This window comes from Nocardia sp. NPDC003482 (assembly GCF_053588115.1).
Genome location: NZ_JBSFPI010000020.1, coordinates 56,312 through 113,982, shown reverse-complemented (window position 1 = coordinate 113,982; position 57,671 = coordinate 56,312). Strand labels below are relative to the sequence as shown.

The window sequence follows — 57,671 nt, the reverse complement described above, 5'->3', positions numbered from 1 at the left end:
CCCTGTTCGGTGGCGGCACCCGAATCTGTATCGCATTCAACGTCGGCTACGTGGAGAGGCAAGCATCGTGACCGAGACCACGGCGACCTACCCGCGTCCCACCCACGTCGGGCACGTCCGACGGCTGTGGCCGACCAATGTCGCGCTGAGCCAGGTTCCCGACAGCGAACTGCCCGATGTACCCGCTGATCTCGAGAAGGGCGCCGCGGTCTCGCAGAGCCATCCGATCGAGACCATCCCTGATCACACCAGCGTGCAGCAGTTGTTCGTCCAGGGCATGCAGCGGCTGGCCGACGGCGATCGAAACCAGGGACTGCCCGTGGTCGACATCGACAGGGTGAACCTCGAATTGCAGGTGTGGCGACCCGGATTCGAGGCGCCGGTATGGGTCGAACCCGGCCCTTACCTCGGCTGGCTGTTCCTGTCGGCGACCCCGTCGCAGCATTCCGATTCGGGCAGTATCGCGGTCTTGGACCCGCGGGCCGGCAGCAGCATGTCCGCGGTGCCCGGGCTGCCCTGGGGCGCCTCTCTGGTCATCAAGCCGCAGCGCGGGAGCCTGGCGATCGTCCCAGGATGGCTCACCAGTTCGGTGGTCCCGCTCGAACAACACCAGACCTGCGTCGTAGTCGTGGCCACGGTGGGGCCCAACGACGCTGGATAGAAGGAGGAAATGCAATGAGTATCGCATTCGAGCCGTCGACCGGCGCGGTCTCCAAGACCCTCACCGGCGGCAACATCGCCTCGCACGTCGACCCGAGCGACGTGGACGCCTACATGGCGCTCGTCGAGGCCGGCATGATGCCGTCCCGGCCGTGCTCCGGTTTCGCGGTCCAGGACAACATCTCGCTGCGCCACGACACCAGGGCTCCCCTGGTGCGCAAGGCGGAGTGACACCGCAATTCACTAACTCGGCTGCCTGGCGCCGCGCAGTATCGGCGTCAGGCAGCCGACCTATACCCAGGGGCAAAGGCAGATGACCGAAGACGCTCCCGAACTGGAAGCGTGGCTCGATGTTGTCCGGGGGAGACTTCTCGACATCAACGACGCGGGAACGGTTCTGGCCTGGTGTGACCAGACCGGGTCAGCCCCGCTCTATCTCCTCGACACGCGCGGCACGGCCCCATCGACCGCTCTCCCCGACCCGTGCTTCGAGCGGTTCGCGGGATCTTCTGCGGTCTGGGTCCGATATGACCACAACGGAGACGCTCGGTTCCGGCTCGCGTTGCCGGCCCTCGCCCGCACGACGCCCGAACGGGCGGCCGACCCGATGCCGCGGATCGAACAGGTCCTCACCCGGCGCCGCACCCTCGCCGCGCTCGACGTTGTCGGGCCACGATGACGGTCACCAACACAACCGGCGATCGGCTGCCCCGCGACTTCCGGAGACTGTGGCGTAGTTCCACGGTCAGCCAGGTCGGCAGCGCAATAGGCGGCGGAGCCATCCCGTTACTCGCCATCCTGGTCCTCGACAGCTCCAACGTGCAGGTCTCGCTTCTGGCGTCCATCTCCGGAATCGCAAGCGCCGCAATTGCTTTGCCTATCGGACCGTTTGTTGAATTCCACCGCAAACTGCCGATCATGACAGCGGCCAACCTGCTGGCCTTCGCGAGTCTTTTCACGATTCCCGTGGCAGGTTGGCTCGGTGTCCTCAGCTTCGCCCAACTCTGCGCGGTGGTCACGGTGCAGACCGTGTGCGCGATCGCGATCAGCTCGGCGAGCCACGCCTACATCAAGGCGATTGTGCCGCGCGCACAGCGTGTGACCGCGATGGGGCGGCTCGAAACCATGTTCCAGCTCGTTGCCGTGGCGGGCGCCCCCGTGGGTGGCGCGATCATCACTGCGATCGGTCCGACGATCACCGTCCTCGTCGACGCCATCAGCTATCTTTTCGCCGCAGGAGTGCTCCGCGCCATCCCCACCGAGCGAACCCCACCGCCGCAACGCCCCCCAGATCATCACTGGGCGTTGGTGATCCGCTCCGGTTGGAGCTACATCGCACGCAGCCCGATGCTGCGGTTGTTGTTGGCGAATGCCGCCCTCTTCGGCGGCTCGATCATGATGTTCACACCGCTGTTGGCGATATTGATGTTGCGCGAACTTCATTTCACGCCTTGGCAGTACGGGTTGGCGCTCGGGCTTCCGGGAGCGGGCGGTGTCCTGGGGTCTGTGATTGCTGGCCGCGTGACCGCGGCATTCGGCGACCGGAAATCGTTGCTCGTCCTCGGCGGCCTGCGCGCGCTGTGGCTCGGGCCCGTCTTGTTCGCCGGCCCCGACGGACGTGGCCTGCTCCTGATCATCGGCTCGGTGACCGTGCTGATGTTCTTCGCCGGCGCCTTCAACCCGGTCTTCGTCACCGAGCGCATGAACTGCACCGCCGATGACTACATGGCCCGCGTCACCACGGCGTGGTCGATCACCTCCAAGTGGATACAGCCCCTGTTCGCCGCCGCGGGCGGAGTGATCGCCAGCGCAGCCGGTGTGCGCGTCGCGATCGGCTGCTCCGCCGTTCTCCTGATCCTCAGCGCGGCACTGCTGCCGTGGCGCGCAACCCATCGAAAGGACACCCTCGCATGACGGCGACCCACCCGCATCGAATCCGCACGACGACCGAACCGGACCTGCCTCACATTCGAGAACTCATGGACGTCACCTACGGCGGCCGCCATCCCGATAGCGTCTTCAACGCGCTGTGGGAGAACTTCGCCCTCGGCGAGTCGCTGGTCGCAGACTCCGACGGCACGGTCGATGGCAACGTGACGGTAGGACGATTCACCGTGACCGTCCCCGGCGGTCAGCAACTGCAGGCGGCCGGGCTCACCGCGGTCGCGGTCAATCCCCTGCACCAGCGCAAAGGCATCATGCGGGCACTGCTCGACGAAGTCGATCGGCGCAGCAGAACAGCGCGAGTGCCGCTGACGATCCTCATGTCCTCACAAGGCGGAATCTACGGCCGATTCGGCTATGGCCCATCCACGAGAAAGTTCGAGATCAGCATCGACCGGGCCACGGCACGGTGGCTGTCGACAACCCCGAACCCAGGCGGGGCACGATTCGTCACCATGGCGGAAGCAAGCAAACTCATCCCCGCGATTTACGACCGCTGGCGCCGACAGACCCCCGCCGCACAGGCACGACCGGAATCCGCATGGGGCGGCTTCTTCGACAACCCGACACACCCCTTACACGGCGGCTCGGGATCGTTCGCACTGGTCCATGACGACGGCTATGCGCTGTACAACTGCCACTGGGGAGAGCCGAACGCCCGTACCGGCGCCATCCGAGTCCAGGAGCTGCGCTACCTCACCGCCGACGCCCACGCTGCCCTGTGGCGTGCGCTGCTGGCCCTGGACGGCCTCTCCCGCGTCACTGCTTCCCTGCCCTTCGACGACCCCCTTCCCTACCTTCTCGTCGATCCCCGTCTCGTGCAGGTGGCCGCCACCCGAGACGCGCTCTGGACACGGATCACCGACATCCCGACCGCTCTCCGCGCCCGGGTTTACCGATGCGATCTCGACGTGGTCCTCCGTGTGCACGACCCCTTCCGAAACACCGACAGCTCGGTGCGGCTGGTGGCCGATCACGATGGCGCACAGTGTCATCCGACGACACGCGCCCCTGACGTAGACCTCGGCCTGGACGTGCTGGGCAGCCTGTACTTCGGGGCTCACCGCGCCAGGACGTTCGCCGCCGCCAACAGGCTGCGGGCTCGCACCGAAACGATATTGGACACCGTAGACCTCGCATTCAGCACCGTGACGGAGCCCGTACTCGGCTGGAACTTCTGACACAAACCACACCCGACACGGCCCTCTCCGACACGGCCCTCCACACCTGACAGTCAACCGAACCCGAACCACCGCTCGCAGTGAATACCGCTGCGCGACAAGCAGTTCGGGACGTGTCGACGACCTCACCGCGTGGCGTTGCCGAGAAGGGGCTCCGAGACGGTAGCCTCTTGTCTCGACCGCGAGGGAGTGTGAGCGCACCGTTGACCAGTTCGTCGTTCGTCCATCTTCATGTTCATACCGAGTACTCGATGCTCGACGGGGCCGCGAAGATCAAGAAACTCTTCGCCGAAGCCGAACGGTTGGGGATGCCGGCGGTTTCGATGACCGACCACGGCAACATGTTCGGGTCCGCGGAGTTCTTCCGGGTGTCCAAGGCGAGCGCGGTCAAACCCATCATCGGGATCGAGGCATACCTCGCCCCCACCACCCGGTTCCACAAGAAGCCGGTGTTCTGGGGCGACCGCAACCAGCGCGGTACCGACGAATACGGCGAGGGCGGCGACGTGTCGGGCGGCGGCGCCTACACCCACATGACCATGGTCGCCGCCAACGCCACCGGCCTGCGGAACCTGTTCAAGCTGTCGAGCCTGGCCTCGTTCGAGGGGTATTACCGTAAGCCACGCATGGACCGTGACCTGCTCGCGGAGTACTCCGAGGGCATCATCGCCACGACCGGGTGCCCCTCCGGCGAGGTCCAGACCCGGCTGCGTCTGGGACAGTTCGACCAAGCCCTGCAGGCGGCCGCCGACTACCGCGACATCTTCGGGGCCGAGAACTTCTACCTCGAACTCATGGACCACGGCCTGCGGATCGAGCGATCGGTCCGCGAGGGACTGCTCGAGGTCGGACGCAAACTCGGCCTCAAGCCGGTGGCGACCAACGACAGCCACTACGTCACCCAGGACCAGGCCGACACCCACGCCGCGCTGCTGTGCGTGCAGGCCGGCAAGACGCTCGACGATCCCACCCGATTCAAGTTCGACGGCGACGGCTACTACCTGAAGTCGGCCGAGGAGATGCGCGCCTACTGGGACACCGAGGTTCCCGGCGCGGCCGACGCCACCCTCGAGATCGCCGAACGGATCGAACCCTACGACGAGGTATACAACCACGTCGACCGGATGCCCCGGTTCCCGCTGAAGGAAGGCGAGACCGAAGACCTGCTGCTGCGCCGCGAGGTCGAGGAATTCACGCCCCTGCGGTTCCCCAACGGCATCACCCAGCAATACCGCGACCGTATCGAGTTCGAGCTCAGCACCATCTCCTCGATGGGGTTCCCCGCCTACTTCCTGGTCGTCGGCGACCTCGTCCGCTGGACCAAACGCCAGAAGATCGCGATCGGGCCCGGCCGAGGTTCGGCGACCGGATCGCTGGTGGCCTACATCCTGCAGATCACCGACCTCGACCCCATCGAGCACTCACTGCTGTTCGAGCGGTTCCTCAACCCCGAACGCGTGACCATGCCCGACATCGACCTCGACTTCGACGAACGTCGCCGCGGTGAGGTGCTCGAGTACACCATCAACAAATGGGGCGCCGAGAACGTCGCCCAGGTCATCACCTTCGGCACCATCAAAACCAAGGCCGCCATCAAGGACGCGGCGCGGGTCCTGTACGGGCAACCCGGCTTCTCCATCGCCGAGAAGGTCGTCAAACTGCTGCCGCCCCCGATCGCGGCGCAGGACATTCCACTGTCGGGGATCTTCGACCCCAACCACGAGCGCTACGCCGAAGCCGCCGAGGTCCGCGCCTACGCCGAGAGCGACCCCAACATCGGCAAACTGATGGACACCGCCCGTGGCCTCGAGGGACTGACCCGCAACGCCGGCGTGCACGCCTGCGCGGTCATCTTGTCCTCGCAGCCGCTGCTCGATGTCATCCCGCTGTGGCAGCGCGACGACGGCTCGATCATCACCGGCTGGGACTTCCCCTCCTGTGAGGACATCGGCCTGCTGAAGATGGACTTCCTGGGGCTGCGGACCCTGACCGTCATCGACGACGCGATCAAAGCCGTCCAGGAAAACCACGGCATCGAAATCGAAGCCGACTCCATCCCGCTCGACGACGAGAACACCTACCAGTTGCTCTCCCGCGGCGACACGCTCGGGGTGTTCCAGCTCGACGGCGGTGCGATGCGGGATCTGCTGCGCCGGATGCAGCCGAAAAAGTTCGGCGACATCGCCGCCGTGCTGGCGCTGTATCGCCCCGGCCCGATGGCCGCCAACGCCCACATCAACTACGCCGAACGCTCCAACGGCCGCCAACCGATCACCCCCATCCACCCCGAACTCGAAAAAGCGCTGGACCCGATCCTCGGCGAGACCTACCACCTGCTGGTCTACCAAGAGCAGGTCATGGCCATCGCGCAGCGGCTCGCCGGCTACAGCCTCGGCGGCGCCGACCTGCTGCGCCGCGCGATGGGCAAGAAGAAAAAAGAGATCATCGAAAAGGAGTTCGAGAACTTCCGCGCCGGCATGACGGCCAACGGCTTCTCCGCCGAGGCCATCCAGACGATCTGGGACGTCATGCTGCCCTTCGCGGGCTACGCGTTCAACAAATCCCACACCGCCGGATACGGCCTGGTGTCCTACTGGACCGCCTACCTCAAAGCGAACTACACCGCCGAGTTCATGGCCGCCCAGCTCACCTCCGTCGGCGACAACAAGGACAAAGCCGCGGTCTACCTCGCCGAATGCCGCCGCCTCGGCATCAAGGTGCTGCCGCCCGACGTCAACGACTCCGGTCACCGCTTCGCCGCGGTCGGCAGCGACATCCGGTTCGGGCTCGGAGCCGTGCGCAACGTGGGCGCCAACGTGGTCGACGCGATCATCGAAGCCCGCAAGACCAAGGGGAATTTCACCTCCTTCACCGACTTCCTCGAAAAAGTCGACATGGTCGCCTGCAACAAGCGCACCATCGAATCCCTGATCAAAGCCGGCGCCTTCGACGCGCTCGGCCACACCCGCCGCTCGATCGTCGAAGTGCACGAGAACGCGATCGACGCGATCATCAGCCTGAAGAAACAGCAGGCGATGGGCCAGTTCGACCTGTTCGGCGGCATCGACGACGGCATCGCGGACCCCAGCGCCTCACCGCTGGGGCACGTGCAGTTCAGCGCCGAGGAATGGCCCCGCCGCCAGCTGCTCATGTACGAGCGGGAGATGCTGGGCCTGTACGTGTCCGCGCATCCCCTCGACGGCACCGAACGCATCCTGCGCAAACACGCACCCAAACCGATCGCCGCGATCATCGACGAAGCCCCCCAGGGCGAGGTCGCCGTCTCGGGCATGATCGTGTCGGTCGACCGGCGAGTCAACAAGCAAGGAGCGCCCTGGGCCATCGTCACCCTCGAAGACATGGACGCCTCGATCGAGGTCCTGTTCTTCGCCCAGGCATACTCCCTGTTCGCCAACGACCTCATCCCCGACAGCGTCGTCGCCGTCCAAGGCAAGGTGAACATGCGCGAGGACCGCATGTCGATCTTCGGGGCCGGGGTCATCACCCTCGAAGTGGGAGACCTCGCCGTGGGACAGGAACCCCCGCTGGTTCTGCGAGTGGACTACCGGCGAGTCGACAAGGACATGGTCGTCGAACTCCGGCGCGCCCTGCAAGCCCATCCCGGCGAGGTCCCCGTCCACCTCATCGTGCACGGCCCACACCGCCCCGAGCGCAAACTCGCCCTCCCCGACTACCCCGTCGGACTCGGATCCGGCCTCGTCGGTGAACTCAAAGCCATGCCCGGCATCACCGTGCAAACGTGACCGACTACGAGGTCACCACCGGCGAGGTCCACTGTCACCGCTGCGGGCGCCCCGCGCTGCTCACGGCCCGTGTGCCGCATCGCTTCCAGCGTGACGACGGCACGGTCGTCGAAGGGGCGCGGACGGTCGTGCTGTGCAGCGTGTGCGACGGCGGCGATCCGGACGCGCAGGGCGTCCTAGCCTTCTTCGCTCTGCACGAAAGCGTCGACAGCGACAACGTGGAATCGGCTGGCTCGCTGATTGGCGAATGGATCGACGCGATGGCGGCCCGGCCCACACCGGACCTGACACACCTCGACCACACCCATCACCCCGAACCCGATGACAGCGGCCACCCCGACAGCGCATAAATCTGCCGGAGACCCAACGTACGTGGGCCGTCCCCGAACTCGGACCGGACGCCCGACCGCAGGCTGCGCGAGGCGGGAAAACTTGTGGACGGCCGGGCGGAAAATCGAAAGATGTTGCGTATCTACCTCGACCAGGCCAAGTGGATCGATCTGTCCAAGTGCCGGGCGGGTCGCGGTGACGGGAACCGGTTTCAGGACGTGTACGCCGTCGCCTCCGAAGCGGTGCGCGTCGGGAACGCCTCGTTCGTGCTGTCCTGCGCGCACTACTACGAGACCCACCACCGGAGCGGAGCGAGAAGCCGCGCCGAACTCGCCGACACAATGGCCGAGCTCTCGCGGTTCCATGCCCTCGCACCGCCGATGGTGGTGGTGCCCGCCGAGATCGAGGAGTTCCTGACCGGTCGTCCGGTCACCGAGCAAGTGGAGTTGTTCGGCGTGGGGGTCGAGCACGCCTTCGATGCCGACTTCGGTTTCAGCGCCGCCACCACGAGGTTCGATGTGCTGCCGGCCGGACTGCGAAGCACCGCCGCACAGCAGACGAGCATGCTGATCGAGCGAGCCATGCTCGCCGGGCAGTCGACGTGGGTGCCCGGTTTCGACCTGCGCGTGCTGGAGGTGGCCCGCACGATCAAGAACGCCTCGCAGAAGTTCGTCGACGCGCAGAACACGGTCGCCGCCTACATCGCGGCCACCAAGGTCCGCCACCCCGACCGGCTCGCTGATGTCGTGGCAGCCAGCGAGATCGCCGACTTCATCGATCCGCTCCTGGCCGGATGCCAGCGGCACGGCATCGACCCCGAGGCACTGTTCCGAGATAGGGAATCCTGCCAGAACCTGCTGCGGGGGCTGCCGAGCCGCTGGGTGACCAGCGAACTGCGGCGGGCACGTCTGCGTAATCCGCAGAAGAGGTGGGAGAAGAACGACCTGAACGATCTGCTGGCGTTGTCGACGGCCGTGCCCTACTGCGATGTGGTGGTGACCGAGAACGAGTGGGTCCACCACCTCACACACCTCGGTCTGGCGGACCGGTACGGCACCACCGTGCTCGCCGATCTGACCAAGCTCACCGACGTCCTCGTCGCTGCCTCGACGCAGGCATCGTGACCGGAGCATGGCCGCGAAGCTAACGAGCCCTGCCGGGGCAGGGAAGCGCGAACTTCGCTGCACGGCGGCTAAATTTGTGCAGCCACATCAGCTGTCGCAACGGCGTGCCGTTCTCGCTCTGTCCGAACGAGGGATCTCTGTTGCGCCGCAACCGCGTGTGGACCGAGACATCGCCGCGGTCTCCGTGTGTCCTCCGGAGAAGTACTGCCCACGCCGCTGACCTGGGTGAGTATCGAAGGGCGCAGGGGCGCAATACCTATTGGGACTATGCCGGTGGGAATGGCGGTATCCGTGTCGGCGGACGACGCTGTGATCGACATGGCCAGACCTTCGACAGGAACTGGACCACCGCGACCACCCGAGGCCATCCGTGCTGTTGCGTCCTGACCGCGCAGGGGTGGGTGGATGAGTCGATCAGACAACCATCGCTGCGGCTTGGAGACGGAAGGACTCATCGGGAATGCATGAGCGCGCTGCCCGCGAAAGTCCTTGTCACGGAACAGAAATCCGAGAGTGGCAGTCAGGAGTGTCGTGTGCGTCGTATGAACGGACGACTGTGGCACCGGCCGGTGGTCGGGTAAGTTCTCTGAATCGGCAGACAGTGATCGTGCGGTGAAATACGATGTGTCACAGTCGATTCCAGTGCCGCTGGGTTATCGGTCGGCAGGGACGCCGGTGCTCGTGAGTTCAGCGTCGTCAGGTTGCGGGGAGGGGTGAGCGCATGGCGTCCGGGATCGCTGGTGTGACCGGTCGATCGGTTCGGCGGATGCGGAATGGGGCGGGCCGCGGTACTGCGGTTCGGTGCTGGGCCGCCTCGTTGTCCTCGAGTGCCTGCCCGGGTGCGGCGGCGGACGGGGGTTCGCTGGTGCGGCACGCCCTCACGCGGAGGAAAGCTCTATGAAATCCCTGCTGCCCGAATGGGAGCGGCGGTGCACGCGGTTCCCGGACCTGCCGGTGGTGGTGGACAACGGCGAGGTGGTGACCGGGGCGGAGTTCCTCGCGCGCGCCCGCGCGCTCGCTGAGGAGTTGGCGGGCGCCGGTGTGCGGCAGGGGGATCGGGTGGCGGCGTCGTTCGAGCCGTCGGCGGATCTGCTGCTCGTCCTCGCCGCGATCTGGGCCGCCGGCGCCTCCTTCGTCCCTTTGTTCCCCGGGGATCGCAGTGCGCGCGCGACGGCGATTCTGGAGTCCGCCGCCCCGCGGCTGCTGTTGACCAGCTGTGACGCCATGTCCCCGGCGACGCGGGTGCCGGTCGCCGAGGTGGCTGCCGGCCGAGTCCGCTCGTTGCGGCCCGCCGCTGGCGATGTGGAGGCGGGAGCCGGGGCACCGGGCGAGGCGTATGTCATTTTCACCTCCGGTTCGACCGGGCGACCGAAAGGTGTGGTGGTCAGCCATGCCGCGTTGGCCACCTATATCGAGCAGGCCCGGGTCCTGTACGGGATCGACGAGGCGGCCCCGACGGTCCCGGTGCATCTGCCGGCAACCTTCGATGCGTCGCTGACGGCGATGGTGTCGCCGTTGGTGACCCGCGCCGTGGCGGTCGCGGTGACCGATCCCCTGTCGCGCACCCGTGGCTTGGCCGCTGTGCTGGACACCGCGACCGAACCGGTTCTGGTCAAGATCACCCCCGCCCAGGCGAGGCTGCTGGAACGGTTCGTCTCCCCGTCGACCGCGGCCCGGTTGCGGGGGCAGTTCGTGCTCGGCGGGGAGGCCCTGCGCTACGAGGACATCGACTGGCTCCGCGACCACGCGGTGGGGATCTTCAACGAGTACGGGCCGACCGAGGCCACCGTCGGCTGCGTCATCCACCGGATCGCCCGCGACGAACCCCGCCGCGGACCTGTCCCGATCGGGAAACCCCACCAGGGCGCCTCGGTCTCGGTCCTCCCCGACGATCCTGATGGTGACCACGGATCCACACGCGACGGCGGAGAACTCGTCGTGAGCGGCCCCTGCCTGGCCGAGGGCTATCTCGACGGCGATCCTGGCGGGTTCTGTCGTATCGAGGGACGCTGGTCCTATCGGACCGGGGACCGGGTGCGGGTGGACGACTCCGGAATCCTGCACTATCTCGGGCGAGTCGACGACCTGGTGAAAGTCAACGGATTCCGGGTCGCGTTGGCGGAGGTGGAGGCGGCGATGCTGGCCGCGTCCGGAGCGACCGCGGCTGCGGCTCTCGCGGTGAACGACACCCTGGTCGGGTTCATCGACGGCTCCGGACCGCACCGCCCCCTCGACGCCGTCCGCGCCGGGTTGCGTGAGCTGCTGCCCGGCTACATGCAGCCGACCGCGCTGCATGTGGTCCCCGAGATCGCGCTGACCGACCACGGGAAGATCGACCGCCACCGTCTGCGCCGATCACTCGACACCAAGACCGGACCGTCGCGGCGGGACGGCCCCGAGCGCCCCTGGCGCGATCTCGCCGCGCAGGCGTGGACCGAGGTCCTCGGCACCGCGCCAGCGACCGGCGGCGAGTCGTTTTTCACCCACGGTGATTCGATGGCCGCTCTGCGGTTCACCGGCCGAGTAAGCGCAGCGTCCGCCAGGGCGATCCCGGCTTCCCTGATCTTCGACCACCCGACCTTCGACGATTTCGTCACCGCACTCGAGCGCGGCAGTTCCGGCGACCGGCCTCCCGCCGCCCAACCCGGTGCGGGTCCTGTGCTCACCGTGTGGCAGGAGGCGATCCTGCGGGCGGAAAGCCTCGAGACCGAGCCCGGCAGTTACACCGTCGTCGACGCCGTCGCGGCCACCGGCATCGATGACTGGGCGGCCGTCCGCACCGCCGCGGCCGAGGTGATCGCCCGCCACCCCGTCTTCGCCCGCGCCCTGCGCCGCCGCGCCGATGGCCGTCTCGACATGATCGACGCGCCGCTGACGCCGCGACTGCTGGCCGATCACATCGATATCGCGGTCGACGACCCGGACCCGGCCGCGACGCTGCGCGCCGCGAAAACGACAACGCTCGATCTGACCCACCCCGGCGCGGCCGCGCCCCGTCTCCTCGTGCGACCCCAGCCCGATCCGGCCGCTGCCGGGCACTGGATCTGCGCGCTGATCGCCCACCACACCGTCGTCGACGAGCACTCCGCCCGGCTGCTGTGGAGCGAGATCTTCCGCCGCGCGCAAGGCGAGTCCCTCGGCGCAGCAGGCGAATTCGCCACCTGGGCACGGGAGGGCTACGGCCCCGACGGTGCCGTCGCGGCGCGGGACGCGGCCGCCGCGCTGACGCGGCATCTGCTCGACACGCCGATGCAGCACGCCGATCTCGGCGACAAACCCGGCCGCACGGCCACCACCCGCACCCATCCGATCACCGGCGAACCCGCTCTGGGCGACCTCGCCGCGGCGGCGGCGAGGTCGGGCTCCACGATCGCGGCCCTCTGCGGCGCCGCGGCGGTTCACGCGCTGGGCGCGCAGCTGGGGATGACCCGGTTTGCGGTGTTCATGCCGATGAGCCTGCGCCGCGCCGACACGGACTTCGCCACGGTGGGCTGCATGGTGGCCTCGGTGCCGGTTCTGGCAGAGCTTCCCGAAACCGGTTGCGGGCACGCTGATTTCGTTCGGCAATGGCGGCGTTCGATCGGGTACAGCGCTCGGCACGCGGGCGCGGACCCGGGCGTGCTGCACGAGGCGCTGCTGGCCGGGGATCCCGGCTGGGCGAGTTCGCCGCGGCTGGCGCTGGTCCTGGAAACACCCCACCACGGCTCGGCCGGACCGGTGCGCTGGGAGTCGATCCCCACCGCGGACATCGCGAAATTCGATCTCGCGATCAACCTGCGGGTCGACCGCGGCCCGCACACCGGCGAGGGCCGGATCATCTACCGCAGCGGCCCGGACACCGTGATCGCGGCGATCGCCGAGGCGGTGGCGCGACGCTACCTCGACACCGTCACCCGGATCTGCCACGGCCAGCCCCTGCCCCCGGTCGACCGACGCGCACCCGCCGCCTCGCCCGCCGCCGCGATCACCGAGTCCCCGGCCTCGACAGCGCAGAGCAGTGAGATCTCGGCGGTCGTGGCGCGGCTGGCCTCGGCCGCTCTCGGGCGCGCGATCCGCGCCGAGGACGACCTGCTCGACGCGGGGGCGCGCAGCCTGGAACTGCTCGTGCTGGCGAGTTCCCTCCAGACAGAGCTCGGGGTCCGGCTCAGCGCGGCCGACATCCTCGACCACCCCACCGTCGCCGAACTCACCACGCTGATAGCCGACGCGCGCACGGGTTCCCCGGTCTCGACGCAGGAAGGTATCCGATGACCACCCACACCCCAGCCACCCCTGCCCCCGCACGCGGTCACCTGCGTGAATTCCTGTCCGCCTATCGCGCCGATCCGCGTCACCGCGGCGCGCCGCCGCGCCCCGACCTCGCCGACGCCGCGGCAGCGATGACGGTGTTCACCGAGCCGTTCACCTACGGGGTCATCGACGACTTCCTCCCGCCGGCGTTGTTCGCCGCGGTGCTGGCGGCGTGGCCGCCGCCGCAGGAACTGGCCGCGGTCACGCTGCCGAGCACCGACCGCTACGTCGGATCCCGCCGAACACGGCTGCTGGAAGGGCTCACCGAACCCGACGACCGCGACCTGACCGGGCCGCCGTGGGACGAGGTGCGCGCCACCTTGCGCTCGCCGGATCTACTCGAGGCGCTGGCGTGGCGATTCCCCGAGGTCCTCGACGCCAATCTCGCCCACCAGCACACGCCCACACAGGGAGCGGGCTACAAAGTGTGGCTCAACCAGGACCACGGGGCCGGAGAGGCGCTCGGCGCCCACGTCGACGACCTGCGCAAGATCGTGACCATCGTGGTGTATCTGCAGTTGAGCGGGGACGTCGACGCCTCCAGCCCACGCCGGTGGGGCACCGCCCTCTACGACAACCGCGCCGCCGCGGTCACGCCGTTGGAGTTCTCCGCCAACGCCGACCACACACCGGCGGCGCTGGTGGAATTCGCGCCGAACCGGGCGTTCGTCATGCCCAACACCGCCACGGCCCTGCACGGCGTCGCGGGCGGCCAGGCCGCGGTCACCCGGACCACCCTCATGTGCGGCTACTGGAAGGTCTAGAGCAGTGACGACGACACGTCCCCGCGTCGGGCCGGGCGAATCCCCGGCACCGCGGAACAGAGGGGCCCGGCGATGACCCTTCGAGTGGTCGGTGTGAATCTGAGCCACGACAGCGCCGCGTGCCTGCTCGAGGACGGGCAGGTCGCGGCCGCGCTCGCGCTCGAGCGCATCACCGGCATCAAACGCGGGGTGGTGCCCGCCCATGAATACGCCGCCGCGATGGCCGCGCTGGTCGGCGACGTTCTCTCCGCCCGCGGGCTCACCGCCGGCGAGATCGATTACTGGATCGCGACCTCCACCGAATCCCGCGACGGCGACGACGAGGCCGCCTTGGCCGACGCTCTGGGACTGCTGGTTCCGGCCGACCGACGGCTCGTCCTGCCTCATCCCGGTCACCACCTCGCCCACGCCAGCGCGGCGTTCTACAGTTCCGGATTCGACGAGGCCGCGGCGTTGGTGATCGACGCGTACGGATCCCGCATCGCGGCGGGGCGCGAACGGGAATCGGCCTTCCACTTCGGCGCCGGTCGCCCGCCGACGGTGTTGTGGCGCACCGAGCGGGCCGCAACGCGGATCGCGGGACGCTGGCGCGATGGTGTCCTGTGGATTCCCGCCCAGCTCAGCGGGATCGGCGAAATCTACCGGGTGCTCACCCTCGCTCTGGGCTTCCACGAAACCGGCACCACCTACGACGACGCCGGGAAGACCATGGGCCTGGCCGCCTACGCGACACCCCTGTCGGCCGAGGACCTGTTCATCCGCATCGACCACGGTCAGCTGCGGTTCGACCACGCCGCCGACGCCCTGATCGACCTCGGGCTGGCGATCCGGCGCGAGGACGGGCTCGAGCTGAAGGCCCGCCGCCCCGACGAACCCATACAACCGTTCCACCAGCAGCTCGCCGCCCAAGTGCAGCGCGAATTCGAGCATGCCTGCCTGCACCTGGCCGACCAGGTCCTGCACGCCAGCCGCAGCCGCGCCCTGGTGCTGTCGGGCGGCTGTTTCCTCAACTCGGTGGTCAACACCCGCATCCGCCGCGAAACCGACTGCGAGCGCCTGTTCGTCTTCCCCGCGGCCACCGATGACGGCAACGCCGTCGGCGCCGCCCTGTACGCCCACCACGTCCTGCTCGCCACCACCCCCGCCCCCGCACCGCCCGCGATGCGTCACGCCTATCTCGGGCCGGTCCGCGACCTGCACGGCATCGACGCCACCGCCCAGCGGTGGGGTCTGCGCGCGCGGCCCGGCTCCCCCGCCCGCGCCGCGGCCGCGATCGCCCGCGGCGAGATCATCGCGCTGTTCGGGCCCCGCGGCGAGTTCGGGCCGCGCGCTCTGGGCGCCCGCTCGATCCTGTGCCATCCCGGGATCGCGGGCATGAAGGACCGGTTGAACGCCCGCGTGAAGTTCCGGGAAGCGTTCCGGCCCTTCGCCGCCGCGGTCCTGGCCGAACACGCCCGCGACTGGTTCGACCTCGACGACGAGGATCCGTTCATGCTCCGGGTCTGCCCGGTCCACCCCGACAAGCGCGCCGCGATCAGCGAGGTCGTCCACACCGACGGCACCTGCCGCATCCAGACCGTCGACCCGCACCTGCCCGGACCCCTGCGCGAGCTGCTCGAACAGGTCCATGCCCTCACCGGTGTGCCGGTGGTGCTCAACACCTCGTTCAACCTGCGGGGGCAACCGATCGTCGAGACCCCCGAACAGGCACTGGACTGCCTGTTCGGCTCCCGCATCGACCGCTTGTTCATCGGCGACTGGGAGATCGACGCCCCCGACCACACCAGCCTGAGACCTACCCCCTCACACCCCCTCCCCAGCTTCGCCGTCACCGACCACCTCGCCCGCGCGGTCCTCGACACCGCCGACGGGCACCGCACCGTCGCCGCGCTCGCCGATATGCTCGCCGCCGATCTCGACGCGACCCTCGACACCGCGCTCGCGCTGCGCGCACGAGGGCTGCTGCGCTGGGACAACGTGCCTCGCCCCCACGCGCTGCGCCTGCCGCTGCGCCAATACGAACCCGCCACGGACCCGCAATGATGACGTCCCCCTCCGCCCCGGCTCCGCCATTGCTGCGGCTGTGGAACGACGCAGCCACCCGCTTCGGCGAGAACCGGCCCGTGATCACGCTCGACGACAACAGCACCGCTACCGCCACCGACATCGATACCGTCGCCGAGTGCCTCGCCGACCACCTGCGCGGGCTGGGTGTGCGCCCCGGCGACACGGTCGTCCTCGCGGCCACGCGCCGCCCGATCTGGCTCCCGGCGTTGCTCGCGGTCTGGGCGTGTGGCGCGGTCGCCGTCCCGCACGCCCCGGGCGACCCCGCCGCGGTGATCAGCGCGGCCGCCCGCGCCGGCGCGACCGTGCTGATCACCGACGACGACTCGCCCCGCGGCCCGTTCGGTTACCGCCTGCGCCGCCGACCCGGAGCGGGGTCCCCCGACCCGGCGCTGGGTCCCGACCACGCCTACGTCATGAGCACCTCCGGATCCACCGGCACCCCCAAACACGTGGTCGTCACCCACCACACCGCCGCCGCGGTACTGACCGGGTTGGCCTCGATCGTGCAGATGCGGTCCGGCGAACACGCCCTGCACACGGCGGCGTTCTCGTTCTCCTCGAGCATCCGCCAACTCCTGCTGCCCGTGCTCTCGGGCGCCCAGCTCACCCTCCTCGATCAGCCCCGCTTCGACCCCCGCCAAGCGCTGCAGGTGTGCGCACACCGCGCGGTCACCTCCCTGGATCTGACACCGAGCCACCTCGCGGCGATGACCACGCACCTCGACACCGATCCCGACTGCCCGCTCCCCCGGTCCCTGCGCCGACTACTCGTCGCCAGCGAAGTACTGCCCCGCGCGCTGCTCACCCGCTGGCGCGCGCACTGCGACCACCCTCACACCCTGGTGCACCTCTACGGCCAAACCGAGACCGGCGGCGCGTTCAGCGCGCTCCCCGACGCCGACCACGACACCGACGAACACGGCCCGCTGCCCCTCGCCGCGCCCTTCCCGCCGTTCCACGCCCACTTCGACGACGGACCGGCACCCGGGATCGGCGAAATGATCCTGCACGGCGTCGACGCCCGCGACGGGCTCCTCGCCGACTGTCGGCTACGTCCCCACCCCGGCCTCGACAACCGTTGCGGTACACCAGGATTGCGCACCGGTGATCTGTTCCGCGTCCGGCCCGACGGCCGACTGTCGTATCAGAGCCGCGTCGACCAACAGATCAAGATCCGCGGAATCCGTGTCGACCTCGCCGCGGTCGAGAACCGACTCACCGCCCTCACAGGAATCCGCCAGGCCGCCGTCACGACCATCCCCCGATCCCGCGCCGACGACACGCTGATCGGCATCGCATATGTCACCTCCCCACCCGGCACGGACACCGAAACCGTTGTCGGCGCGGCTGTTTCGACCCTACCTCCCGGCGCGCCCGCGCCGGTGGCCGCCGAACTCCCGGCCCTGCCGCTCACGCGCACCGGCAAGATCGACCGGCCCCAGGTGGCCGAACTGCTCGCTGACCGCCACCGCGCCGACACCGCGTCCGCCAATCTCGATGTGCTGGAACGGATCTGGGTCGAGCACACCACCGGTGGCGCCGGTTCCGCGGCCCGGGATTTCTTCGCCGCCGGCGGCGACAGCGTGTCGCTGATCGGGCTGCTCGCCGCCGTGTCCCGAGAACTGGGGATCCGGGTGCTGCCCGAACAGTTCTACCGCGCACCGACTCTCGCCGCGCTGCGCGACCTGACCAGCGGCGACGCCACGTCCCCCGCGCCGGTGCCCGCCGATCTCCCGCAGGCGCCACGCCCGAGAGCGGTCGGACCGGAGCAGGCGGTCCCCGCCACCGAGGCGCAGCAGGGAATGTGGGTCGCCGAACAACTCGCCGATCCCACACAACCGTCACCGTATTGGCTGCCGATCGACCTACAGCTGGACGCGGCGGTCGACCGCGACAGACTCACCGCGGCATGGCGCAAGGTCTTACGCCGCTTCGACGCGCTCACGCTGCGCTTCGAGCAGGCCGCGTCGTTGACCGCGGCGTCAGGGCCTCCGGCGGACACCGAGATCTTCGCCCCGGTCCCCGCCGACTTGGGAACACTGACCGACAATCAGGGGCTGGCCAGGCTGTTCGCCTCGACCGACGGCGAGACCAGCACGCTGTCGCTGCGGATCCATCACGCCGTGGCCGACCGCCCCAGCCTCGCACTCGTCGTCGCCGCGCTTGCCGCCGCCTACAACCAGCCGACCGCCGCACCGGCAGCGGACCGGTCGTTTCTGGCGTGGATGGCCGACACCCGGGCCCGCGGCACCCACCCCGAGGCGGTGGCCGCGGCCGCGGACTACTGGCACTCGGTGCTCCCCGAACCCGGTGAGCGGGCGGCCGCGGTCGACCTGCGAGGCATGGCTCGCGCGCACATCGAGGTCGACCTCCCCGCACAGACGACATCGAGCACCGCCACCGCCCACTCGCACTGGCTGTGGGCCTACCGGTGCGCGCTCGCCACGGCGGGGCTGGCGTCGAGCGCGCTGATCGGCATCGACATCGATACGCGCGCACCCGATCAGCGCGACCTCGTGGGCGTCTGCACGGTCACTAGGCCCGTCGTGCTTCCCCCACCCACCCCCGACATCGACGACGGCGCCCGCGCGGCAGGGATGGCGGTGGCCCGTCTGCTGCCGCACGCCCCGGTGCCGCTGACCGCAGCCATCCCCCCGCGGCGCCGGCCCACCGGAGATCCCCGCCAACCGTACTTCCTGCACAAACTCGTCTTCCAACCCCGCGCCTACACCATCCCGCGCCTCGACGGACGCCCCGCCCGCTACCACACCCTCCCCCACGGGATCGCCGAGAACACCACCACCCTGTTCGTCCGCGAGCACGGCGCCACCGCGCGCCTCGAACTCGCCTGGGCCAGCGACCTTCTCGACCGCGACGCCGCCCGCGCCCTGCTGCACGAGGTCATCGACACCGCCTCCCGACACCACGCTCGGATCCTGACCGAGGAACAGCCCTGGTGACTCGCGACGACCCCGCCCTCCTCCCGGATCTGCGCGCCCATTTCGACGCCTCCGTCCTGGGTGTTCCCGTGCTGCCGGGCACACCAGCCCCGCTGCTTTTGACCCCCACGAGACCGGAGCCGTCGTGGACGGCTCGCCTCGGCCGGGCCCTGGCCGACGAACTGCTCCGCCGCCCCGCTCTGCTGCTGCGGCGCACCGGAATCGAAAGCCCCGCCGATTTCGCCCGACTGGCCGACACCGTGCTGGCCGACATGCCGGTCTATCGAACCGGCGAACACCCCGCGGTGCGCGCGGGAGCCGGGGAGGTGGTCTACGAGCCGGTGCGGTTCGCGGCCACCGAGACGCTGCTGTGGCACCACGAGGACAGCTTCGCCCGCCAGTGGCCGCGATTCGTGCTCTTCGCCTGCCTGCGCCCGGCCCTCACCGGCGGACACACCACCCTGGTCGACACCCGCCTCGTCTACCGCGACACCCCCGAACCCGTGCGAAACCGCTTGCATCGCATTGGAATCCGATACGAGCGATTCTGCGACGGCCACGCCGGGCGCAGCTGGCAGCAGCTCTACTCCACCGACAACCCCCACCACGCCCAACGCGCGGCGGCCGCCCGCGACGAACTCCTCGAGTTCACCGCGCAGGGAGCGCGCATCACCTTCCACCGCGCCGCCTTCACGCGCCCGGGCGGGCACCCCACCTGGTTCAACCAGATCCTGCACTGGCATCCCGCCGCCCTCCCCACCGACCTGCGCGAACTCACCACCCACAACCTCGTCCCCACCTACCGGCGATGCACCGCCGGCGACGGCACCCCCATCACCGACGACATCGTCGACGCCCTGATCCGCACCCACACCCGCCACCACTACCCGCTGGCCTGGCAACCCGGCGATGTCCTGCTGATCGACAACGCCGTGCTGGCCCACGGCCGCGCCCCCTTCACCGGACCCCGCCGCCACCTCGTCCGCATGGCCGGCATCGGCACCCACCCCAGCCCGGAGCGTCCATGACCCACCCCGGCGAGCCACACCCCCGACTCACCCGCGACGCCGCATCCCCGACGTGGGCGCCGCATCCCGCGCAGACCGCGCTGCTGCGCACAGCACCCGCCCCGAACACGGCTGGGCCCGGCGCCAACTGCGTGTTCGCCTACCGCGTCCAGGGAACGGTGTCCCCGCCCGAGCTGGCCCGCGCCTACACCACCGCCGTCGACGCCTTCGACGCGCTGCGCCTGTACGTTCGCGACCTCGGCGGTGCGCCCCGCCTGCTTCTGGGCGGCGCTGCGCGCGTCCACATCGCCGTCCACGACAACCGGACCTTTACCGACGGCGCCACCGACCCCGAGGCACTCACCCACTGGATAGCCCGCACCGCGAGCCGCCGCTTCGATCTCGCGCACGGCCCCGTCGCCGCGATCGACATCGCCGACCACCACGGCGATCTGATCGTCGTCGAAACCGTCCACCACGCCCTCGCCGACGGAACCTCGCTCCACCTGCTCCACCAGCAGCTCACCGCCGTCCTTGCCGGCACGCCCCCACCCGCCGCCGAGCTCGGCCGATACACCGACCTGCTCACCGACACCCCCCACGACCACGCCGACCACATCCGTTACTGGACCACCGAATTCGCCGGATTCGACCACCACCGCCCCCGACCGAGCAGTGACGCCGCCGCACCCGCGTACCGCTGTCTGCGCTTCGACGCTGCCCGCGCCCGGGCGCTGGACCACGCGGCCCGCGCCGCGAGAGCCACTCTCGCCGGAACGATCCTGGCCGCCCTCACCCACGCGGTGGCCCGCTATCGCGGAGTGTCCGACCTCGCGGTCCTGGTCGCCACGGACTGCCGCCCGCACCACCATCGCCGCACGTTCGGCCAAGTCACCCAACTGCTTCCCCTGCGCGCGACCCAACACTGGAACCAGCCCCTCCGCAGCCAGGCCGCACACCACACCCGGGCGATGTTGCGGGCCCGGGAGCACTCCTACGTCGACCTCGACGACCTCGACCACGCCGGTATACCGATCGCGCTGACCGCCCCCGACGCCCTCGCCTTCGTCCACCAGCACGACCCGCCCCAGCCCCCCACGCTGGCCGGGGCGGTGACCACCGCGCTCGCGGTGCCCGAACTCCACCACGCCGGCGGCCTGACCTGTGTCGTACACACCCGCGACGGCAAAATCACCCTGGCACTGCGCACCGGGCCCGCCAGCGTCGACCGCCCGCACCTGCACGGCATCGCCGACACCGTCGACACCTTCCTGCAGGCGCTGGCCGCGCACCCCGACCAGCGTCTCGGCGCCGACGACCTGCTCGCCCCGACCGCCCGCGACCTCGCGAGATGCCATGTCCCCCACCCCTATTCCTTCCGGCCGGTCGAGGACCTGATCCTCACGCGGCTGCACGCCCCCGACGCCGCCGACCCCGTCCTCCTCGACCACGACCGCACCCACACCGCGCACAACCTGCTCGAAGCCTCCGAGGAGCTGCTCGCGCGGTGGCACACGCGCGGGGTGCGCCGCGGCGACGTCGTCATCGCCCACCCCACCCGCACCCTCGACCGGGTCGCGGCGTTCCTCACCGCCCTGCGACTGGGCGCGATCTACCTGCCGACAACCCCACCCATCCCCGCTCGAGTGCTCGACGAACTGATCGACCAGAACCGCTCGGTGTGGACCGCGACCGGCACGGACGTGACCGCCGTACACCACAGCCGCCCCGCTCGCCGCCCCGCCCACGCGGCCTCACCCGGCGCCCCGGCCTACATCATCTTCACTTCCGGAAGCACCGGAGCCCCCAAAGGCGTCGTCGTCTCGCGGGCGAGCCTGTCGAACCTGGTGGCCGGGGAAGCCGACCGATTCGCGATCACCCCCGCCAGCCGGATCCTGCTGATCGCGCCGCCGACCACCGACCCCTGGATCTGCCACGTGAGCGCCGCCCTGGCCCACGGCGCGACCCTCGTCGCAGCCGACCCCGCCGCCGGGCTCGAGGACATCCTCATCCGGCGCCGCGTCACCCACGCCTTCCTCCCCGCCGCTCTCGTCCGCACCCTCGACCCCGCCACGCCGTATCCGGACCTGGTGATGATCGCCAGCGCCGGTGACCGCTGCCGCACCGACGCCCTGCTCGCCCTGCACCGGCCCGGGCGACGACTGTTCAACATCTACGGCCCCACCGAAGCCACCGTCACCGCTACCGTCGCCGACCTCACCCCCGTGCCCTGCCCCCCGCGCCAGCCCACGCCGATCGGACGACCGATCCGCGGCATGGGCGCCCGCGTCAGCATCGACCGCGACGCCACCGCCCCGCCGGGGGTCATCGGAGAGCTGATGCTCACCGGCGCCGGCATCGCGCTCGGGTACCTCGGCGCGGACAGCAACGACCGGGACCGTTTCCGCGACGACCCCGACACCGGGCAACGCTGGTACGCCACCGGAGACCGGGCCTGGCTGTCCCCCCACGGAGAGTTGCACTTCGCCGGGCGCATCGACCGGCAGGTCAAGATCCGGGGATACCGAGTCGAACTCGGCGAGATCGAACACGCCGCCCGCCGCACCGGTCTGTGCGGGGACGCCGTGGCGATCCCCACCACCGACGAAACCGAGCAGCAGATCGTCCTCTACGTCGACGGCTGCCGCGACCGCGACGCCCTACGCGCGGCGTTGAATCAGCTGCCCACCGCGCTGCGCCCGCGCCAGCTCTACGCCCTGATCGCTCTGCCGCGCACCACCACCGGCGCCATCGACACCCACGCTCTGGCCGCACAGACCGAAACCGCCCCGCCTCCGCCGGACTCGGCGACAGGCTTACCGCGGTGGTTCGTGACCGCCTGGATCGAGGTCCTCGGCACCGTTCCGGGCCCGGATTCGGACTTCTTCGCCTCCGGCGCGGATTCTCTGGACGTGTTGCGCTTCGCGCGCGCGACCCGCACCGCCGGCCATCTCCTCACACCCACCCAGATCCACCAGCACCCGATCGCCGCCGACCTCGCCGCTCACGCCGCCACACCCGACCCGCACCTCGGCAGCACCACCGGCGCGGCGGCCGCGCCCCACGGCCCGGCCCAAGGCTGGTTTCACGCACTGTCCCTCCCCCAGCCCCGCCGCTGGAACCAGCAGCACGCCTTCACCCTCGACGCCATCCTCGACCCCGCCGCGGTCACCGCCGCCCTCCACACCCTGCTCACCCACACACCGATCCTCGCCGCCGTCGACGAGAACCACGCCCTGCGCCTACCCCGCGACCCGACCATCGCAGAACCCCTGCTCTGCCCGAGCGACGCCCCCGACAACCAGGTCCGGGCCTGCTTGGAGGAACTGCACGACGGCATCGATCCCGCGAACGGCGCGATGCTGCGCGCCCTGGTGCTCCCCTGCGACCACGCCACCACCATGGTCCTCGCCGCCCACCACCTGGTCGTCGACGACTGGTCCTGGCCGCTGATCGAACACCGCCTGCGCTGCGCCCTCACCACCATCCCCACCCGCGCCGCGCCCCGGGATCTCGGCTATCTGCGCTACACCGACGCGCTGGCCACGCACACCCACACCGCGCACCAGGCCGCGGTGTGGACCGACATCCACTCCCACGGCCGCTGCGCCGACCTCGGACACCGCCCCACCCGCCTGCTCCACCTCACCCAGCAGGTGCCGCGCCTGCACCCGACCACAGCGGGCGGCCTCGCGCCGCGACTGCTGGCGGCCTTCTCCCGCGGCCTGGCCCACACCGAGCCGCACGACACCTCGATCATCGACATCGAACGCAACGGGCGCACCGCCCTGCCCGGCGTCGACCTGACCGACGCGGTCGGCTGGTACGCGCTGCACCACCCCCTGGTCCTGCCACACCGAAGCGACCACCACCGCCACGCCGCCGACATCGCCGCGACCTGGCCAGCATTACGGCAATCCAGCCTGACCTACGGCATGGCCCGATGGGTTCACCACACGATCACCACCCCACGCGTGGGCCGCTTCGCGGTCAACATCACCGACGGCTCCTCCCTCCCGCACACCCTCCCCCCGCCGCTGCGCGAACGGCTGCGCCGCTGCGCGGTCGCCCTGTCCGGCCCCAACACCCTGCCCTACGAAGGGATCCTGGTCCTGCGGCACGCCCCGACGGCATCCACCCTCGAGTTCACCTACGACCCCGAGCGCCTGCGCACGGACCATGCCTGCGCGGTACTCACCGAAACCGCGCGCGCCTACCTCGAACAGACCCCCGGCGGCCACGAACCTCCCGGGCCACCGACCGGGTGAAAGGACCACCAGTGCCAGACACCCCCGTCCTGCACGCCCCCGACACTCGCGCCGCCCGCTCGCTGCTCGAATGGGGACACCAGAACCTGTCCTCGCTGAGCACGACACTCCGCGACGCCGGAGTCGTCCTACTGCGCGGATTTCACACCCCCGAACCCGACACCGCACAACGGATCCTCGCGCTGCTCGGCGCGCAACCCATGGACAACGTGTTCTGGTCGACACCACGCCGTCACGTGCGCGGGCACACATTCACCGCCACCGAATACCCTCCGCGACAACATATTCCGCTGCACAGCGAAATGTCCTATCACCGCCGCCGCCCCCGCCTGCTGGTCTTCCACGCCCTCGAGCGCGCCGCCAGCGGCGGCCAGACCACCCTGGCCGACCTCGACGCGGTCTCGGCAGACCTCGCGGCCCTGTCCGCCGAACTCCGCACCCGGCAGGTGACCTACGTCCGGACCTTCCACCCCGGAATCGACATCCCCCTCGCCACCGCGTTCGGCACCGACGACCTGTCCCAGATCACCCGCATCGCCGCCGACGCGGACATGACCCTGCGCCGAACCTCGACCGGCGCACCACAACTGACCCACACCGCGCAAGGAGCGCTCACCGACGCCGCGACCACACGGCCGATCTGGTTCAACCAACTGCACCTCTACCACCCCGCCCGGCTCCCCCAGCCCCTGCGCCGCAACCTCCGCCAGCTCTACAGCGAACACGACCTGCCCCGCCACGCCTACTACGGCGACGGAGAACCCATCCCCGACCAGACCGTCGAAGAGATCACCGACGCATTCACCGCCCACACCATCGACATCGACTGGGAACCCCACGACATCGCCGTCATCGACAACCTCCGCTACGCCCACGGCAGACGCCCGTTCACCGGACCACGCCGCGTCCACGTCGCCATGGGCATGCCCCACACCTGCACCGACCGCGGCACCCTGACCATTCCCGGCCCGGAGCCCGAATGACCGCGCGGACCATGCACCTCAACATCCTGCTCGCCGCGAGCGGCCACCACGCCGGCGCATGGCTGCTCCCCGAAGCCGACATCGACGCCAACTCCACTGTCACCCACTACATCTCCCAAGCACAGACCGCCGAGGACGCGGCCGTGGACTCCATCTTCATCGCCGACTCGCTCGCGCTCGGCGCCGAGGCCCGCTACTCCGAACGCCGCCCCTTCGAGCCACTCACCCTCGCGGCCGCCATCGCCACCCACACCACCAGGATCGGACTCATCGCGACCGCGTCGACCTCGTTCACCCAGCCGTACAACCTCGCCCGAACTTTCGCCTCCCTCGACCACATCAGCGGCGGACGCGCAGGCTGGAACATCGTCACCACCGCCGAGGACGCCGCGGCACGCAACTTCGGAGGATGGCCCGTCCCCGATCACGACACACGCTACGACCGCGCCGACGAGTTCGTCGGCGTGGTCCGAAAGCTCTGGGACAGCTGGCAACCCGGCGCGCTGCGCCGCGACCGCACCACCGGCGACTACACCGACCCCGACAAGATCCACGCCATCGACCACCGCGGAACCCACTTCGACGTCCACGGCGCACTCAACATCGCCCCCGGCCCCCAGCGCCATCCCGTCCTCGCCCAAGCCGGATCGTCACCCAGAGGCCAGCAATTCGCCGGCCGCCACGCCGAAATCGTGTTCTCCGTGCACCAATCCCGCGCCGCGTCCCAGCGACACAACCGCGCTGTCCGCGCCGCCACCCGCGCCGCGGGCAGAGACGGCGACAGCATCCGCATCCTGCCCGGCATCGTCCCGATCATCGCCGAATCCACTGCCCAGGCACACGCCCTCAAGACCCGACTCGATGACGCTGTTCCGCCGGCACGGATGATCGCCTTCCTCGAGGAACGGCTCGGCATCCCCCTGTCCGGTACCGACCTGGACGGCCCCGTTCCCCCCTTACCCGACGCCGCCGACTTCCCCGGACAGCAGGGCCGATTCCAGGTCATCAAAGACCTTGCCACCCGCTGCCGAAGCATCCGGGAACTCTACAACGGCCTGGCCGCAGGCCGTGGACACGCGACCGTCGTAGGTACCCCGAACGACGTCGCCGACCACATGCAGTCCTGGTTCGAAACCGGCGCCGCCGACGGATTCACCGTCCTGCTACCCACCCTGCCCGGCAGCAGCGACCGCTTCTTCACCGACCTCCTCCCGATCCTGCGCCGCCGCAGACTGATCCGGACCACCTACGACACACACCCTGCGCCAGCACTATCGACTCCCCCAACCGACATAACCGAGACACCACCCTTCGACACCCCTGCACCGTAGGCTGGGCGCAGCAGTGCAAACGGATTTCGCGCCACTACCACCGAAACCCCGAATACCTTCGGCCGCAACCATTTACGACCATTGCGGGCCAACCTCGCACAGTTCACCGCAGAACACCAACTCGGGACCGGTCGACACTGCCCACACAGGCTATTCAGCGTCGGCGGCGCCACCACACCACCACGATGCACGCCGCCCACACCACGATCAGCACGCCCAGCCCCGGCACGATCCACAGCACCGACAGCGCACGACCGCCGCCGGGCACGTAGACCTCACCGTCGCCGACGTCAACGGCGCGATATCGGTTCCCGACCGTGGGCTGGAAATCCCTCCCCCCGAGATCGACCTGGGACCGCACGGGTCCGCCGGTGTCGGCCAAGAAATTGCCGCTGGCCGTGCACCGGCGGGGGTGGAGGCAGGTGAGCGAGGTGGCCGTCCAGGTGCCGGTCCGGCCCTGGTCGTGCCACAGCCGCCACGCCACGGGCACCTCGGGCGCCAGGGCGATCAGGAGGACCAGCGGGACAACCACCAGCCAAGGCCACCCGTCCCGGATCTCGCCTTTCCGCCAGCGCCGTCCCGGCCCGTGCCGGTCGCCCGGCGGGTGCCGCCGCATCATCGGAGCGGCCCCTTCTCGGTGCGCTCGATCTCGCCGCTCGGCGATGTCTCCTCCGAATCCTCTGCGGCACAACGCAAGCCGTCGATCCGATCACGCAGGTGCTGGGCGGCCGCGTGCTGCCGCGCTCGAACGGTATCCATCCGGCGATCGATCTCAGCGGGGTCGAGCCGTCGACGCAGGCCCTCGTGCATGATCTCGCGCATCAGCGCCGCCTCCGACACCCCGAACACCTCAGCCTGCAAGGCCAATATCTCCCGCTCGCGCACCGGGAGGCGGACGGTGAACGTCACAGCTTTCATCGACGCCCCCCACCGCGGCGGCTCGGACCCGCCTCACGCGGCGGCGTCCGCAGCTCCGCGTACGCATCACGCTCGCGCGCCCGGGCGCTCATTGCTCGTCCCGGATCCCGGCCGCCGCGGCGACCGCACCGGTGGAGTCGACCACCACCCGCAGCGGCAGACCGCGTGCCAGCCCGGCCGCTCGCAGCGCACGGGTGACGTCCAGCAGGGCTACCCGGATCAGCGCGGCGGTCTCTGCCTCGGCGAGCACGACCACCACCCGCGCGTCGCCGGAGGTGGCCGAGCCCAGTTCGGTGATCGCCTCGGAGAGCTCGCGTGGTCCGACCACGACGATCACGCCCTCCGCGTTCAGGCACGCCTCGCCGGTGACCAGATCCGGACACGGCGGCAGAGTCCACCCCGTCGTCCCGGCTCGGGAGTTCGAGCGTGGACCACCGCGCCGGGGCGATGTCGCCGATCGCGTGCGCCGCCCGGGGAGGGCCGTGTCGGCGAGGATGGCGCAGAGGCGCACCACCGCGTCGCGGTCGACGATCTGCGGTGCGGTCGCGGCGGTCAGTGCCGCCGCGCGCAGCACCACCATCACCTCCCGCGCGACGTCGCGCCATCGCGGGCATTCGAGCGCGGCCTCGCTGCCCGCCCGCCACAGCGCCACCGCCATCAGCGCGTCGGCGGCCCGCACGGCGTCGGCCAGCACCGCCCCGAGCCCCGCCTCGCCCGATACCTCGGCCAGCACCTCACCGGTCAGCACGGGCCCGCCCCCCAGATACGCGCGAGCGAACGTCACGACCCCGTCACCGCTCGCGCAGGGGTCGCCGGGTCGGGTCTCGACCGCTTGGGCGAGAGTCTCGAGCAGGAGATGGAATTTGCTCGTGAAGCACGAGTAGACCGCACCGCGGGTCACTCCCGCCGCCGTCGCGATCTCGTCGACCGTCACCCCGCGATAGCCCTCGTCGGTGAACAGCCGCGTCGCCGCCGCCAGCAGCGCCTCGCGCGTCACCTGCTGGCTGGCCGCCCGGCGCGTCCGCACGCCGGTCGCACCCCCTCCGGGCAACTTCCGCCCCCTCGTGCTAGAGAAATACGCTCTCCGGCAGTCTCCCCCGCGATGATCACATTTCACCCCGATTCGAGCGCGCGCTCGAGAATTTCCGCCGGGCGCCCCGCAGCAGCCGATGCCCGTAGCCGAGGGCCACCTGCACCGGCCACACCGCAGCCCACACCGCGACGACCACGACGCAGCCGATCCGGGTGAGCGATGCCGCTTTCCCGCGGCTGTAACCGCCGACGCGCATGTCGGTATAGAGCAGCCGCGCGATCCGGGGGGCATTGCGCCGCACGCGCACCACGCCGATCCCGACGAGGACCAGGTACAGGCCCAAGCCCACAGCGGCGAGGGCGAGATACGCCCACCGAAATCGTGAGTGCTCCTCGAATTTCCTCCTCGGGTCGGTACTGGTGATTTCCGTGGGCACCCGCCCCTGGGGGCCTTGATTCAGAGACGAGAGCGGAAAGCAGGGTGACGCGGCCATGACGCTCAACCCGCCGTCGCCCTTCCCGGCGTCCTTCAACAGGAACGTGTATTGGATGGGGGTTTTGGCCGCGGCCTTCGTGGTCGTCGATCTCGGGTCCTTCGCCCACCCCCAGCTCTCCCACACGGTGAGCAGCCGGTCGACCGCCGCGCCTGTCTGACCCGGCGGCACTCCGGTGATCCGATACGACACCAGGATCTGCTGCGGTCCGCGCGGCTCATATGCCTCGCAGAAATTCGCCTCGGCCGCGCCGTCGGAGAACTTCAAGCCGGTCGCGTCTGCGGTGTCTTGGACGTAGCGCAGGATCTGCTGCGCGGCTGCCCCACCGGTCAGCTCCGGAGCCGGATCCGGATCCGCGTGTGCCCGGGGGCTCGCGAGCACCAGCCCGATGATCACAGCGCATGCCGATGCAACTTTCCCGCCACTGCTCCTCGTGTGCGGTCTCGCCCTCCGCCGGGTCGCGCGCAGAAGACGGTGAGACGTTGGCCCGGTGCGGTCCTGTGCATGCCGCGCCCGCGGGGAGGCGGCACGGGAAGGGGTGGGTGTCATAAGACTCCTTACGCAGCTCGATTCGAGGGGCGATCACGAAACCTCCTCCAGCCCTTGAGGTTCGGCCAGCAGGTGGCTGGTGGTGCGGGTGGTGACCCAGTCGAGGAAGGCGGCGTAGTCCGCGCCGACGCTGACCCGGACCCGCCGCCCGGCCGGGTCGAGGCGCATCCGGCCGTCGGGGGCCATGACGATCTCGCGGTACGCCAGCTCGACGAACGAATATCCCAGTGCCACAGTGAGTGCTAGCGGATCGTGCTGTTTGCTTGAGCGCTGGAAACTGTCCCACCAGCGGTCGATGTGGTCGGCGAGTAGACGGGTCGCGGCCGGTGCGCCGGGTGCGGCCCACGCCTGGTACAGCGGATGCCCAGGGTAGATCGCGATTTCCTCCCGGAATGTCGTGTCCGACAGCACCAATGTCAGGTCCGGCACGTTGTCGAGCACGTACCCGGCCGACACGGGATCGAGCCGCACGTTGTGTTCGGCCTTGGTCGGATCGCGGAAGCCGTCGAGGCCGCCGCCCATCTGGGTGACCCGCAACCGTTCCCGCAGGTCCGGGGCCTCGCGCCAGACCTGGGCCAGCTCGCTCAGCGGGCTACACCCCACCCACCGCAGCGGTCCCTCGGTGCCCGCGCACACCCGCCGCACCGCGGCCACCACGTTGGCGGGCTGCGCCGGGACCTCGGCCGGGGTCAGGCCATCGGCCACCCAGTACCGCGAATTGCCCAGATCGATACCGGCGACTATGTCAACATCGCTGCGGCCCACCAGGTTCAGCAGATGGCGGGCCAGTCGCGCCCGCTCGCCGCCGACCTCGTCGGAGGTGACCACCAGGGCCAGCTCGGGCTCGTGCGCGGCGCAGACGAGCGCGCACGCGTCGTCGGCATCTCCCCCGATGTCCAAGCACAAGACCAGCACCTCACCGTGCCGATTCCTCACCGCGCGCCCTGGCCGGTCGCGATCTCGGGGCCCGCGCGGTGCGCGCGCATCCATTCCAGGGTGACCTCGAGGCCCGTGGCGAGAGGGATTTGCGGTTTCCAGCCGAGCAGGGTGGCGGCGCGGCTGATGTCCAGGCAGGGCGACGGCGCTGCGGTCACCGGGCCCTCGGTGTGCTCGATGTCCCCGGCGCCCACGAGCGTGATCACCATTTCGGCGATCGTCGTGACGCTCACCTGTCCTGTGGGCGCGGCGGCGATGTTGACCGGCCCGAACGCCTCGCCTTCGAGCATCCGGTACAGGGCGTCCACGGCGTCGGAGACGTAGAGCAGGCCCATCTGCCGGTCCCCGCCGGTCACGGTGAGCGTGCGGCCCTCGAGCGCGGCCGCGCAGAACGCCGCGACCATGCTGCGGTCACCCTCGGCTCGCATGTGCGGGCCGTACACCTCGCCCAGGCGCACCACCCCCGCGCGTACTCCTTCGCTGCGCACGTACGCGTTCGCGGCGGCCTCGGTGTACAGCTTGGCCACCTGGTAGGCCGAGTGGGGGCCCACCGGATCGATGGCGACGGTGCTCGTCTCGTCTCGCGGGTGGGTGGCGGTCTCGTTGTAGATCGCGCCCGAGGAGGCGACCACGATCCGCGCGTTGTAGGCGGCGGCGACCTCGAGCGCGGTCTTCGTCGCGGCCGATCCGGTTTCCAGGGTCGCGATCGGCAGCCGGGAGCGCGTGGCGGGCCCTTCCAGGCCCGCCAGATGCACGATGTCGGTGATATCGCCGGTAGCGGGGTCGCGGTAGGCGGTGTGGTCGGCGGCGTCGGCGATCCGCAACCCGAACCGCCGGTGCCCGATCGCGGCGTCGAGATTCGCTCTGTAGCCGGTGCAGAGGTTGTCGATCACCGTCACCTCGTGGCCTTGGTCCAGCAGGCGCAGTGCGAGGTGGCTGCCGATCAGTCCGGCACCGCCGGTGATGACCGTGTGGCGGATGGTATCCATCAGTGTTCACGTCTCCTTCGAATTACTGGTCACGGCAAGGGATTTCGGGTGAGCGCGTTGGGGGAGGGTGGCGGGGTCGAGTGCCTGGAGGTGGGTGAGCACCCGCGCGAGGTGGGCGGGGTCGGTCTCGCGGCCGAGATCCCCGCCGTAGACGGGCTGCTGTGCGGGGGTGCGCTGGGGTAGGTGCGGTGTGTCGGTGTCGTTCATGAGTTCTCAGTCCTCGCGAAGTCGATGGCGGGCCTGGCGCGGGCCGGGGTGGGACAGTCCTGCCGCGCACGCATCAGTCGCGGCCACCACCAGCGCCGCGCACGTCCGGTAGGGGTCTGTGGGCGGTTCCACCCACTGCCGCGGGCCGCGCTGCCGGGACAGCGACGGGACGGTGATCTCCGTGCCGGGACGCGCCACCGCCACCTGCCGCCGGTACATCCGCGCGGAAGTCGCTGTGTCACAAGGGATATCGGCGCGTGTGAGGAACGTCCACCGCGCCGAGGCCGAGTGCGAGAGGATCGGGCCCACGCGCCGCCCCTGGTCGCGCAGATACAGCCGCACCCGCGCCCCGAGACTGGCGGGCATGGTGATCGCGCCGAGGGTGTGGCTCGTGGTCACGATCAGGGCCGCCAGCTCCGGCCGCACCCGGGCGTCGAGCTGACACGCCTGCCGGTAGTACACGCACGCGGCCGCGAGCGGGTCCGCGGGCAGTACCGGTAGCGCGGTGGTGACCTCAGCATTCATGGGGGTGTCCTCATCCGCCCTGCCTGGGGGCAGGGTGCGGCGGCGTTCGTGTGGGTCGCGGATGATTCTGGGTATGCCGCGCCCCGGCGATGGGCGACCGCCGCCGCTGTGCCTTCCCGTAGTACGGGTGATGGCTAGGTGGTGGTGCCGGACGAATCCGGCGTCATCGGCTCACCCCCCCCTTCACTGTGTTGATGCGGATACGTGTGTCGGCGATCGCGGGCGGTTCAGGCGTCGAGCCAGGCTTCGACGTGGGACAGGCTTCGTGCCGCCAAAGTTCGCTTCCCGCTGGCTATTTCGCTGAGCCGCCAGTAGTAGGGCGGCTGGGAATCGCGGGTCAGCCGGTACCCGGCCCCGTGAGCGTGAGCGATGAGTGCCCTCGTCCCCTCGCTGGAGATGATGCGAACGACGGGCGCGGCCGCCACGGGCGGCAGCTCTGCGAGGCCGGGTCGCACCGGATACGCCACTGGCGCAACACTTTTCGTGGGGAGCGCGGTTTCGGTCGGGATGTCCGGCGGTTTTCCGGCGGCCTGCCTGCGACGCCGGAGCGCGATGCGCTCGTACAAGGCCCGCCCGTCCTTGGTCAGCATGAAATGGCGAGCGGCCGCCCCGCGAGCACCGACCGGCTTCACGAGCCCCTGCTCGATGAGCCGCGTCACCGTCTGCCGTACCCCGCTCTGTGGGCGGTCGCCCACCAGCTCTGCCAGTGTCCGCGGGCCCGGAGCATCACCGAGCGCCGCGACCATCCTCACCTGCGCCCCCGAGTAACCCCACATCGCAGATTCGGTGGTCTGCGCGGACTCGGCGGCGGCCGCTGCCGTCCGGTGGGTCTGCACGTTGCCCGGAAGCGTGGGCATCTGCGCCGATCGTCTTCGCTCCGCGCGGGCCCGCCGTGCCGCGCGTTCATCGGCGGCGATGCGCCGAAACAGCTCCCGGCCGCGCACGGTCAAAGCCCACGTCTCGGGCAGGTTGCCGACCCCCGGCCCCTCCACCGGGGTCAGCTCCACCAGTCCCATGGTGATGAGGGATTTGATCGACTGCCGCACAGGGCCGGTCGAGCGGCGGCCGATGCGCCGGGCCAGCTGTTGGAGGGTCTGCGGGTCTCTCTTCCGGCCCAGCGCGGACACGAGGGCCAGCTGTGTAGGCGTGTAGGCGTGCCGCCAGCTTCGAGACGAATTGCGCACTGCGCCAAAGTCCTTCCGTTCGTCGGGGTTCTGCCGGGGCGGCGGCCTAGTTGGAAGCGTGAATTCCGAAGGAGTGACGGCGGACGAAAAGCGCCGCGTCCTCGTCCCCCTGGGCGGCGCGGTGGCGGTAGTAGGCCACCATGCCGTCCAGCCCGTCGCGCGGCTCCGCAGGCGGCGGCCCGTCGGCGCGCAGCTCGGCGACACGCTCGTGATCCCCTTCGCGCTCGCACCGGCCCAGAGCCGCGTAATACCGGCCCTGTGCGGTCACGGCTGGCAGCGAATTACCCACCGCTCCAATGCCTTTCGTGTCAGTTAGTGTCAGTGCTCCATGAAAAGCTTGTGACAGGGCAGCAGTCGCATACCCGCCGTCACCGCCGTATCCAGGCGGACTACGGCGCGGTCGTGCCAGCGCGCCATTTCGCTGAGAAACGCCCGCGCGACGGTCGCCTCGGCGCGGAAGTGCAGCGGCGCGGGAAGTTCCGGAAACTGCACCATTACGTGCAACATCTGCATCCGACACCGCCTACGCCGCCGCGTCGCCGGGTTAGTCCGCTTCGCTCACGCCGTCGGACACATAGGCGTGCGCTGCGAGCAGTGGCCTGCACCGGTGTAGGTCGTGCCCGCCATGGTCCTCGAGGACTGCGTAGGCGTCATCACGGGAGACGAATTCAATTGGGTCGGTAGCGCAATCGTGCCGGGTGTTCTTCCTTAACGGCATATCCAGAATTCCCACCGCGCCTCCTCGTGCTCCGAATCTGCGACCAGTGCTCCAATCGTGGTGGGGTGCAGACGCGCACGGGCTGATCATCTGGTGCGCATCTGTGCGCATGTGGTTCACATCTGCTCAGCGCGCGGAGGTCGAAGCCGGTAGGCGAGCCGTAGCCTTAACCTTGAATTCGACGCACATACCCGCGAAAGAGGGTGGCCGAGGTGACCGACGCGCCGCGCACACGGCTCGAGCAGCTGCTGATGAAGGAACGGCTCGACACCACAGACTTTTTGCGCCGCTTCAAGCACACTGCTGCCGCGCTCGCCGCCGAGTCGCCCGCCAGCGAAAAACCGGCGGTTGTCTCATGGAGTCAAGCTCGCCGATGGATCAAAGGCGAGGTGAAAGACCTGCCCTACAGGGCCTCGTGTCGCGTCCTCGAGCGTATGTTCGAGAGGTACGGCAGTACTGCCGAGGAACTGTTCGGTCCGCCGATCGCTGACCACGGCTCAGCCCTGGTGGCGCATCTGCCCCGAACAGCCGACCCCCGACCGCCATCGCTTCCGGTCTCGTCAGTGCCCCTGCTGGCGGCCGAGACAGCGAACGCCGACGAGATCGAAGGACTGACCAGTATGGCCGCTGCCGAGTCCGCGGCATTCAGCGAACGTGCCGAACAATCGAACATTGGCCCGCACACCCTCGAGCAGTTCCACGACGATCTGACCCGGATCGTCAGTGTGTATCCGAACCGGCCGATCTACCCGCTGCTCGTCGAGCTGCGCGCCCTCGCCTCCCGCGCGTTCGCGCTGCTCGACGGCCGCCAGCCGCCAGCGCGCTCGCGCGATCTCTACCTGATCGCGGGCACGCTGTGCGCGGTGGAGGCGAACGCGTGCTTCGATTTGGGGTCCATTCACGCCGCAAAAACCCTGGCCCGCAGTGCGTTCATGTGCGGGGAGATGGCCGAGCACCACGGCCTGCGCGCGTGGGTGCGGGGGCTGCAAGCGCTCATCGCCTATTGGGATCACGAGTACGAAGTTGCCGCCGATCTCGCCGAGCGCGCGTATCACCAGTACTCGCCCGAGACCGGCACGGCCCGCGTACGTCTGGCCGCGACCGAAGCTCGAGCCAGGGGCAGGCTTCGCGACGAGCAGGGAACGATGGACGCCTTGAGACGCGCAGAGCAGGCCCGCGAACAGGTTCGCGGGGAGGACTTGCCAGGGGGCATGATGGCGTTCCCGCCCGGCAAGCAGGCGTACTCCGCGGCCAGCGCATATCTCTGGCTCGGTGGCGACGCGAACTTCCGCCAGGCCGAACGACTCGCGGAAACCAGCCTCGAACTGTATCTGGCCGATCCGCCCGAACGCCGTCGCCTGGGTGAAATGTCACTCGCCAGGCTGGATCTGGCGACCGCACGGCTCAGCCGCGACGATCTCGACGGAGCGGACGAACAGATCCGCGACGTACTGCGAACCAGCACCCAACGGCGAGTCGAGAGCACCGCGCGGCGGCTGCGGCAGATCAGCACCCAGCTCGACCGGCCGCGCTATCAGACCTCAACCCTCGCGACGACCATCCGGGACAACATCCTCGACGTCACCACGATTGGCGGCATGAAAAGCCTCGACGCCGGACGTGAATCATGATCATTGGGCTACTCCATCCCGGAAATATGGGCTCCGCAGTTGGCGCGCGTTTGGTGGGGGCGGGCCACACCGTGCTGTGGTGCCGACAAGGGCGCAGCACGAGCACGCGGGACCGGGCCGCCAACGCCGGATTGACGCCGGTAGACGAGTTGGGTGACCTGCTCGGCCGAGCCGAGATCGTGTTCGCGATCTGCCCATCCGCGGCCGCGATCGACCTCGCCGAGAGCGTGGCCGAGCACAGGTACCGCGGGATCTACGTCGATGCCAACGCGGTCAGCCCCGGACAGATGCAGCACATCGCCGGACTGCTCTCCGAAACCGGGGCCGCAGTCGTGGACGCCGCCATTTCCGGACCACCACCCCGGGACGCTCCGACTGCGAAGTTCTTCCTGGCCGGTCCGGAAGCCCCGCGCGTCCGCTGCGCTCAGCTGCTCACCGAAGCGGGGCTCGACGCCGACGAAATCGGCGAGAACCCATGGGCCGCAAGCGCTCTGAAGATGGCGCTCATCTCCTACCAACGAGCCGCGCGGCTGCTGGCGGCCATCGCTCAGGGCCTTGCCGACCATCACGGTGTCACCGATGTACTCAGCGCCGAAGCGCGCCGGGTGGGCGCTGACATGCTCGCCCAACGCGATGCTCTACCCGGCGTCGCCGCCCGCGCATGGCGATGGGTACCCGAGACCAGTGAGGTCGCCCTCAGCCTCGAAGAAGCCGGACTACCAACCGATTACGCCGACATCACCGGCAAGCTGATGGCCCTTTACATCCCCGACAAAGACAACTGGAACCTCCCGCCCGGTGATGTCATCCGCAGACTCATCGCCGAGTAGCAGCGCAATCCGGCCCTCACCGGTAACTCCCGCAATACGTGCAGCAATTGCCGGGCGGATCGCAGAAATTCTCGCGAAGGAGCAGTGAAGCAGTGAGGAACAGGAACGTCACCAGGCGTCGGCCGCTTGACGGTTACGTCAAGTCATCAGCCAGCGACGGCGGCGGCCAATGCGTTCTGATCCGGCGGAACCCGAACGATAAATCGGTTTATATACGAGACAGCATACCTGCGTGATCCCCGTAACCCTCCCGAGGACGAGCCCATCATCGAGATGCCCGCAAATGCGTGGGGAAGCCTTCAAGCAGCAATTCTAGGAAACAGCTCAGTCTTGGTATTGGGGCAACCTGAAATCGAGGAGCATAGTAACGGAATAATTCTTCGAGGGGCAGACGGGACAACGTTGGTCTTTACTATAGAGGAGTGGTCTGCCTTTAAGGCTGGCCTTTTGGCGGGAGAATTCGAGCAATCGGCTATTGCTGCTTAGCCGTCGTCATTGATAACCGAACAACAGGCCCCGTCGGCAAGTGACCGACGGGGGTTCCTTCTTTGGCACCACGTACGATCTGGTCGCTTCTTGACGGCACAGGTTTCAGCTGAAGCTCAGCATTAGCGATCGCAGCCGGACCGCGTCGGCCTCCGTGCTCGGCACCCAGGTGCCCCACGGCAACAGCATCACTTCCGCGCTGCGTTGGCCGTCGATGATCGGTGCGAACTGCACCCTGCCGACCACGTCGCCCGCCACCGTGACCGCCAGCTCAACCAGTCGCCCGGGCACCTCCTCGAGCCGCAGACCGTTCGCTCGTGCCACCGCAGCCCGATAGCCCCATCGCACACTTTGCGGGGCCCAGAGCCTCTCGGTCATCACCCGGACGTGGATCGGCGGATCCACCCATCGACAAGGACTATCGTCTTCGAACGCATGTTCCCATTGGCTCACGGTCGCGGAGCGTACTAGCCCGCAGTGTTCAACGGAACTGCTCTGATCACGACCCTCGCTCCCCCTCCTGGAATCGCCTGTGCTGGATGGGGTTTCGTTCTCTGCATATCGATCCGATGATGACTGCCAGGAGCAGGTAGCCTCGCAGTTCGAAGCAAGACGAGATAGTGGGGGTAGGCGTGGCAGCGACACCGGAATGTCCGCAGTGGTGCGTCCAGCATCTGGCTCCAGATCCGGACGATCCGGAGGACAAGCCGCTCCATATCAGCGACACGGTGCTCGTGCCCATACGCGACGCGGGCACGGCGCGAGTCAGCATCAGCAGGCTCGACCGCAGCGTGGATGGGCTGGACGCCGAGTTTCAGGTGGACCTCCAAATAGGTGATCGCCTGGTACCGATGTCGTTCGGTGAAGCAGATCAGGTTATCCGGGCCATGCGGGAGTTGATGGCGCTCACAGAGCGGGGCCGCTGAGGCGGCAGTTCGGCGCCACGGCCCAAGGGGTTATATCCCCTTTTGAATCCCGAGGCCCTGCTGCTTGCGTAGTTCGAGTGCCCGCTCGGCGGCGCGCCCTCCCCGCTGCACCTCGGGGGCTTCGGCGGGTGCGCCGGGCAGGGCGACGCCCGGGGCGGGCCTGCCCTGGTTCACCAGCTCCAGGATCGCCCGCAACTCCGGTGGGTAACGCCGCAGGGCCAGCTCTCGCTGCTGGCGCTGGAACTCGGCAGCCTGCTGCCGCGCCAGTTCCGCCTGCGTTTCCCGCGCGGCCACCTTCCCGATCGCCTCGATGCCCTGCACGAGGCCCTGGCGCTGGTTCTCCCGGCCCTGGACGAGGATCTCCTCCATCGTCCGTGCGTGCTCTCCGGTTATTCCGATAGCGGCGAGCATGTCCTTGGTGTTCGCCTTCTCCGTCGCGCGGACCGCGTCCAGCTGCTGTGCCGCCGTGTGGTGGGTCTGCTGCGCATCCGCGGCGTCGATGGCCAGGCCCTGCTGCTGTGCGTGGGTGAGCTGCTGGGTTTGTGCCTGCACCGCCCGCGCGAGATCCTGCTGCTTCCTCGCCTGTTGCTGCGCCGCGGTCAGGGTTTGGGCCAGCGTCCGGTCCTTTTGTACCTGCTTGCGGCTTCTCGACGTTCTTGGCGACCTCGCGGGGCTGCCTGGCCAATTCCCCCACGCCGGGGAGCTCGAGCTGCTGACCTCGCTCAACCTCGAGGCCGCGAGCCCATATCTCGCGCGCTTCGACCCGCGAAATCACTTGGTGCTGAAAGTTGTTCGGGTAGTCACGAATCAGCTCGTCGATCAGCCGTTGTGCTTCCTTCGACACCGACTCGCCTTCGACCGAGCGGAGAACGCTGCATCCTCCGCGACGTGTGCGGTGTTCGCAAGGCACACAAGGGGGGTCATCTCGAGATGGTGATAATCGACTGCGCCGCTGCGGTTCGCGGTCTCGTCTCGATGGCGGCAGCGACACGCACCACGGTGCTGCACTCACCGACCCGCCGGACTGTATACCCTTGCGCCTGATCATTATTCGAGGATGAGAGCACCCATGTCGGACGAACCCCCACCGACCGAAAACGAGACGGCTCCGAGCCTGGATCTCAACATTGACCGGGAAGGAGTGCCTCTTCGGCCATGGGAGCGCAGCATCGCGCTGACGCTGGGAACGGCTGCGGGCACTGCGGGCACTGTCGCTGTTTTCGTCTCGGACAACCAGGCCGGGTGCGCGGCACTGTTCCTCGTCTCGGCCGCGCTGCTGCTGATGGGTGTCCAGGGCACCCCGCTCACCCGCTTCGGATCCGGTGACCACAGCGTCGATTTCGCCCGGAGGCAGCTGGGCCGCAAGCTGATCGCCCAAGCAGAACTGGAACCGAACGCGGCTGCGGCCGACGCTCTCGCCAAGGCCGCCGAGATCGTGTCCCCGAGCATCGTCACCACCAAGAGCTACGTGGGTGCCCGCGAGAGCCACTACCTTAGCAGCGGTCGCCAACGCGATTGCGGCGAGTTTCCCGAACTCGAACTCGACAATCCATTGGCCGGAAAAAGGTTTCAGTCTCATTCTCAACGCCGACGGCCAGCAGATCGGCGTCCAAACCAGGACCGTCCTCCGGGCCGGAGGGGCGCTCAAACTCGCCGACCAAGTGCGGCACCACGCAGATGTAGCCGGAATACATCGTGTGCTGGTGGTCCTCTCCCTGCTCGAACCGTCCCACTTCCAGCAGATGCATAACCACTTCCACCGCGCCGAATCCATCCATCGCTTCGCCATCGTCGGATGGGACGGACCCCACGACGACGCGGCGCTGAGGAAAGCACTGCAATATCTGACTTCAGACGAACCCGCCGAAGAATGAGCCGAACACCCTCGCACCGCCGGAATTCGCTACCCAATAGCGGCCGCAACAGTGTTGCATCCGGTACATCAAGGCGTGTCACGGCGCGGCGCGTCGACCACGACCAGATTGCGCTCGTGCTCCCATCTCCACTTGCCTCCCGGCCACCAGACCAGTACCCAGTCCTGCTCGGGATCCGGCGGTGTGGCAGAACGGATTTCGACCAATTCCCCTGCCCCGTGGTCGAAATCCCAGCGGACCGTACCCATGTGGCCCGGTGGTGCCACATATCCGGTGACGTCGCCGCCCGGCCGTCCAGCCCAGTCCCCGCGTCGGACCGGCGTACGCACTTCGAGCGCCACGGTCACGCTCCTCGATCGTGACCCGCAAGAACGCACATCCGCGTGCCCGGTGCCGCCGCCTGTCCGTCGGCGATGTAAGAGGTCGGCTTAGGTCCGCGATCCGAGTTCTCGCCCACCCCGCCACTCTATCGCACATGTGTTCGACATGATGGTGGGTGTGCTCGTTGGGGCGGGAAAGCGCTGCACCCGGCCCCGGGCGGGTCTTATGGTCGGAAGCCTGGTGGGACGACGGGTATGAATTTGGCGTCGGGGTCGTGGGTGTCGGGGGTGCAGGCGTAGAACGGTCCGGCGGGGTCGGTGAGGGTGCGGAGCAGGGGATAGAAGAAGTCGCGGAGGTAGACGGCCATGGCGGCGCCGGGTTGGACGACGGCTTCGAGCCAGGCGCGGCGCAGTGACCAGAGCACGGTGATGGCCTCGGGGTGTTCGTACCATTGCGAGCACCAGCAGATCGCGCCGTTGGCGGTGCTGGTGGCCGAGCGCGGCAGCTTGCGCTGGGCCCATTCGCCGATGTTGGCGATCACCCATTCCAGCAGTGCGTCCATGTCGATCTGATCCGGATCGGCCGCCGCGGTCGCAGCGCCGGCCGGGGCCGTGGCGGTGGTCGTGGTCGTTTCGGCGGGGGCGGTGGCTGCGGTCATGCGGTCGGCGAGCAGGCCGAGGGCGGTTTCGAATTCGTCGAGTCCTTGGGCGGTGCGGTCGGCGGTGGCGTCGATGCGTTCGACCTTCGTCGACAGCATCCGGTCGTGCTGGCGGAGTTCGACGAGCGCTTCGCCGAGGGCGGCCACCTGCTCGCGCAAGTCGGTCAGGCTGTGGTCGGGGGGCTCGCCGGGACCGGTACTCATGTCGTCGCCGTGTTCGTCTGGTCGGCGCGCCGACGGCGCAGGGCTTGGGCGACGGGATTATTTGGGCCCAGGTGCTTGATGGCTGCGGTTTGGACCTCCGCGGTGGCGGTGTCGCGGACGCGTTCGATATCGCCTTTGTCCGGTTCGGTGTACCAGGGGATGAGGTCGATCAGTACCGGTTTGGATTCCTGGCGGATCAGCAGGGCGTGGCGTTTTTTCAGTGCGGAGATGTCCTCGATGGGCATGATGGGCTCGAGTGATCCGCGGTCGTTGGAGGTGGTGGTGCCGCCGGGGCCGTGGGAGCGGCGTCGTTCGCGGGGTTTGTATTGGCCGACGAGGGCGGAGATCTTGCGCAGGAACACCTCGTCCTGGAGTCCGGCGCCGAGGATGCGCACGGTCGAGGCGCCCCACAGCGCGGCCGCGTCGTCGGCGCCCCAGGTCGCGATGATCTGGGCTTCGGATTGGAAGATCGCGGTGACGCACAGCGACTTCGATCCCAGGTGCGAGGCGAGTTTGGGGAGGCGTTTGATCCGGCAGATGTTGGCGCATTCGTCGAGCACGAGGGTCAGCGGCGGGTCGAGGCGTCCGCCGTGGGCGGAGGCGGCGAGATCACCGAGTTCGAAGATCTTCGCGACCATGGCCGCGATCACCGCGCCCGCGCTGCCGGTGCCCTCCTGGGTCATCAAATACAGCGTCGGCGCGTCGCCGTCGTCGTAGGCGAACAGGGTCCACAGGTCGAGTTCGGTGACGGCGCCCGAGGGTGGCTGCTCCCAGGTGTGCGGCGGGGTGATCCAGCGCAGGGTGGTTTCGTCCTGGATGCTGGCCAGCGCGGTCTGGGCTTCGCCGTAGACGCCGCCGCGGGTTTCGGCGGGCAGGTCGAGCACCGCGGCGAACGCGCCACCGGCGCGGCGGTTGCCGTGCTGGTGGAGGATGTCTATGGGCTTGTCGGAGTAGGTGTCGACCCAGTCCATGACATCGCGCATGGTGCGCCCGCCGAGGGAGGCGGCCAGCAGCGCCCACGACAGCAGGTTCTTGCCGGTCGGCGCGAAGAACGGGTCTTCGTTCTGGCTTGATCCCCCGCGGTTCTCCTCGATGAGGTGTTCGGCGACCTTCCTCGCGTCGAGCAGCGTGGTGATGCCGGAAAGGATGTTCCACCACCAGGTTTGGGCGACGTAGGCGATCGGGCTGGGGTCGAAGACGTAGACGGGGCCCACGGCTCGGCGCAGCGCGGCGGTCAGCACCCACAGGTCGGGTTTGTTCGAGGTGGCGATCACCGCGCCGGGGGCGGACAGGATGCGCGGGACGGCCACGGCGCTGGTCTTGTTGCTGCGTGGCCCCATGATCACGGTGGTGAAGTCCTCGTAGGAGGCGTAGACCGGTTTGCCCTTGAGGCGCCCGATCTGCGGTGCCAGCTCCCGCATGGGCACGCCCCTGGCGCTGTCGATGGAGGCGCGTAGTCCGACACCTCGCTGGGCTGCCTTCTTGCCGAGCATGTCCGGGATTTGGGTGGTGTCGCGCAGCAGCTTGTCGGGGGTCTCGGTGGGCCAGGTCTTCCACACCGCCCACGCCAGCGCGGCGGCCACCGCGCACACCAGCCCGGCGGCCAGGCCGAGGATCAGCCAGGATGTGCCGTGCTCGTGGAGCCGGTAGACGCCGAAGCCGATCCCTCCCGCGACGAAGACCGCGATCCACGCCCACGCCAGCGCAGCGTCTCCCATCACGCCCCCCGGGGTTGGGTGTGCGCGGTCACCACCTTCACGGCCACGCCCGCCTGCTGGGCCGCCCGTTCCAGGGTGGCGCGCAGGGCGGCGGCCGCGCCCGCGCTGCGGCTGCCCGGCGTCGCGACGACGACGATCGTCCGGCCGGGGGCCAGCGCGGCCGGGTCGAGCACCGGGAGATGCCCGTCCTCGCCTTCGGTGTGGGGGTGGGGGCTCAGCGCGGCGAGGAGGGGGCCGTGGTCCAGGGGCAGCAGGGCCTGGCGCGCCACCGCCCAGATCGCCGCCTGCTCTCCCGCGGGCGCGTGGGCGAAGGCGTCCAGGTCGGCGACCGGGCCGGTCTCGCCGCGTGCGCGCAGCAGCCGGTAGGGCTCGCGCAGGTCACCGTGGCGGATCCAGGCGAGCACCTCGGGGAGGGTGCGTTGTCCGCGCGCGGCGGCCAGCAGCAGATTCGCGGCCAGCAACGCCGCCTCCGGGACGAAGAACCGGGCCGCCTCGTCGACGACGGAGAGCAGGTGTTCGGCCACGTGGTCGGCGTCGGCCGCGTCGGTGATGGTGGCCAGCAGGTCCCACCGGAATGTCGTTGCGGGCACCGATGTTTCGGGGTTCCACACCCACGGTTGCCGCTGCTCGTGGTCCGGTGGCCGCCGCGCGGGCCCGGCCGCGGCGCGGGTGCTCGGCGTCGGCGGCTGTTCGCGGTGGTGCCGGTGCGGTGGGGTGATCACGTCGCGCATCACGATCCTTTCCCGGGTGGGTCTGTCATGCATGGCTCCTCCGTTCGTCGTGCTGGGTGAGTCCGGCGAACGCGCCGTCGGTGTTGTAGAGGTCGAGTTCCTGGGGGGTCAGGTCGACGTGGACCGGCAGTCCCATGCGGGAGCCGGATTTGATGAGGTACTTGCCGCGGCCGGGATGCCGCTGGCCGGGCACCCAGGTCGGTGGTGCGGACCATCGCGTCACCAGGTCCTTCTCGCCGCTGGTGAACGGTGAGATCGCGTGCAGCCGTTCCATTTCGGCGTTGTCGAGCCCGCCGATCACCTTGATCGCGTTGCGGGCGACCATGCCCTTGGCTTTGGCGCGGTCGGCCTCGGTGGGCAGCGCCTCGAGGTCGGTGATGGAGTGGGTGGACTGCGCCGAGACCACCCCGCGTGCCCGGTTGAGGCGGGTCATCCGGTCGGACTTCTCGACCAGGCCGGGGGCCGCGCGCAGCGCCCGCCACAGCTCGTCCTGGGGTTGGAAGACGTTGCGGCGCTTCCCGGCGGCCTGTTTGCCCTCGATCAGTCCCGCCGACCACGCCCACGCGCACATCATCGCGGCGGCGACCACGTCGTCGCCGTCGTCTTCGACGGCCTTGAGCGACAGCGAGACCGCGGGCAGGTCGGCGTCGACCGCGAAGCTCGACGGGCGGTCGAACATGCCCTTGATCGGTCCCTCGACCAGCAGCACGAGCGTGTTGCGCAGCTCGCGGATCTCGCGGCGGTACTCGTGTTCGTCGCGGACGGCGACCACCCGCTGCAACGGGGTGGCGGCCGCATCGAGGATGGCCACGATCTCGGGGATCGTGGGGTCGGGGGTGCTGTAGCGGGCGGCGGCGGTGTCGGCCTGGTCGACCGCCATCGCCAGCAGCAGCCGCTCGGTGGCGGTCAGATCCTGACCGCCGACGATGGTGATCAGCGACTCGAGCAGGTCCAGGCGGCGGCCGCGTGCCTGGGAGATGAGTTGCTCGCGGTGGGTGCCGACCGCTGCGTCGATCGCGCCGCGCAGCGGCCCCAGGTCCAGCGGGTTGAGGCTGTGCAGACCGCGTCCGATCCGGAATACCTTGCCGTCCAACGCTTCTACGATCGGGGTGTACTCGTCTTTGATGTCACCGGGGATCACCGCGGCGAACCCGAACGCGACGAGACCGACCAGCAGCCGCTTGATCGCGGTGGACTTTCCGATGCCGGGCTGTCCCTGCACCCACAGGCCGGTGTTGGTGACCAGACCGTCGACCAGCCACTGCGAGGGATCGAGGCCGATGGGTTCGGCGGTGTGCAGGTGGCGCCCGAACGGGACGCCCCGCACCCGCGCGCCGGACGCGGCCGGGAACGGGTAGAGGCCCTGGACCTGCATGGTCGTGCCCGCGTACAGCCGCCCGGCGTCGACGTTGTGCGCGTACCCGCCGAAGGGCCGGTGGGCGCCGCGGGCCTTCGGCAGCGGCGGCAGGGCGGAGAAGTAGGGCAGGAACGGTGCCTGTCCGGGCTCGTCCGCGTCGGGCTGGTCCTGTGAGCGGTAGGCCGGGGTGACACCGAGCTTGGCCAGCCAGCGTTCGGCCAGTCCCGCTCGGGCGCCCGCGCGGTGTGCGGCGGCGAGGGGGGCGGTGGTGGCGTCGGTGGCGAGTTCGGTGGTCATGCCAGCCACCTCTGGGCGGCGTGCCGCGACAGCCCTGCGGTCGGTTCGATGCCGTAGCCGAGGCTGGTGGCGAAGGCCGCGGCCTGGGCTCCGCGGGCTCGGCGGAATCGCAGCTTGGCGGCGCTGACCCGGTCCTCGACGTCGGCGCACGCGGCGGGGAGGGTTTCCTCGTTGCGCACCGTGGTCGTCACATACATCGTGAATCGGCCCACGCCGGCGCCCATGGACTCTTCCTGCGCGGCTCGGCGGGCCCGCACCCGGTCGTCGTGCTCGCGCTGGGTCTCGTCCTTTTTCGTCTTCGCCGCCCAGAGGCGGCGCAGGGTGCCCGCCTGGATTTCCCGCTCGACGAGCTCACCGGCCTGCGTGGCGGTGTAGGGGCGGTAGACCAGCGAGAACCGGCGGTAGTACTGGCCGGGGCTGACCAACCGGAGGAGGATGTCGTGGCGCACCGCTCCGCTGGGCGGGGCCGCGAACAGCCAGGTCACCGAGTAGCCGGAGTCGTGGTAGTAGACGTCCTTGGTCGATTCGGTGCGCAGCGCTTTGGCGTCGGACCAGGTCAGCAGTTCGTCGGTTTCCTCGTCGGGGGTGTCGGAGACGAACACGCGGATCGCGGGATCGAACGCGGCGCGGATGTTGCGGATCACGCTCGCTGTGCTGGCCCGGCCGGTCACCGTCGCACCGGCGGCGGCGAGCGCGGACTCGATGCGGGGTAGCCACCGCACCACCTCGGCCGCGCCTTCGGACAGCGTCCGCGGCTGCGGGGACGCCTTGGACAAATCGAAGTTGACCGTGACCCGCATCTGCACGTCCGCTGTCCGTGAACGGGATTGGGAGACAACCTCTGTCAGGATGGTTTTGGCGAGGGCGGGGGCATCGGCGCCGTCGCGCCGCATCCGGGCCAGGGTGTAGGCGCGTTGGTCGACCCCGCCGGTGGGGGAGGATTCGCAGGTGAAGCAGACCGAGGAGATGAGGGGGGTGAATCCGAGGTCGGCCAGCCAGCTGCCGTAGTTGCGGACCCAGGCGTTGGTGTCGGCGACGTCGGCCAGCGTGATCCCGACCGGGGACACCTTCAACACTGCGGACAGGATGCCGGTGCGGCGGTTCCAGAGCAGGCACTGGCTGCCGCCGCGGCCGTCCTCGACCGTCAGCGGCTGGAGCGGGGCGAGCACGCCGGGCAGGTGCTCGCCCCGGTCGACCTCTTCGAGTACGTCGGCGGCGTAGGCGTCGCTGTTGCTGTGCGCCCCCCACGCCGAGCGCAGCTGCCAGGCCGCGTGCTGCACGAGCGTGCGCCGCGAGTCGCCCACCGGCACGATGGTCATCGCCAGCACGGGGATCGCGATCAGCAGGCCCACAAACGCCGCCATCAAATTGACGAACGTGGTGAACGCCAGGCCCACCACCACGCCCAGGATGATGACCGTGCCGCTGGTTCCGAGCTGCCCCAGTCCGAAACCCCTGACTTCCCGAAAGCCGCCGTACGCCGGTGTCTCACTCATCGCGTGCTCCTCAATTTTCTCGTCCTGCCGGGCCGGGCTCGATACGCCCGGATACCGTGAAATGTGTTGGTGCTCATGGCATGTCCGGGCCGGTGTCGTCTCCGGTCATCTCCGCGCCGATCTCGTCGGCGCGCTCGGCGACCGACCCGGCCGCCGACACGCCGGTCTGGACCACCAGGGCCGCCCCGCCCGTTACCGCCGCCGCCCCGCCTGCCCCCGCGGCCATCCCCGCGTCGCCTGCGGCCGAGGCCGCCGTGCCGGTGTCCGCGACACCGGCACCCGCACCGGCGAGGTCGGCGCCGGGGCCCGGCGTGCCGCTGCCCGTCACCGGCGTCCCGGCGGCGTCGGGGCTCTCGGGGGGCACGCTGGCGGTCGTGTCGTGGGGGTGCGGGCCGGAGCCGCCCTCGAGGTCCGGGCCGCTGTGTCCCGGCCCGAGGGCCTTCGGTGCGGCACCGGCCTCCAGCCGGGCCTGGCCCCCACCCGCTCCCAGTGCCGGGAAGCCTCCGTTGCCGGGGGTCGGGTCGTGTTCGCCGCTCCCGCCGGGGCCGGTGGCGGACATGAAGTTCGCGAACCCATCCCCGCTGGAGGAGGATTGGGCGCCTGCGCTCGCACCGCCTCCGCCCAGGGCCGCGGCGGCCAGCGCGCCGCCCGCGAGGCCACCGGCGGCGACGCCGAGCGCTCCAGACCCGCCGGAGACGTGGGTGCCCATGAAGGCGAAGAACTTCAGCATCGCCGGGAGGGCGATCACCGCGAGCGCGACCACCATCAGCCCGGTCACCAGGGTGGTCAGGGACTGCTCCTGGCCGATGAGCCCGAAGCCGAGGGAGTAGATGAACGCCGCCATGGGCTTGTACAGCACCAGCGCCACGCAGGTGGCGGCGATGCGGGGGAACCACTGTCGTCCCCAGGTGGTGAGCTGTCCGGCGGCGGCGAACAGGATCATGTTGTACAGCACGATGATTCCGGCCTGGCGCACGAAGCCCATCACCCACTGGATCGCGCCGAGCAGGAACGCGACGATGCCCAGCAGCAGCACTCCGCCCGGGTTGCCGATGGTGGCGGTGCCCAGCATCGCCTGCACCCGCTGGCCGAACTGGTTGGCGTCGGGGTCGATCATCTGGTGGGCGAAGTCGTCTCCGGCGTGGATCGCTCCGGACAGCACGATCAGCGCCATGGAGGAGATGACGATGTATTTCACCCCGCCGAGCAGGACCTGCGCGCCGGGTTCGGTGCGGCGGGTCACCATCATCACCATGGCGCTGGTGAGGATCCCGGCCAGCATGATGAAGGCCACCACCTTCTGCACCGGCGCCTTGCCCGCCATCACTCCCGCGTAGGACAGGCTGATCGAGTCGGTGCCGATCCACCAGGTCATCGACTCCACGAGCAGGTCACCGGAGAAACGGCCGATGGACTCGGCGGCTTTGCCGAACGCGGAATCCACGGCCTTGCCGACGGTGTTGTCGGCGAGGGTTCCCGGGCTCAGGTCGATCGTGGTGTGCTTGGCGCCGTTGTTGATCTGGGCCTGGAACGCGGTGTCGTCGTCGGGGTAGCGGTAGCCGGTGTCGGGGTTGCCGTCGCAGCCGGGGAACTGGGGGTGCTGGGAGCACCAGATCACCCCGTCGCTATCGCGCCAGCTTTTCTGCTCGGCGCTCAGCTCGGACAGCTTCTGGGGCATGTTCGGCGGCGGCGCGGCCGAGGCCAGCGTCGCCGGACCGGCGACCAGCAGCGCCAGCAGAAGGCCGAGCAGGAGTATGACCGGTCGCGGTGTGGAAGGTGGTGTGGTGCTCATCGCGTCCCCTTCTCCTAGAAGGTCGTGAACCCGGGCAGGCCCGTGGAATTGGGAAGGTCGGGAAGGCCGGAGTCGACCTGGTAGACCCAGTCGTCGCCGTCCCACAGCACCGCGCGGCGCTGGAAGTCGAAGCCCCCCTTGGTCGACGGGACCGCGAAGTAGATCCGCGCGAACATCGGTGTGTAGGTGGCGAATCGGAAGGCGACCGGTTGACGGAAGGCCGCGGCGGCCTCCTCCGGCGACAGGTTGCGGGCCTGGGTGACCGCGTTGCGGACCTGCTGTTGCTGGCCGAGGTCGGCGCGGACCTGGGTGCCGAGCAGCTGCTCGTAGCGGGTGTCGGTCAGCACGCGCGTGGAGATCTGCCACGCCGCGAGCAGCGCGCCTTGGGGGGTGTGGGTGTAGCCGTACGCGCGGGGGCCGTCGACGTGCGCGGGCCCGTCCGCGCCGAACGGCAGCCGGACCCCATTGATCAGCTTCCATTCCAGCTCGCGCGGCGCCGTCGCCGTGGCAGCGGGCCCCGACGGAGGCGAGGACGCGGAATCGGTTGCGCGCCCGTGGATGACCGCGGTCACGACGAGTGCGAGGGCCACGATCAGCGCGGCGGCCGCGGCCGCGACCAGCCAGCGCCGCGGCAGACGGGGCCCGCGACGGGCGGGGTGGTCGGCGAATTCCCGGGTGGTGAACATTCGAGGGTCTCCTTCGGCCTACAGCGGGGTGAATCCGGTCAGGTCCGCCGCGGGCGGCAGCGATGGGGCGGTCAGGTCCCCGCTGTAGCGCCAATCCCCCTCGCGCCACACCACCGCTTGGCGGGCGATCCGGTAGGACCCGTCGGAGCGGGGGTAGGCGTAGTAGACGGTGGCGGCGTCGTCGGTGTAGGCGCCGATCCGGAATCCGGCGGGTTGCACCGTGCTGGCCTGCACCACCGCGGGGTCGAGGTGGGGCTGGGTGGTGCGGGCGGTGAGGATCTGCTGGCGCTCGGCGGGCGAGATCGCGGCCTGGGCGTCGAGGATGCGCGCGACGTCGGGGGAGTACAGCAGGCGCATGCTGATCTGGAGTGCCGCCACGGCCGCGCCCTGGGGGGTGTGGCTGTAGCCGGAGGCGACCGCCCCGTCGAGCCGGGTGGGCCCGTCGCTGGCGGTGAACGGCACGGGCGCGCCGTCCACACGCTGCCAGGACACCGCCGCGGGTGCGGCGGTCAGCCAGTCCGGATCGGCCGGACCGCGATGGACCGGGACCTGCGGCAGCAGCGATCCTTTCGCGCTGGCTGTCCCGGAATCCGTTGCCTGCGACGCGGTTTCGGTGCCGGGGGCGATGCTGTCGCGACCCGGACCGGGCCCGTTCAGCGCGAGCACGGTGACCAGGACCAGCGCCGCCGCGCACGCGGCTCCGATCAGATACCGGCGACGAACCCCGGCCCAGCGCGGTCCGGGACGGAACTCTCGGGTCGTCAAAGGCATTGCGGCTCAACCTCTTTCACAGGAAGATCATGATGATGGTGTAGGCGGATCCCGCCATCACCGTCGCCGCCAGCACGGTGGGGAACCGTTCCAGCGCCCGCTTGGCCTGGTCGGATCGACCCCGCACGCCCGCGATCAGCAGTGCGGCGGTGATCAGCGCACCGGCCATGGCGCAGACCAGGGCGAGGGTGCGCAGCCAGCCGATGACGTCGGTGATGAACGAGTCCAGATCGTGCGGGGCGTTGGTGCCGTCGCCACCGAAGCGGTCCCACTGGACCCCGCCGGTGGCGGGCTGGCGGATCGGGATCTGCTCACCCGGCCCCGCCCCGCCGGGGCTTTGCGGGCTCACCTGCCCACTCGGGACCGGAGTGGTCGCGGGCGGTTGAGCGAGCGCGGCCCCGGTGCCCGACATGGCCAGCGCCGCGACGAGGACGACCGCCCGAACCGCCCGTTTCACTGGAACACCTGAATCAGCCCGGCCGAGCCGCCGGTCAGCATGACGCCGCAGATGACGTAAGGCAGGTGGGTCAGCGCGTTCTTGGCCGTGTCGCTGCGCCCGCGCAGACCGATGATCAGCATCCCCGCCACGGCGAACATGCCCGCCACGGCCAGGAAGAACAGAACGGTCTTGCCGTAGCCGAGGACGTCGTTGAGCCGGTCACCGATGGTGCCTGGCAGCGGCTTGGCGGGCGGATTGGGGACTTGGACCTGGGCCAGCCAATCGCTGGCCATCAGCAGAGTGGACATGTGCGTTGTTCCTTTCCTGGTGGTTACGAGACCCGCATGACCGCGGGCCGGTCGTCGGTGCCCGCCCCAGGCTCCGGGCCGAAGTCGGAGACGGGGACGGTGGCGGAGGAGGCGGTGGTGGTGTCGCGGTCGAGGGCGGGGAGCACCGCGGTGACCAGGTCGTCGCGGAACCGTCGCGCGGGGTCGGCCCACCGGTAGGTCTTGCGGTCCGGGGCGAACACCCCGGTGGCCAGCAGGCCCCACGGGTCGTCGCTGGCGGCCAGGGGGGCGACCCAGCCCAGCCGCAGCACCGGGGTGTCGAGTCCGGCGGCGGCCATCTTCAGCCGCCGCTCCACCACCGCAGGCCAGCGCCCGCTCCCGTGGGCGACCACGACCAGCACCGGGCGCGCGGGCATCTTCTGCGCGGTCGCGATCGCCCAGCTCACCGCCACCGCGGTCGCACGGGTTACCAGGACGTCGACGCCCTGGGTGCCGTTGGCTTCGACGACGCCGACGTCGACGGCGTCGAGCAGGTGCGCCACCGTGGTCGTCCCCACGCCCCCGGCGATCCCGCCGACCCTCGGACGGCGCGGCCGCGCGCTCATCGCGTTCCCACCTGCGCCACGCGCCACTCGGCGCCGATGCGGACCAGCGCGAGCCCGACCACCAGGTGCCGGTCGGGCAGGGGCCCGCTCGCCGTGGTGATCGTCTGGGTGATCTCGAGCAGCCGCGCCGCCGAGGTCGCGGTGTCGGCGGGGGCGCCGGACTCCACGCCGGGACGCACCCCGTCGGCGGGTACGGTCACCACCGCGGATCGCGCGGTCAGCTCCAGCCAGTCCGCACCGGGCCCGGCGATCGGGGGATAGGTGCGCAGCAGTTGCGCGAGCCGCGGGTCCAGCAGCGGCACCGCGCGCAGCTTCGCGTCGTGCGGACTCACGTCGCGGGTGGTATCCCAGCCGAACCAGATCCGGGCCACCGCCGCGGCGACCGCGTCGACGCTGCCCTGGTCGACCGGCCCGATCTCCGCCGGGAGCGCGGCCGGGGTCGGCAGCGGCGTCGCGGGCGGGGTGGCCGGACCCCGGGAGGTGGTCGCGGTAGGGATCACGAACGACGTGGTTGGAGCCTGCGGGCCGGTCGCGCTGTCACGTCCCGTGCTGTTCGACGAGCACCCGCCGACCATCAGAGTCGCACCCGCGAGCACCACGGCCGGTACCCTCCATCGAGTTTGCGGGGGCATATCATTCCTGTTCATCCGAATCGCCTCACTTGAATTCCCGATCCCAGACTCGACAACGGCGATATCTTCACTACGTCGCCCGACTGCGGGGCTTCGACAATCTTTTCCTGACCAATCGCGATAGCGACGTGCTGCGGATCTCCGCCGCCCGGGAAAACGATGTCCCCCGGCTGGATATCGCCGTGCGGCACCGGTTTGCCGCGCGGGTCGTTGAGAATGTAGGTGGTGTAGTGGGAAAGTTGAATGGATTTCCCGCTCGCCTGTCCGACGGCGTAGAGGACCAATCCCGAGCAGTCGAATCCCACCTTTTCGTAATCATGGAACGAATCCGCGACCCCGCCGTCCCGTCCGCCTTGCGAGGGGCCGTCGAGGGTGCCGCCGCCCCAGGCATAAGGGGTGCCCTGCCAGCACAGCGCCGCCGCGGCCACATTCGAGCCGAAGACCGCTCCGGGATGGAACTGACTGCACTGGGCTACCGCGCCCTGCCCGCCGGTCCCGATCTGGGTGTATTTGGCCATACGCGCTTTGACGCCGGGGGCGTATCCTTCGGTCTCCCCGTTGACGATCTGCGGCCCGCCGTTGGCGAGCACGCAGCCGTAGCCGCAGTTGTAGGCGTTGAGGACGATGTCGATCACGTCGCCGTGGATCCGCCCGCTGGCCAGGTCCTTCTTGGCCTGCGCGGCGGTGGCGCAGTCGAACTTCGCCTGCGCGATGATCGCGTCGGGCGGGTCGAAGGGGGAGATGACCCCGTTGCCGTTGGCGTCGGTGCCGTAGCTCGGGAAGGTGTAGGGCATGAATTGCGACAGCCCCTGCGCGCCCGCGGCCGACACCGCCGCAGGGTTCCAGTTCGACTCCTGCTCGATCTGCGCGGCGATCAGCGGAGCCGAGATGTCCTCGCACAATGTTCCAGCGAGAATGACCCACGCCTCGTACTGTGGCGGAACGGTCCCTGTCGCCAACTTTCCCTGAGCGAAACCCGGATTGTCTTTGTCGCCGTCGATGAGGATCGCGACGATCAGCACCGGAATCAGGATGAGCGCCATCACCATCGCTGCCAGCCTGCCTGGCGATTTCATAGCGTCTCACCTCCCGAGCGGGGTTTTCCGAAGCCGTGATTCCACTGATTCCGGCGATATCAGGTTTCGGTGGCTGCTCTTTCCGCTGGCGTCCAGCAAGCCCTATTCGGGCACCAGCGGAAAGAGCGTCACCGGATTACAGACCGGCCTGAATTTTCGCGGTCAGCCATTTCACGATCCATTGCGTGGCGGTGTCGCCGCCGTCGTCGACCTTGTAATTGCTGGCGTAGGACCGGTGCGCGTCGAGCAGCAGATACGACACCGCTTGTGTGGCCTGCTGGACGAGTTCGTCCGGTTTGGTCAGGCTGACCAGGGCGTCGAACTCGGGCATGCGGACGACCTTGGCGACGTCGTCGAGCATGGTGGAGGAGAACACCATCTCCGCCAACGCGATCGGCAAGGTCTCCGGCGACGTCGCCGCCGCCACCCCGAGTTTGGTCAACTCGCCGATCACCGACTTCGCGGCCTTCGCGATGACCTGCGGGTCGGCGGCGGCGACGTTCTTCACCAGCTCCATGCCTCGCCCGATCAAGTAGGCCGGCAGATCCTCGGGGGTGAGGTTGAGCAACGGCACCACCGCGGCCACGACTTTGGACTTGCTCGACAGCCCGCACACCGCGTCGGCGGGCGCGCACATCGTGGTCACCCGCTCGGCGAGCACCCCCATGCCCCCGTCGCGCTGACCGAGCACCCCCTCCCCACCGGGATTGGAGCCGACCAGCGTCTCCGACACCGCCGACAACTTCGCGGTCGCCGAGGAAACGGACGAGGGCGAGGGCGAGGTGGCGGTGGGGTCGGCGGGGTCGGCGGTGGCCGAGCGTTTGGGGTCCGACAGCAGCGCACCGGCCAGGATGCGGGAGGGGTCGATCACGCTCTTGCGGTTGCCGACCTCGGACAGGAAGTCTCCCGCGATCAGCGCGCCCTGGCTGTAGCCCAGCACGACGAATCGCGACAACGGGCACGCCTCCGCGAGTTCCTTGGCGCGCGCCCGCAGCGCGGACTCCCCGTTGTCCCGAGATTGACTGAGCGTCAACGGGTTTCCCGTGACCATGCCCGCGAGGGGGCCACCCACCTGCGCCACGTAGGGCACCTGCTCCGCGCGCACCGACGCGGCCTTCGCCGCGGCCGGGGCCGCCGCGGTAGCGCGCGTCGCGGACGCACGGGTGCCCGTCGACGTGGGTGTCCCCGCCGTCCCCGTTGTCGCCATGGTCGACGGGGACGCGTTCAGGGCGGCCAGCAGCGGGCCGGTGATCTGGCCGAGCATGCCCGGCACGGTGTTGCGGTCGGCCCCGGCACTGGTTTCCCACGTACCGGGGACCGCCAGCGCGATCACATCCGTGCAGTCGGCCGCCGACCCCGCCGGGGCGGCGGCAGGGTCGGCCACCGCTGTTCCGGCCGCGGTCGCGGAGCAGATCAATGCCGTCGCCACCAGCGCGCTGGCGCGCCGCCACCGGTTCGTCGCCGGGGTCATCACCGCACCAGCCCTTGCACGGTGGCCAGCGCCGCATTGGCGGCATCGGTCAGCGGCCCGAACTGGCCCGGCTCGAACGCGGGCTGCTCGGTGATGGCGGTGGTGACCGCCTCGGCCGCCGCCGTCTGCGGGGTGGTCCTGGCGGTCGTCACGACATCGCGAGCGACCTGGGTGACCGTCGCGTCGACCTGCTCGGCGACCGGCTGGGCCTGCCACGCCTGGGCCGCCGCCTCACCGGCCGAGGCGGCCGCGTCGAGGGCCAGCTGGCCGCCGGGCTGGTCCTGCACCCAATCCACCGCCTGCTCTCCGGCGCCGACGGCGGCGTCGGCCTGCGCGCGCAACTCGTCGTGCAGCGAGGGCGCGGGGGCCTCCGGCGCGGGTATCTCCGGCGTGGGCATCGGCGCGGGCACGGGCGAATCCTCCGGTGGCGCAACGTAATCCGACCCGTCACCGGCGGTGGCGATACCACCGGCCAACGCGCCGACCGCGGCCCCGGCCGCACCCCCGGCCAGCGCGGCGGGGACTCCGAGGGCGGCCGCGCCGACGGCGGCGCCGACCCCCGCCCCGATCGCGGTACCGGCCACCCCCGACGTCACGGTGCCCACCCCGGGCACCGGAAGCAGGGTGCCGACCGCGGCCCCGGCGATACCCCCGATCGTGCCGCCGATCAGGCCGCCGCCGACCGCGCCGACCACAGCCAGCGGAATCCCGGCGGTGGCCGCACCGATCCCGAACCCCGACACCCCACCCAGCACCATCGCGGCGGACATGACATCCGCGCGCGAGGCATTGACGCCGATCGACTGGAGCGCGGCATTGGTATCGCGCTGCATCAACGCGATGTGGCCGTTGACCTTCCAGGCCACATCCGCGGGCACCCAGTCCGGCCGAGCGATCGTCAGCTCCCCCAGACCCAGCTTGTCCGGAGCCGCGGGAACGATCACCTTCGGCGGCTCCACCGGCGTCGGCGGGTGCAGGTTGGGCAGATCCTCGACCAGCGGCGGCCCGGACCGCGGCTGCGGCGCCGGGCGCTGCGGCGTCGTCGACGGCCCGGCCGGCTGTTGCTGGGCCGGGGCCTGCGGCGTGGTCGAGGGCTCACTGTCCTGCGCGGGCGCGGTGTCGCTCTGCGGGGTCGACGTCGACGGTTCGCTGTACTGCGCGGGCGACGTCTCGCCCTGCGGCACGGTCGACGGCCCGGAATCGTCCGCCGGTGGGGTCGAGTACCGGTACTGGTTGGGATCGGCGGGCAGCGCCGGAGAGGGGATCGCGTTGCCGAGCGGCGACTGCTCGCGCGGCTGTGAGGGCACCTGCGGGGGCTGCTGGCGCTGCGGAGCGGGCGGGGCGGTGGTCACACCGGGCTGCTCCTGCGGCTTGGCCGGACCGGTGATGCCCGGCTGCTCCGACGGAGCCGCCTGGGCCAACCCCGAGGCGGTCAACAAGACCGCGGTCGCGACTGCCGGTGACACCACGACACGCAGCACGCGGGTCCGCTCCGCGGCGAACACCCGCCGCCGAAGGGCGCCCCACCGCAACGATCCGGTCTCAGGGACAAGGGTTTCGGGGGTCTGGTCGAGCGCGTCGGAGACGACAGGATCTAGTGTTGTCATTGCAGAGCCTTTCCGAGTTTCTGCACCTGCTCCGGGAGCGGTTGCAGCCGCGAATCCCGAAGCCCTTCGGTTGCCTTCCCCTCGTAGCAGCGGGGGGAAGGCCCTTTTACCGGGCGAGGCGGAGCGCGTGTCCCGCGGTTGCAGCCGCCGATTCAGCGCTCGCCGTCACCACCGTCACGCGATCATCGGTGCCCCCCTTTCGCCCTGGAGGAGGGCTCCACCGCCCTGACCGACGAGAACGCGCGTCGACTCGCCGCTACTCTCGACATCACCCCCACGGAGGTGTGCGCCGCCTACGAGCGTGCGCGCGGCCGCGACCTCGGCGTACCGGCCCGAGCCCCTCACTCGCGGCCGCGGCGCCGACGCCCGTCGGCGCGACCGCTGCGACGGCGCCCCCTGACCCCCGCTCCCGGCGGTCAGTGTAGGAGTCCAACAATTCCTCTGTTCCCGAACGCTTTTCATCACAGTGACCCCTGCATCACGAGTGCGACTACCCCAGCCCTTGCTCTCCGCCCCGAACGTGGCTCCCCACCCCCGTGTCCGGGGGGAGCGCGCACGAGGTCGGCGCCGGGACCAACCCCTATCACGCTCCGCGCGCGCGACGGTGCGCCCCAGCGGTAACTCGCTGATCGCCTGGGAGGGAGGAAGATCCAAGTAGGCCCGACCCACCGCAGTGACACCGCGAGGGTGGAGCAGGAAGCTGCCGCCGAGAGGCGGTGGGAATGGGGGGTGGCTGACATGGTGTCCTCGTGGCGGTCGTACCAGCTCACGCATGCTTTGTCGGTGTCCTCGCACCGCGATACACGCGTCGAGATGGAGTTAGCGGACCGGCCAGGGGAATCAGCCACCCAGCGCATATGCAGTTAATCACACCTCGATCTTGGTTGCAATGACTGGAAGCCATTCGCTATCAACGGACCTCAGAAGCCGCATCCCGCCCGTCCGCCGTGAGAAGGTGACAGCATGGCATCAAGATCGACCGAACTCGACGGACTGCCGCACGCCCCGGGCCGTCTGCCGATCCTCGGGGACATCACCAGCGTCGACCGCAAACGACCCACCCAGCACGAGCTGAAACTCGCCCAGGACGGTCTGGGCCCGATCTTCCAGCGGCAGCTCCTGCGGGACCGGCTCGTCATCGTGTCCGGAGCCCGCCTCGCCACCCAGACCTGCGACGAAACCCATTGGGGCCGTGCCCTCGTCGGGCCCGGCGCTGTCCTGCGACGCATCGTGCCCGACGGCCTTTTCACCGCCCGCTCCAGCGATCCGCTGTGGGGACAGGCCCGGCGCATCCTCACCCCCGGCTTTGCCCAGGCCGCCATGCGCACCTACCACGACGCCATGCAGACCGTCGCCGACGACCTCCTCTCCGAGTGGGCCACCACCGGCAGCATCGACGTCCACTCCGCCATGACCCGCGCCACCCTCGAGGTGATCGGCCGCGCCGGATTCTCCCGCGACCTCGATCTGTTCCACGACGGCCCCGACAGCGCCGACTCCCGCCGCTTCGTCACCGCGCTGGCCGAAGTCCTGCAATGGGCCTCGGAAACCACCAACGACCTGCCGATCATC

General features: G+C 69.7%; 51 protein-coding genes (2 of these 51 running past the window's edge). 22 read left to right on the top strand and 29 right to left on the bottom strand.

Going from position 1 to position 57,671, the window contains the following annotated elements; genetic code table 11:
• The 17 genes from ACWDSJ_RS28200 to ACWDSJ_RS28120 form a co-directional block, all read left to right on the top strand.
• On the top strand, nucleotides 1–71 hold the 3' portion of the coding sequence (locus tag ACWDSJ_RS28200) for a TIGR02466 family protein (RefSeq protein ID WP_450035439.1). 568 nt of this gene lie to the left of the window's left edge; 71 of the gene's 639 nt are visible here — the last part of the coding sequence; its start codon lies off the left edge, out of view; it ends in the stop codon at nucleotides 69–71.
• Complete coding sequence (locus tag ACWDSJ_RS28195; protein WP_450035437.1) at nucleotides 68–661, top strand: hypothetical protein; 594 nt, start codon at nucleotides 68–70, stop codon at nucleotides 659–661. The genes ACWDSJ_RS28200 and ACWDSJ_RS28195 overlap by 4 nt, the downstream gene beginning before the upstream one ends.
• Nucleotides 662–675: 14 nt before the next feature.
• Nucleotides 676–891, top strand: a complete 216-nt coding sequence (locus tag ACWDSJ_RS28190; RefSeq protein ID WP_450035436.1) for a hypothetical protein — start codon at nucleotides 676–678, stop codon at nucleotides 889–891.
• An 82-nt stretch (nucleotides 892–973) separates the two neighbouring features.
• Nucleotides 974–1,339 (top strand): hypothetical protein, encoded by a 366-nt coding sequence (locus tag ACWDSJ_RS28185; RefSeq protein ID WP_450035434.1) that lies wholly within the window; start codon nucleotides 974–976, stop codon nucleotides 1,337–1,339.
• Nucleotides 1,336–2,574, top strand: a complete 1,239-nt coding sequence (locus ACWDSJ_RS28180; protein WP_450035433.1) for an MFS transporter — start codon at nucleotides 1,336–1,338, stop codon at nucleotides 2,572–2,574. The genes ACWDSJ_RS28185 and ACWDSJ_RS28180 overlap by 4 nt, the downstream gene beginning before the upstream one ends.
• On the top strand, nucleotides 2,571–3,785 hold the full coding sequence (locus ACWDSJ_RS28175) for a GNAT family N-acetyltransferase (RefSeq protein WP_450035431.1): 1,215 nt from the start codon (nucleotides 2,571–2,573) through the stop codon (nucleotides 3,783–3,785). Before ACWDSJ_RS28180 ends, ACWDSJ_RS28175 begins: the two co-directional genes overlap by 4 nt.
• A gap of 191 nt (nucleotides 3,786–3,976) precedes the next feature.
• The gene (gene dnaE, locus ACWDSJ_RS28170) at nucleotides 3,977–7,549 is read left to right on the top strand and encodes a DNA polymerase III subunit alpha (RefSeq protein WP_450035430.1); all 3,573 of its coding nucleotides are present in this window, start codon (nucleotides 3,977–3,979) and stop codon (nucleotides 7,547–7,549) included.
• Nucleotides 7,546–7,899 (top strand): DUF6300 family protein, encoded by a 354-nt coding sequence (locus tag ACWDSJ_RS28165; RefSeq protein ID WP_450035429.1) that lies wholly within the window; start codon nucleotides 7,546–7,548, stop codon nucleotides 7,897–7,899. Before dnaE ends, ACWDSJ_RS28165 begins: the two co-directional genes overlap by 4 nt.
• Before the next feature lie 111 nt (nucleotides 7,900–8,010).
• Entirely contained in the window at nucleotides 8,011–9,003 is a 993-nt protein-coding gene (locus ACWDSJ_RS28160) for a hypothetical protein (protein WP_450035428.1), read from the top strand.
• Nucleotides 9,004–9,900: 897 nt separating this feature from the next.
• Complete coding sequence (locus ACWDSJ_RS28155) at nucleotides 9,901–13,254, top strand: AMP-binding protein (RefSeq protein WP_450035427.1); 3,354 nt, start codon at nucleotides 9,901–9,903, stop codon at nucleotides 13,252–13,254.
• Nucleotides 13,251–14,057 (top strand): hypothetical protein, encoded by an 807-nt coding sequence (locus tag ACWDSJ_RS28150; RefSeq protein ID WP_450035426.1) that lies wholly within the window; start codon nucleotides 13,251–13,253, stop codon nucleotides 14,055–14,057. Before ACWDSJ_RS28155 ends, ACWDSJ_RS28150 begins: the two co-directional genes overlap by 4 nt.
• A gap of 72 nt (nucleotides 14,058–14,129) precedes the next feature.
• Nucleotides 14,130–16,100 carry a carbamoyltransferase C-terminal domain-containing protein gene (locus ACWDSJ_RS28145; RefSeq protein WP_450035425.1) on the top strand — a complete coding sequence of 657 codons (1,971 nt, stop codon included), beginning with the start codon at nucleotides 14,130–14,132 and terminating at the stop codon, nucleotides 16,098–16,100.
• Entirely contained in the window at nucleotides 16,097–19,084 is a 2,988-nt protein-coding gene (locus ACWDSJ_RS28140) for an AMP-binding protein (protein ID WP_450035423.1), read from the top strand. The genes ACWDSJ_RS28145 and ACWDSJ_RS28140 overlap by 4 nt, the downstream gene beginning before the upstream one ends.
• Complete coding sequence (locus ACWDSJ_RS28135) at nucleotides 19,081–20,091, top strand: TauD/TfdA family dioxygenase (RefSeq protein ID WP_450035422.1); 1,011 nt, start codon at nucleotides 19,081–19,083, stop codon at nucleotides 20,089–20,091. Before ACWDSJ_RS28140 ends, ACWDSJ_RS28135 begins: the two co-directional genes overlap by 4 nt.
• Nucleotides 20,088–24,338 carry an AMP-binding protein gene (locus ACWDSJ_RS28130; RefSeq protein ID WP_450035421.1) on the top strand — a complete coding sequence of 1,417 codons (4,251 nt, stop codon included), beginning with the start codon at nucleotides 20,088–20,090 and terminating at the stop codon, nucleotides 24,336–24,338. Before ACWDSJ_RS28135 ends, ACWDSJ_RS28130 begins: the two co-directional genes overlap by 4 nt.
• A gap of 11 nt (nucleotides 24,339–24,349) precedes the next feature.
• A complete protein-coding gene (locus ACWDSJ_RS28125) occupies nucleotides 24,350–25,321 on the top strand; it encodes a TauD/TfdA family dioxygenase (protein WP_450035420.1) in 972 nt (323 codons plus the stop codon).
• Nucleotides 25,318–26,652, top strand: a complete 1,335-nt coding sequence (locus ACWDSJ_RS28120; RefSeq protein WP_450035419.1) for an NtaA/DmoA family FMN-dependent monooxygenase — start codon at nucleotides 25,318–25,320, stop codon at nucleotides 26,650–26,652. Before ACWDSJ_RS28125 ends, ACWDSJ_RS28120 begins: the two co-directional genes overlap by 4 nt.
• A 154-nt stretch (nucleotides 26,653–26,806) precedes the next feature.
• Here the strand turns inward: ACWDSJ_RS28120 and ACWDSJ_RS28115 are convergent, their stop codons facing one another.
• The 11 genes from ACWDSJ_RS28115 to ACWDSJ_RS28065 form a co-directional block, all read right to left on the bottom strand.
• Complete coding sequence (locus tag ACWDSJ_RS28115) at nucleotides 26,807–27,271, bottom strand: hypothetical protein (protein WP_450035418.1); 465 nt, start codon at nucleotides 27,269–27,271, stop codon at nucleotides 26,807–26,809.
• On the bottom strand, nucleotides 27,268–27,570 hold the full coding sequence (locus ACWDSJ_RS28110; protein WP_450035416.1) for a hypothetical protein: 303 nt from the start codon (nucleotides 27,568–27,570) through the stop codon (nucleotides 27,268–27,270). Before ACWDSJ_RS28110 ends, ACWDSJ_RS28115 begins: the two co-directional genes overlap by 4 nt.
• An 88-nt stretch (nucleotides 27,571–27,658) precedes the next feature.
• A complete protein-coding gene (locus ACWDSJ_RS28105) occupies nucleotides 27,659–28,597 on the bottom strand; it encodes a TetR/AcrR family transcriptional regulator (protein WP_450035415.1) in 939 nt (312 codons plus the stop codon).
• 79 nt (nucleotides 28,598–28,676) lie between these two features.
• Nucleotides 28,677–29,477: a hypothetical protein gene (locus tag ACWDSJ_RS28100; RefSeq protein WP_450035414.1), complete on the bottom strand. Its 801-nt coding sequence runs from the start codon at nucleotides 29,475–29,477 to the stop codon at nucleotides 28,677–28,679.
• Between the two features lie 201 nt (nucleotides 29,478–29,678).
• Nucleotides 29,679–30,581: a nucleoside hydrolase gene (locus tag ACWDSJ_RS28095; RefSeq protein WP_450035413.1), complete on the bottom strand. Its 903-nt coding sequence runs from the start codon at nucleotides 30,579–30,581 to the stop codon at nucleotides 29,679–29,681.
• A complete protein-coding gene (locus tag ACWDSJ_RS28090) occupies nucleotides 30,578–31,570 on the bottom strand; it encodes an NAD-dependent epimerase/dehydratase family protein (RefSeq protein ID WP_450035412.1) in 993 nt (330 codons plus the stop codon). Before ACWDSJ_RS28090 ends, ACWDSJ_RS28095 begins: the two co-directional genes overlap by 4 nt.
• 6 nt (nucleotides 31,571–31,576) lie before the next feature.
• Complete coding sequence (locus tag ACWDSJ_RS28085) at nucleotides 31,577–31,777, bottom strand: hypothetical protein (RefSeq protein WP_450035410.1); 201 nt, start codon at nucleotides 31,775–31,777, stop codon at nucleotides 31,577–31,579.
• Nucleotides 31,778–31,783: 6 nt separating this feature from the next.
• Nucleotides 31,784–32,302 carry a DNA-directed RNA polymerase subunit beta gene (locus ACWDSJ_RS28080; RefSeq protein WP_450035409.1) on the bottom strand — a complete coding sequence of 173 codons (519 nt, stop codon included), beginning with the start codon at nucleotides 32,300–32,302 and terminating at the stop codon, nucleotides 31,784–31,786.
• A gap of 227 nt (nucleotides 32,303–32,529) precedes the next feature.
• On the bottom strand, nucleotides 32,530–33,486 hold the full coding sequence (locus ACWDSJ_RS28075; RefSeq protein WP_450035407.1) for a hypothetical protein: 957 nt from the start codon (nucleotides 33,484–33,486) through the stop codon (nucleotides 32,530–32,532).
• A 46-nt stretch (nucleotides 33,487–33,532) separates the two neighbouring features.
• Nucleotides 33,533–33,775, bottom strand: a complete 243-nt coding sequence (locus ACWDSJ_RS28070) for a hypothetical protein (protein WP_450035406.1) — start codon at nucleotides 33,773–33,775, stop codon at nucleotides 33,533–33,535.
• Between the two features lie 29 nt (nucleotides 33,776–33,804).
• Nucleotides 33,805–33,999 carry a hypothetical protein gene (locus tag ACWDSJ_RS28065; RefSeq protein ID WP_450035405.1) on the bottom strand — a complete coding sequence of 65 codons (195 nt, stop codon included), beginning with the start codon at nucleotides 33,997–33,999 and terminating at the stop codon, nucleotides 33,805–33,807.
• 417 nt (nucleotides 34,000–34,416) lie between these two features.
• Here ACWDSJ_RS28065 and ACWDSJ_RS28060 point away from each other — a divergent pair, with 417 nt between their 5' ends.
• Together ACWDSJ_RS28060 and ACWDSJ_RS28055 are read left to right on the top strand one after the other, a co-directional pair.
• Nucleotides 34,417–35,835 carry a hypothetical protein gene (locus tag ACWDSJ_RS28060; RefSeq protein ID WP_450035403.1) on the top strand — a complete coding sequence of 473 codons (1,419 nt, stop codon included), beginning with the start codon at nucleotides 34,417–34,419 and terminating at the stop codon, nucleotides 35,833–35,835.
• Nucleotides 35,832–36,665 (top strand): NAD(P)-binding domain-containing protein, encoded by an 834-nt coding sequence (locus tag ACWDSJ_RS28055; RefSeq protein ID WP_450035402.1) that lies wholly within the window; start codon nucleotides 35,832–35,834, stop codon nucleotides 36,663–36,665. Before ACWDSJ_RS28060 ends, ACWDSJ_RS28055 begins: the two co-directional genes overlap by 4 nt.
• Before the next feature lie 591 nt (nucleotides 36,666–37,256).
• Here the strand turns inward: ACWDSJ_RS28055 and ACWDSJ_RS28050 are convergent.
• Nucleotides 37,257–37,475: a hypothetical protein gene (locus ACWDSJ_RS28050; protein ID WP_450035401.1), complete on the bottom strand. Its 219-nt coding sequence runs from the start codon at nucleotides 37,473–37,475 to the stop codon at nucleotides 37,257–37,259.
• Nucleotides 37,476–37,783: 308 nt separating this feature from the next.
• Between ACWDSJ_RS28050 and ACWDSJ_RS28045 the strand changes: the two genes are divergently transcribed.
• A complete protein-coding gene (locus ACWDSJ_RS28045; protein WP_450035399.1) occupies nucleotides 37,784–38,077 on the top strand; it encodes a hypothetical protein in 294 nt (97 codons plus the stop codon).
• A gap of 30 nt (nucleotides 38,078–38,107) precedes the next feature.
• Here the strand turns inward: ACWDSJ_RS28045 and ACWDSJ_RS28040 are convergent, their stop codons facing one another.
• A complete protein-coding gene (locus ACWDSJ_RS28040; protein WP_450035398.1) occupies nucleotides 38,108–38,629 on the bottom strand; it encodes a hypothetical protein in 522 nt (173 codons plus the stop codon).
• A gap of 920 nt (nucleotides 38,630–39,549) precedes the next feature.
• On the opposite strand from ACWDSJ_RS28040, the gene ACWDSJ_RS28035 reads away from it, so the two are divergent.
• Nucleotides 39,550–39,951 (top strand): hypothetical protein, encoded by a 402-nt coding sequence (locus tag ACWDSJ_RS28035; protein ID WP_450035397.1) that lies wholly within the window; start codon nucleotides 39,550–39,552, stop codon nucleotides 39,949–39,951.
• A 68-nt stretch (nucleotides 39,952–40,019) separates the two neighbouring features.
• On the opposite strand, the gene ACWDSJ_RS28030 is transcribed toward ACWDSJ_RS28035, so the two are convergent.
• The 16 genes from ACWDSJ_RS28030 to ACWDSJ_RS27955 all read right to left on the bottom strand — a co-directional run bounded on the left by ACWDSJ_RS28030 (nucleotide 40,020) and on the right by ACWDSJ_RS27955 (nucleotide 56,099).
• The gene (locus ACWDSJ_RS28030) at nucleotides 40,020–40,298 is read right to left on the bottom strand and encodes a hypothetical protein (RefSeq protein WP_450035396.1); all 279 of its coding nucleotides are present in this window, start codon (nucleotides 40,296–40,298) and stop codon (nucleotides 40,020–40,022) included.
• A 197-nt stretch (nucleotides 40,299–40,495) separates the two neighbouring features.
• A complete protein-coding gene (locus ACWDSJ_RS28025; RefSeq protein ID WP_450035395.1) occupies nucleotides 40,496–41,134 on the bottom strand; it encodes a DUF4913 domain-containing protein in 639 nt (212 codons plus the stop codon).
• A complete protein-coding gene (locus tag ACWDSJ_RS28020) occupies nucleotides 41,131–42,852 on the bottom strand; it encodes a type IV secretory system conjugative DNA transfer family protein (RefSeq protein ID WP_450035511.1) in 1,722 nt (573 codons plus the stop codon). Before ACWDSJ_RS28020 ends, ACWDSJ_RS28025 begins: the two co-directional genes overlap by 4 nt.
• Nucleotides 42,852–43,616, bottom strand: coding sequence for a hypothetical protein (locus ACWDSJ_RS28015; protein ID WP_450035394.1), 765 nt, complete (start codon nucleotides 43,614–43,616; stop codon nucleotides 42,852–42,854). The genes ACWDSJ_RS28020 and ACWDSJ_RS28015 overlap by 1 nt, the downstream gene beginning before the upstream one ends.
• Complete coding sequence (locus ACWDSJ_RS28010) at nucleotides 43,609–45,237, bottom strand: hypothetical protein (protein WP_450035393.1); 1,629 nt, start codon at nucleotides 45,235–45,237, stop codon at nucleotides 43,609–43,611. The genes ACWDSJ_RS28015 and ACWDSJ_RS28010 overlap by 8 nt, the downstream gene beginning before the upstream one ends.
• Nucleotides 45,234–46,733, bottom strand: coding sequence for an SCO6880 family protein (locus ACWDSJ_RS28005; protein ID WP_450035391.1), 1,500 nt, complete (start codon nucleotides 46,731–46,733; stop codon nucleotides 45,234–45,236). Before ACWDSJ_RS28005 ends, ACWDSJ_RS28010 begins: the two co-directional genes overlap by 4 nt.
• 73 nt (nucleotides 46,734–46,806) lie before the next feature.
• Nucleotides 46,807–48,525 carry a hypothetical protein gene (locus ACWDSJ_RS28000; protein ID WP_450035390.1) on the bottom strand — a complete coding sequence of 573 codons (1,719 nt, stop codon included), beginning with the start codon at nucleotides 48,523–48,525 and terminating at the stop codon, nucleotides 46,807–46,809.
• 14 nt (nucleotides 48,526–48,539) lie between these two features.
• Entirely contained in the window at nucleotides 48,540–49,211 is a 672-nt protein-coding gene (locus ACWDSJ_RS27995) for a hypothetical protein (RefSeq protein WP_450035388.1), read from the bottom strand.
• Nucleotides 49,212–49,229: 18 nt separating this feature from the next.
• A complete protein-coding gene (locus ACWDSJ_RS27990; protein ID WP_450035387.1) occupies nucleotides 49,230–49,982 on the bottom strand; it encodes a hypothetical protein in 753 nt (250 codons plus the stop codon).
• Between the two features lie 16 nt (nucleotides 49,983–49,998).
• Nucleotides 49,999–50,439 carry a hypothetical protein gene (locus ACWDSJ_RS27985; protein ID WP_450035386.1) on the bottom strand — a complete coding sequence of 147 codons (441 nt, stop codon included), beginning with the start codon at nucleotides 50,437–50,439 and terminating at the stop codon, nucleotides 49,999–50,001.
• Entirely contained in the window at nucleotides 50,436–50,729 is a 294-nt protein-coding gene (locus ACWDSJ_RS27980) for a hypothetical protein (RefSeq protein WP_450035384.1), read from the bottom strand. Before ACWDSJ_RS27980 ends, ACWDSJ_RS27985 begins: the two co-directional genes overlap by 4 nt.
• 23 nt (nucleotides 50,730–50,752) lie before the next feature.
• The gene (locus ACWDSJ_RS27975) at nucleotides 50,753–51,313 is read right to left on the bottom strand and encodes a hypothetical protein (protein WP_450035383.1); all 561 of its coding nucleotides are present in this window, start codon (nucleotides 51,311–51,313) and stop codon (nucleotides 50,753–50,755) included.
• Complete coding sequence (locus ACWDSJ_RS27970; protein ID WP_450035382.1) at nucleotides 51,310–51,813, bottom strand: hypothetical protein; 504 nt, start codon at nucleotides 51,811–51,813, stop codon at nucleotides 51,310–51,312. Before ACWDSJ_RS27970 ends, ACWDSJ_RS27975 begins: the two co-directional genes overlap by 4 nt.
• A gap of 143 nt (nucleotides 51,814–51,956) precedes the next feature.
• Entirely contained in the window at nucleotides 51,957–53,021 is a 1,065-nt protein-coding gene (locus tag ACWDSJ_RS27965) for a C40 family peptidase (protein WP_450035381.1), read from the bottom strand.
• A gap of 136 nt (nucleotides 53,022–53,157) precedes the next feature.
• Nucleotides 53,158–54,492: a cutinase family protein gene (locus ACWDSJ_RS27960; protein ID WP_450035379.1), complete on the bottom strand. Its 1,335-nt coding sequence runs from the start codon at nucleotides 54,490–54,492 to the stop codon at nucleotides 53,158–53,160.
• Nucleotides 54,492–56,099 (bottom strand): hypothetical protein, encoded by a 1,608-nt coding sequence (locus tag ACWDSJ_RS27955; protein WP_450035378.1) that lies wholly within the window; start codon nucleotides 56,097–56,099, stop codon nucleotides 54,492–54,494. Before ACWDSJ_RS27955 ends, ACWDSJ_RS27960 begins: the two co-directional genes overlap by 1 nt.
• A 963-nt stretch (nucleotides 56,100–57,062) precedes the next feature.
• Between ACWDSJ_RS27955 and ACWDSJ_RS27950 the strand changes: the two genes are divergently transcribed.
• On the top strand, nucleotides 57,063–57,671 hold the start of the coding sequence (locus tag ACWDSJ_RS27950; protein WP_450035377.1) for a cytochrome P450. It continues 774 nt past the right edge of the window; only the first 609 of its 1,383 coding nucleotides appear in the window; its start codon is at nucleotides 57,063–57,065; its stop codon lies off the right edge, out of view.

Excerpts from the sequence above, each read along its gene's own strand:
- ACWDSJ_RS28180 (WP_450035433.1), top strand. The coding sequence starts at position 1,336 with ATGACGGTCACCAACACAACCGGCGATCGGCTGCCCCGCGACTTCCGG.
- ACWDSJ_RS28160 (WP_450035428.1), top strand. The coding sequence starts at position 8,011 with ATGTTGCGTATCTACCTCGACCAGGCCAAGTGGATCGATCTGTCCAAG.
- ACWDSJ_RS28005 (WP_450035391.1), bottom strand. The coding sequence starts at position 46,733 with ATGAGTGAGACACCGGCGTACGGCGGCTTTCGGGAAGTCAGGGGTTTC.
- ACWDSJ_RS28175 (WP_450035431.1), top strand. The coding sequence starts at position 2,571 with ATGACGGCGACCCACCCGCATCGAATCCGCACGACGACCGAACCGGAC.
- ACWDSJ_RS27965 (WP_450035381.1), bottom strand. The coding sequence starts at position 53,021 with ATGAAATCGCCAGGCAGGCTGGCAGCGATGGTGATGGCGCTCATCCTG.
- ACWDSJ_RS28145 (WP_450035425.1), top strand. The coding sequence starts at position 14,130 with ATGACCCTTCGAGTGGTCGGTGTGAATCTGAGCCACGACAGCGCCGCG.
- ACWDSJ_RS27980 (WP_450035384.1), bottom strand. The coding sequence starts at position 50,729 with ATGTCCACTCTGCTGATGGCCAGCGATTGGCTGGCCCAGGTCCAAGTC.
- ACWDSJ_RS28055 (WP_450035402.1), top strand. The coding sequence starts at position 35,832 with ATGATCATTGGGCTACTCCATCCCGGAAATATGGGCTCCGCAGTTGGC.
- ACWDSJ_RS28010 (WP_450035393.1), bottom strand. The coding sequence starts at position 45,237 with ATGACCACCGAACTCGCCACCGACGCCACCACCGCCCCCCTCGCCGCC.
- ACWDSJ_RS28065 (WP_450035405.1), bottom strand. The coding sequence starts at position 33,999 with ATGCAGATGTTGCACGTAATGGTGCAGTTTCCGGAACTTCCCGCGCCG.
- ACWDSJ_RS28080 (WP_450035409.1), bottom strand. The coding sequence starts at position 32,302 with ATGAATGCTGAGGTCACCACCGCGCTACCGGTACTGCCCGCGGACCCG.
- ACWDSJ_RS28185 (WP_450035434.1), top strand. The coding sequence starts at position 974 with ATGACCGAAGACGCTCCCGAACTGGAAGCGTGGCTCGATGTTGTCCGG.
- ACWDSJ_RS28085 (WP_450035410.1), bottom strand. The coding sequence starts at position 31,777 with ATGAACGACACCGACACACCGCACCTACCCCAGCGCACCCCCGCACAG.
- ACWDSJ_RS27955 (WP_450035378.1), bottom strand. The coding sequence starts at position 56,099 with ATGACAACACTAGATCCTGTCGTCTCCGACGCGCTCGACCAGACCCCC.
- ACWDSJ_RS28025 (WP_450035395.1), bottom strand. The coding sequence starts at position 41,134 with ATGAGTACCGGTCCCGGCGAGCCCCCCGACCACAGCCTGACCGACTTG.
- ACWDSJ_RS28115 (WP_450035418.1), bottom strand. The coding sequence starts at position 27,271 with ATGATGCGGCGGCACCCGCCGGGCGACCGGCACGGGCCGGGACGGCGC.
- ACWDSJ_RS28155 (WP_450035427.1), top strand. The coding sequence starts at position 9,901 with ATGAAATCCCTGCTGCCCGAATGGGAGCGGCGGTGCACGCGGTTCCCG.
- ACWDSJ_RS27990 (WP_450035387.1), bottom strand. The coding sequence starts at position 49,982 with ATGCCTTTGACGACCCGAGAGTTCCGTCCCGGACCGCGCTGGGCCGGG.
- ACWDSJ_RS28140 (WP_450035423.1), top strand. The coding sequence starts at position 16,097 with ATGATGACGTCCCCCTCCGCCCCGGCTCCGCCATTGCTGCGGCTGTGG.
- ACWDSJ_RS28110 (WP_450035416.1), bottom strand. The coding sequence starts at position 27,570 with ATGAAAGCTGTGACGTTCACCGTCCGCCTCCCGGTGCGCGAGCGGGAG.
- ACWDSJ_RS28120 (WP_450035419.1), top strand. The coding sequence starts at position 25,318 with ATGACCGCGCGGACCATGCACCTCAACATCCTGCTCGCCGCGAGCGGC.
- ACWDSJ_RS27975 (WP_450035383.1), bottom strand. The coding sequence starts at position 51,313 with ATGAGCGCGCGGCCGCGCCGTCCGAGGGTCGGCGGGATCGCCGGGGGC.
- ACWDSJ_RS28090 (WP_450035412.1), bottom strand. The coding sequence starts at position 31,570 with ATGGATACCATCCGCCACACGGTCATCACCGGCGGTGCCGGACTGATC.
- ACWDSJ_RS28020 (WP_450035511.1), bottom strand. The coding sequence starts at position 42,852 with ATGGGAGACGCTGCGCTGGCGTGGGCGTGGATCGCGGTCTTCGTCGCG.
- ACWDSJ_RS28000 (WP_450035390.1), bottom strand. The coding sequence starts at position 48,525 with ATGAGCACCACACCACCTTCCACACCGCGACCGGTCATACTCCTGCTC.
- ACWDSJ_RS27960 (WP_450035379.1), bottom strand. The coding sequence starts at position 54,492 with ATGACCCCGGCGACGAACCGGTGGCGGCGCGCCAGCGCGCTGGTGGCG.
- ACWDSJ_RS28150 (WP_450035426.1), top strand. The coding sequence starts at position 13,251 with ATGACCACCCACACCCCAGCCACCCCTGCCCCCGCACGCGGTCACCTG.
- ACWDSJ_RS27995 (WP_450035388.1), bottom strand. The coding sequence starts at position 49,211 with ATGTTCACCACCCGGGAATTCGCCGACCACCCCGCCCGTCGCGGGCCC.
- ACWDSJ_RS28190 (WP_450035436.1), top strand. The coding sequence starts at position 676 with ATGAGTATCGCATTCGAGCCGTCGACCGGCGCGGTCTCCAAGACCCTC.
- ACWDSJ_RS28015 (WP_450035394.1), bottom strand. The coding sequence starts at position 43,616 with ATGCATGACAGACCCACCCGGGAAAGGATCGTGATGCGCGACGTGATC.
- ACWDSJ_RS28130 (WP_450035421.1), top strand. The coding sequence starts at position 20,088 with ATGACCCACCCCGGCGAGCCACACCCCCGACTCACCCGCGACGCCGCA.